Genomic DNA, 47578 nt, shown 5'->3' on the forward strand with positions numbered 1-47578 from the left:
CGGGGACATTTGAGATACCGGCGGTGCAAGGTGATTGCTTCTCCTCCAGTGGTTTGCAAGGTCCGAGCATGGTTTCCCCGAGCCTGCAATCGGTTTCCACACTGTGGACAGCGTTGCTGGTCGTGTCGTGTTTCTTGCAGTGGTTCGCTGGCCTGGGCTGCCTGCTGCAACACAGCAGCACGAACGCGATTGAGATGCTCATCCATGACCGCCTCAATCTCTGCTAAGGTGGCCTCCTCATGATCCGCTCTCCACTGGGCAAACTGATCAAACTCTTTTTGGCTTTCTTGTTGCCAGAGATGACGCATCTCATCAGTATTCATGTGACCCTCCTGCTTGCGTTTCTCCTTCGTCTTTTTCTTTAGCATACCATCAAAAAAAGGGTACGCAAAACAATGAGACACACCCCAATTGCGTCAACGCCTTGTTTTTGGCCTAAGAATTGGGTATCATTGTGTTCTTTCTCTGGAGCTGTTTCATTGAATGGGTAGGCTGGCTACAATCAGCGATTCAAGAGGTTCAATGTTTCCTGTGCACTCGGCGAGGAAAGCCAAGAAGAGAGAACACTTTGTGATGGTTTCTCGGCTCCCTCGAAAGTTACGTGCAATAGAGAACGTCTCACTCTAGTGGGAACAGGAGGCTGCGTGAGTACTTGTCCAGAAAAAGATGTAACACAGATACCACAAAGAAAATTTTGAATAGAGGAGAGTATCTATGAAAATCCGCATGCTCTGTGAACGTGATGCCGAGGCGTTTCTTCACTTAAGGAAACAGATCAATGAAGAAACATCCTTTATGTTGCGTGAACCTGATGAAAACGCGACGCTTGCAAAACAACAGTTAGAACAGTTTCTCTGCCATTCCCCACAAGACCATCTTCTTCTTCTCGTGGCTGAACACGGTGAGCAATTGGTCGGATTTCTGATAGGAGAGCGAGGAGAGCGCCAGCGCAATAGACACCGCCTTGGTCTCGTGATTGGCATTTTGCAAGCCTTTACAGGACAAGGCATCGGAACCCAGTTCTTCATGATTATGGAAGACTGGGCCCGCCAACAAGGCATTCGCCGCTTAGAGTTGACAGTCATGACACACAATCAAGCCGCAGTCGCTCTCTACCAGAAGTGTGGCTTTGAAATCGAGGGCACGATGAGACGCACTATGTTGATCGATGGTGATTATATCGATGAGTATATGATGGCAAAACTCCTTTACTGAGGTTGAAGTTACACATTGGAGGGTGATTGAATCTCGTGGTTTGACACATATCCTCGCCGCTTTCTTCCTCTGACGCATATCACCCCCTTTTGGCGAATTGATGTGTCAAATTACAAAGGGCAAACGCGACGCATTTTCGAGCTCACGTTTTCAAAATTGTACAAAGTCGAGGAAAGGGAATGGGGAAAGGCACATTCTAAATCCAGCCTTTCCCTCCCAACAAGTTGGCACTATCTTTTTGACCGCTATCGTTTTACTGTTCACTTGAATAGCCCATACCTATATGCTATACTGCTACTTCATAGGCTACTTGCTTAAGATGCTCTTCTAAAATAAGAGAGTTGTTGTGTTATGAAACTATGATTAGCATGTTAGTAACTCTGCAGTAGGGATTTCGTACAAACTATTTTACTGTGTTACGTATCAGAGTAGTAACGCAAGAAAACGCTCATAACAACACTTCTCGCTGTTATTTGAAAAGTGCAAGATGCTGCTTTTCCTTCTTTACTACCATCTACTTCATTCACAAGGTACACTCCTCTTGGAATCTGTTTTTACAAGAGATGGTTGTTTGCCTCAGCGTTTCCTCATTATTGTTACCTTAGTGCAACCGCAGTAGAGCACAATTGAAAACAATTGTATCTACGCTGGATGTGCCTGCTAACAACCCATGGGCGGATAACGCTCAAGGAGGAACATCATGGCGACAAAAGTGGAAGATGTCCATATTATCTGGATTGTAGAGGGATTGGGATGTGAAGGGGATACGATCGCAGTTACTGCCGCGACCCAACCCAGCATCGAGGATGTTGTGTTGGGAGCCATTCCAGGGCTCCCCCGAGTTCATATCCACAATAAATGCATCGCTTATGAGTGGGGAAAAGACTTTATGGATTGGTGGTATAAAGCGGAACGAGGCGAGCTCGATCCCTTTGTGCTTGTGTTTGAAGGCTCTGTGCCAAACGAGAAGATTAAATCCGAAGGCTACTGGGCAGCACTTGGCGTGGATGCTACTACCGGTCAGCCCATTCCTGTAAGTGATTGGATTGATCGTCTCGCCCCTAAAGCTTTGGCCGTAGTGGCAATAGGAACCTGCGCCACCTATGGTGGCATCCATGCTATGCAAGGGAATCCGACCGGAGCCATGGGTGTCGCGGATTATCTCGGCTGGGACTGGAAATCCAGGGCTGGCATCCCCATTGTCAATGTTCCAGGCTGCCCCGTGCAACCTGATAACTTTATGGAAACCCTCCTCTATCTACTCTACCAGGTAGCTGGCATGGCCCCGATGATTCCTCTAGATGAGGAAGGGCGACCTACCTGGCTCTTCGGCAAAACAGTCCATGAAGGATGCGACCGCGGTAGCTACTATGAGCAGGGTATGTTCGCCTCCGAGTACGGCTCACCACAATGTCTGGTAAAACTGGGCTGCTGGGGGCCAGTAGTGAACTGCAATGTTCCTAAGCGCGGTTGGATGGCTGGCATTGGTGGCTGCCCTAATGTGGGCGGCATCTGTATCGGCTGTACAATGCCAGGCTTCCCCGACAAATTTATGCCTTTTATGGATGAACCACCTGGCGCGAAACTTTCGACGTCCGTTGTAAGCATCTGGGGTGGTGCCTTACGCGGCCTACGCAAAATAACAAATGATACGGTCAATAAGGAACCATCCTGGCGGCACAAAGGCAGGCAACTGACGACGGGCTACCCGCCTCCATGGCAATGATGGTGAACCAGAAGCAGTGGATAACGATTCGATAGAAGGAGTGTAGCAGTATGTCTACGCAAGCGAAACGGGAAGGGTCTCCTCAGCAGCCACCACAGCTTGTAGAGATGTCGTGGGATCCCATGACACGTATTGTGGGTAGTCTGGGTATCTATACCAAGATCGACTTCAAGAACCGGCGGATAGCAGAAGCGTATAGCACTTCTCACATCTTCCGTGGCTATAGCCTCTTTATGCAGGGCAAGGATCCGCGTGATGCCCACTTCATCACGAGTCGCATCTGCGGCATCTGCGGTGATAACCATGCCACTTGCTCCGTCTATACGCAGAACATGGCCTATGGGGTCAAGCCACCAGCCCTGGGTGAGTGGATCATCAATCTGGGTGAGGCAGCGGAGTACATGTTCGACCACAATATCTTCCAGGAGAATCTGGTCGGCGTCGATTTCTGTGAGCAGATGGTCAAAGAGACAAATCCCCATGTGCTTGAGCTCGCCAATAAAACTGCTGCCCCACATGCAGCAGAACATGGTTATAAAACCATTGGGGACATTATGCGCTCGCTTAATCCCTTCACCGGCGAGTTCTACCGCGAAGCATTACATGTGAGCCGCTATACGCGTGAGGCATTCTGCTTGATGGAAGGACGCCATGTTCATCCCTCGACCCTTTATCCAGGCGGAACAGGCACTACCGCAACCATTCAAATCTTCACGGACTACCTCGTTCGACTGATGAAGTACGTTGAATGGATGAAGAAGGTCGTGCCTATGCATGATGACCTGTTCGACTTCTGGTACGAGGCTCTACCGGGCTATGAAATGGTGGGTCAACGGCGGATACTCCTCGGTTGCTGGGGTTCCTGGCAAAATCCTGACGTATGCGACTACGATTATCGCACGATGGACAAGTGGGGACGGGCCATGTATGTCACGCCTGGTGTGATTGTGGATGGAGAGTTGGTGACGACCAGTCTGGTGGATATTAACCTCGGTATTCGTATTCTATTGGGTAGTTCCTATTATGAAGATTGGCAGAATGAAAGAACGTTTGTTGACCGCGACCCGCTTGGTAATCCTATCGATAAGCGCCATCCCTGGAATCAAACAACCATCCCTAAGCCGCAAAAACGCGACTTCAGCGACAAATATAGCTGGACGATGTCGCCGCGCTGGTATGATAAGCGTGCCGGTGATTATCTGGCCCTGGATACTGGCGGAGGTCCCATTGCCCGCCTGTGGTCAACAGCACTGGCCGGACTGGTGAATATGGGAGGACTGATCGAAGCAACCGGACACAGTGTCAAAATTCGTCTGCCCAAGAGTGTCAGCAAACCCGAAGTAGAATTCGAGTGGAAGATCCCAAAGTGGAGCAACGCAATCGAGCGTAACCGGGCACGCACATACTTCCAGGCTTACTCTGCCGCTGCTGCTCTCCACTTTATCGATAAAGCGCTTGCCGAACTCCATGCCGGTCACACCAAAACATGGAGCGATTTTACGGTACCAAAGGAGGCTATCGGCTGCGGCTTCCATGAGGCTGTCCGTGGCGTACTTTCCCATCACATGGTGATTGAGAATGGTAAGATCGCCAACTACCATCCCTATCCGCCAACACCCTGGAACGGCAGCGTGCGCGATATCTATGGTACTCCCGGCCCCTACGAGGACGCAGTACAGAACACCCCAATCTTTGAAGAAAATGGCCCGGAAGCCTTCAAAGGGATAGATATCATGCGAGCGGTTCGCAGCTTCGACCCTTGTTTACCATGTGGCGTCCATATGTACCTGGGCGAAGGCAAAGAACTTCAAACAGTTCTTTCACCAACCTTTGGCATCAACTCGTAGGAGCAGCAATCCCACAAGGAGACGAGCTCTGGTAAACACAGCTCAGTTATGAAAGCAGGATACATGATGGAAGAACAGAAGGCAACCCCGACACCCAATCCTGAGCATATAGCAGGCACAGGTAAGGGCGAGGAAAAAATCAAAGCCGAGGGCAGAGAACCTGGTCGTCAGGATACCGGGACGACAGGAAAGGCAAAACGCCCAACTGGCAAGACAACAGGTCGGGCATCTACCGGTGTCAATGCAGCAAAAGAAAATCCAGTAGATCCCGAAAGTCCACATATACCAGCACCCTGATGTTCGTACAAAAGGATGAAAACAGGTATAGAATCCGATTTACGTTGATTATTAATGCAAGTACCCCGCCCCTCTAGCTTCGGATCAGGAGGGGTACAAGGAGGAAGAGGAATGCAACAAGGCATACAAGAGCAACAGCGCCAGGCAACGCGGATTGAGACGCTCGTCCAGGAAGTTGCCTCGTTCCAGGATCCCCATGCGCGTGCAATCGCTGAGGAACTCATTCAGGCGTTGCTGGATATGTATGGCGAAGGGCTAGCTCGCTTGCTTGAAATCACTGCCGAGGCTGACACAACGGGGCTTGCATTAATCAACATCTTCGCGCGTGATGAACTGCTCAGTTCATTGTTTGTGCTCCATGGACTCCATCCGCTAGATATCGAGGCACGAGTCCTGCAAGCACTGGAACAGATACGGCCAACGCTCAAGTCGCAAGGGGGCACTGTAGATTTTGTGAGGATTGAAGATGGCATAGTCTATCTGCGCCTCCAGGAAAAGGGCAGTTGCCATAGTTGTTCAGGCTCGTCCAGCGCCCTCAAATTGGCGCTTGAAGAGGCAATCTACCAGGCGGTTCCAGATCTGGATGGATTGGAGATAGAAGACAATAGTGGTCCGCCGCGTGCTGCTATCCCTATGACGTTTGTGCCTCCACGTCGGCACAAAACGCGTATATCTAAATGAGGTGTATCACAATGTCATCATCCAAACCTACCAGCAATGTTGATGATCGTTTCGCAATTCCTCTTGATATGCTACGTCAGTTTGCACACCAACGAGAAATACGTCCGCCTGCAGAGCTATGCGAGCTATGCAGCGTGGAGATTCCTGCGAAACACCGCCATTTGTTGGAACTCTCCAAACGCACATTGATTTGCGTCTGTCATCCTTGCTCTATTCTCTTTGGTGATCCTGTTGCCGGAGCGGGGAAGTATCGGCTTGTCCCCTCCCGCTATCTCCTGTTGTCTGATTTCTCTATGACGGATGAACAGTGGGATGACCTGATGCTTCCGGTGAACATGGTCTCTATCTTTTACAATACTAATACCAGGCGTGTCACAGCCTTCTATCCCAGTCCCGCAGGAGCTATGGAATCCCTGCTCCCTCTGGAAGGGTGGGATACTCTGGTCAACAACAATCCCATCCTGCATGAGTTGGAATCTGATGTCGAGGCACTACTGATTAACCGCGTGCAGAACAGGGGCGGTCATAGCTATCGAGAACATTACATCGTTCCCATAGACACTTGCTACGAGCTTGTCGGCTTAATCCGCCTCAAGTGGAAAGGTCTGAGCGGCGGTGAAGAAGTCTGGAAAGCTATTGCAGAGTACTTTACAGCCCTGCGATTAAGAGCAACTCCTATCGAACAATCCACTGACGTTAGTAGAACAGGGAAGCAAAGTGATGTCAATCCGGCTCATAACCCCTATGCCGGGGAGAGGAGGGCCTGATGCCAGACCTGAGCTTTGAGGTATTGGGTGCCGAAGCTGTGCCCTACAGTACGCTTCCAATGCTCAACTTCAAACTGCGGATTGGCAACGCAAACCCGGAAGAGCTGATCCAAAATATCAATTTGAAGTGCCAGATTATGCTCTCAGTGACACAAAGACGTTATGCACCCGAAGAAAAGGCCAAACTGTTTGAGCTTTTTGGTGAGCCTGAACGCTGGGGTAAAACTTTGCGTACGTTCCTGTGGACGCACGTGCCTACCGTGGTGCCACGCTTCTCAGGCAATACCACCGTCGATCTGCCTGTTCCATGTCTCTACGATTTTGAGGTAGTGAGTACCAGATACTTCAATGCACTGGAGGATGGTGACGTACCGCTCACCTTCCTCTTCAGTGGCACTGTTTTCTACGCAGGCGCGGAAGATAATCTACAGATCAGTCAGATCTCCTGGTCCAAGGAAGCCACCTATCGCCTCCCGGTTGCCGTTTGGAAAGAGGTAATCCACACACACTTTCCCAACACAGCCTGGATTCGCCTGCCAAAGGATGTTTTCGACGAATTGTATCAGTATAAAATCGCGCATGGCCTCATCACCTGGGAGCAAGTTCTTACACGCCTGCTACAGGCAAGTGGAGAGGAAGTAAAGCCATGAAGCTAGAGCAGGTAAAGGAAATCGCCAACGCGATCCTCTACGAGGGCTATCTCCTCTATCCATACCGCCAGTCCGCAATCAAAAATCGTACACGTTGGACGTTTGGCGGCATCTATCCACGCGAGTATAGCGAGGGGAATGGTGGCAGAGATCCCTGGACAATGCGCACAGAATGCCTGCTAGAAGGTCAGGCAGAGCATCTCTCACTCGATATAACCATCAGGTTTCTGCACCTGCTTGTGCGTACAGTTGTGCCACCCGATGCGAGAAAAGATGAGCAAGTGGAAGAGCTTTCCGATACATGGGGACTGGCTAGCCGTTTTGCGGACGAACCATTACAGGAGGGGCGAGAGCGCGATTTGAGCATACTGGATCTTTCCTTGAAAGATGTGCTGTTTTCTCCTCGCTGTGTGGCAATTGAATTTCCCGCCACATGTACCGTAGAATATCCACCCGATGCGCATGGAATAGAGATCATTCGAGAGCAACAAGCACTCTCTGGAGTCTGTACACTCTCAGCTGAACGCGTCGCTACGACCATCTTCAAGCTGAGTATCACCATCGAGAATACGACATCTGTGACCGGTGATGCCACAAACCGCCACGATGCCATACTATTCCAATCTTTCATCTCTACACATACTATTCTACAGGTACATCGGGGTTCTTTCATCTCACTGTTAGAGCCTTTAAAAGAGCTACAACCGTTGGTCAGCGAATGTCATAATCTCCACACATGGCCGGTGCTGGTCGGTGAGCAGGGGGAACGAGATACACTGCTATCGTCACCCATTATCTTGTACGACTATCCACAGATCGCTCCCGAAAGTCCGGGACCGCTCTTCGATGGCGGCGAGATTGATGAAATTCTCTCGTTGCGTATTCTGACACTGAGTGATGAGGAGAAAAAGCAAATGCGACAGGATGAACACACCCGCGAGATACTGGAGCGCACAGAGGCCCTCACGCCTGATCAATTCATGAAGATGCATGGTACCATTCGTGATCTACGTCCTAACAGCAAAGGAGAAAAAGCATGACATGAAGATGCATGGTACCATTCGTGATCTACGTCCTGACAGCAAAGGAGAAAAAGCATGATACGTCGTGGAGGTTGGGATTTCCCAGGATTTCCAGGCGAGGATTATCCACCGCCAGCATCTATCACAATTGCAGGCAAAGAGGTGAGCGTGGGAACGCGTGTACGCCTCTGTCCACAAAAGAGACGTGCCGACGCTTTTGATGGCATCCTTGCTGGAAAAATCGGGACTGTTGAGGTCATTCATCAGGATTTCGAGAATCGTGTCTATCTGGTTGTCACAGTGGACGATGACCCAGCCCTGGAACAAATGCAGATGCAGAGTCGTGTTATGCCTGGTCATCTTTTTTTCTTCTTTCCAGAGGAGGTAGAACTGCTGGAGGGCTCGTGAGCAGTACACCATTATCAGAGCAGCCACTCAGGCGCATACTTATAGCCTGTATTGGCAATATCTTTTTAGGAGATGATGGCTTCGGCGTTGAAGTGGCAAGCAGACTTATGAACAGACAATATCCAGAGGGCGTACAAGTCGTCGATTTCGGTATTCGGGGCATGGATCTGGCCTATAGCTTGCTCGATGAGTACGATGCTCTTGTGCTGGTTGACACGGTTGCTCGCGGTGGTCAACCCGGCACGCTCTATCTGATAGAACCGGATTTGACAGAGATGACTCCTGAGAAAGGAGGAGAAGCTGGCAGAATGGCACTGGATACGCATAGCATGGACCCGGTGAAGGTTCTGGCCTATGCCCGCACGCTGGGGGCGCAACCCATTCATACATTGCTGATTGGCTGCGAACCTGCCTCGCTCGGCAGTGATGATCCCTGCACAGAGATGCAGATGGAATTGAGCGAACCAGTGCAAGCCGCTGTGGATGAAGCGCTAAAGATGATTGACTCCGTAGTGAAAAAGCTAGTTTTCTTGTAAAGGATAGGGAAAGGAACAATACTCATGTTCAGACTCCTTCTCGTCGTTCTGGCCCTGGCTATCGGGTATTTCGTCCTTCAATCGATTCCCGATATCCGACGCTATCTTCGTATACGGGCGATGTAACACACTGGATAGTGAAGAGAACGAGGTCACGTATGCATGAACTCTCGATTGCTCAAAGTATCGTTGAGACCGTAGAGGCACGGGCGAACGAATATCAAGCCACGAAGGTGAAGAGTGTACATCTGCGTATTGGCGAGGCCAATTGCATCGTCACAGACTCTCTGACCTTCTGCTTTGAGATGCTTACCAGCCTTGAACCATTGTTATCCGGTGCACAACTACTGATTGACACGGTGCCACATCGAGCGAAGTGCGACCGCTGTGACAGCGAATTTCCAGTTCAGAACTTTATCGCTCAGTGCCCCACCTGTGACGAGTGGAGCCACCATATCGTTTCCGGCACAGAACTCCAAATCCTTGAAATGGAAATCGACACTGGAATATGTGTCGCAACCTGAGTTAAAGAGAAACATAGATGGATGCCCTATCCTGGAGGCAACTATGCCCAAAGTCACTATTGCGCAAAACATTTTAGCGGCCAACGATACGATTGCCGAGGATATTCAGCAGATGTTGAGGGCACATAATGTACGTACACTCAATATCATGAGTTCTCCGGGAGCCGGTAAAACGACACTTCTGGAGCGAACGCTCCTACGGCTGCGTGGAGGCATTGCCGTTGGTGTAATCGAAGGCGATATCGAAACCACGGCCGATGCGGAACGCATTGAGGCGGCAGGCGCGGAGGCAGTACAGATCAATACGCGAGGGGCATGTCATCTGGAAGCTCATATGATCCGTGATGCACTAACGCAAATGGATACGTCGCGTATGCGTCTGCTCTTCATTGAAAACATTGGTAATCTGGTCTGTCCTTCGTCCTGGAATCTGGGCGAGGATCTACGAATCGTACTTACCAGCACGACCGAAGGCGACGACAAGCCAGCCAAGTATCCACAGATGTTCGCCGCCTCACAGGTCATGATCATTAATAAGCTCGACTTACTACCCTATGTGGATTACGATCTGGCGAAAGTAAAACGGCAGGCATTGGCTATCAATCCACATTTACGCATCTTCGAGCTAAGTTGTCGCAGCGGTGAAGGGCTTGATATATGGTGTGATTGGCTGCTCGCATTCGTCCAGCAGTAAATGTAGCCGTGACCAGCGTTAGTCGCCTGGAAAGAAGCATTTCTATGGATTCCGTTACAGATCCGGTACTTCAACGGCAGAGGATTCTTATTCAAGGCATTGTCCAGGGGGTAGGCTTTCGGCCATTCATCTATGGTCAGGCTCTCCACTATGGCCTGGTTGGTTTTGTGTTCAACGATAGTCAGGGCGTCACCATCGAGGTAGAAGGTTCGCTCCTGGCACTCGCTAGCTTTCAGCGCGCCTTGCGTGAAGAGCTTCCCCCTCTGGCCCGCATTGATTCCATTGCTACCGAGTCGGTACAACCATGTCACGAGACTACCTTCGTTATCGCCCATAGTCAGGCCAGCAATCAGCGATACGCACTCATCTCACCCGATACAGCCACCTGTGACGATTGCCTGCGTGAACTCTTCGATCCCGCCGACCGGCGTTATGGCTATCCCTTTATCAACTGTACCAATTGTGGTCCGCGCTTTACCATTGTACAGGATGTTCCCTATGATCGCGACAAGACCACCATGCGCACCTTCCCAATGTGCCCTACCTGTCTGGTAGAGTATGAAGATTCACTCAACCGACGTTTTCACGCTCAACCCAACGCTTGCCCGCTATGTGGACCACAGGTGTCCTTTTATGACGGCGGCACAACCATAAGTACGACCACGACAAATGATCTGATTATGAGGATAGTGCAACAACTGGCTGCTGGCGCTATACTGGCTATCAAAGGATTGGGTGGTTACCATCTGGCATGCGATGCTCTCAATACAGAGGCAGTGCAACAGCTACGACAGCGTAAACATCGTGAAGCAAAACCGTTCGCACTTATGGTGCCTGACCTCAACACCGCCCGCCAGCTTTGTGTCGTAAGCGCTGCCGAGGCAACACTCTTACAATCCCATCGCCGCCCTATTGTATTACTACGCCAGCTTCCCAACTGCCCGGTAGCATCTGGCGTTTCGCCTGCATATAACACACTGGGCATCATGTTGCCTTATACGCCCCTCCACCATCTCTTGTTACGCGCTTTTACCACCGCACTTGCTCCTGGTAGTCTGGCTGTGCTCGTCATGACCAGTGGCAACCTGAGCGACGAACCCATTGCATACCAGGACGATGATGCTCGTACAAGGCTGGCCCCCATCGTCGATGGTATGCTCACCTCCAACCGCGACATTTATATGCGTTGCGACGATTCTGTCATGCATATCAGCGCGGGAAATGTTCAATTTCTACGCCGTTCACGAGGTTACGCGCCCGAACCCATTCCACTCTCTTTCGATCTTCCGCTCCCACTTTTAGCTTGCGGTGGGCATCTCAAAAATACCTTCTGCCTGGGTAAGGGACGGCGCGCCTTCGTAAGCCATCATATTGGTGATTTAGAGAACCTTGAAACACTCACCTCTTTTAAAGAAGGCATCAAACATTTCCAGAACCTTTTTGATATTGATCCACAGGCCATTGTCTATGATCTTCATCCAGAATATCTCGCCACAAAATATGCCCTGGATAGCGCTATCCCACAGAAAATCGGTATCCAGCATCATCATGCCCACATTGCCAGTGTCCTGGCAGAGCATGGATTGCAAGAGCCAGTCATTGGTGTAGCGGCCGATGGCACTGGCTATGGCACAGATGGAGCTGTCTGGGGCTGCGAAATCATGACTGCCAATCTGCTGGGTTTTGAACGCCTGGCTTACCTGACATACATACCACTGATCGGCGGCGAACAAGCCATACGGCAGCCCTGGCGCATGGCCGCGGCTTACCTGGCTCACGTCTACGGCAGTGCTTTTCTGGAAGTAGCGATTCCTTTTACACAACAACTGGATCGCGCAAAGTGGCACATACTGGCGCAGATGATGAGCAGCCATCTCAATAGTCCCCCAACCTCCAGTCTGGGTCGATTATTCGATGCCGTGGCTGCACTGCTGGGTCTGCCTCAAGGGCTGGCGCAATCAAATGTACTATACGAAGGGCAAGCCGCTGTCGAACTGGAGATGCAGGCAACCTATGCTACCGATGCGATGCAAGAAGAAACAGAGCTCTATCCATTTCTTATGGATCGTATTGAAGGCCAGATGACAACGGTATTGAATGTGGCACCCCTTATTCGTGCCATTGTAAACGATATCCAACAAGGCAGAACAGTTCCAAAGATTGCTTATCGTTTCCATTGCACCATTGCTGAATTGTTGGCACAAGCCTGTCATGAGATCCGCAAACAGACGGGATTAAGCAGCGTTGCCCTTAGTGGCGGCGTTTTTCAGAACCGGCTGCTCCTTGAACAGTTGATCACCCGCCTGGAAGCATTCTCCTTTCAGGTCTATACCAATCGACGTGTACCACCCAATGATGGTGGCCTCAGTCTCGGTCAGCTAGCAATAGCTGCGGCACAGTTACGTGCCATATAAAGGAGTAAGAATATGTGTCTGGGTATTCCAGGTCAGATCTTAGAGATTGTCGATGACCCCAATTCTATTGCAAAAGTGGTCGTCTCGGGCGTCAAACGTCACATCAGTATCGCGCTCGTGCGTCCAGAGGGTATCGCACCAGGAGACTGGGTCTTGATTCACGTCGGTTTCGCCATGAGCAAAATCAACGAGAATGAGGCCCACGAAACGATGAAAGCTTTGTATACCATGGGCAACATCTTTTCTGATGAACTTCAAATGCTTCAAGAAAGCCAGATTGAATGAAGCCCAATAAATCAGGGGACCGCTTTACTGGAACTGATGATTCCCAACCGCCCATTGATCGGGCACCTTCAGATGTGCCAGTTCTATGCGGGCAATGCAAAGGTTGAGCAAAACACATGACAACTGAAATGGAAAAGCGCGAACAATCTGACTTGCTAGCAGTAGTCACCGCGCGCTTTGCGCTGAGCGTGACGATACCAGACACATTTTTCAACGCGGAGGCCAAAAATATCGCCGAGGCATGCTGGGCTATGGCACGGCGCTTTCACCAGGGCGGACGGCTCCTGGCCTTCGGCAATGGAGCATGGGCCACCGATGCCCAGCATGTGGCGGTCGAATTTGTACATCCAGTAATTGTTGGCAAACGCGCGCTACCCGCCCTGGCTCTAACGAACGATAGTGCAACGATGAGCGGTTTGATGACTGGTGATGATGCCACGAACTCCTTCGCCCGTCAACTGCGGATAGTAGCTCGACCGCAAGATATCGCACTGGGCTATTCGCCGGATGGACAGTGCAACAACGTGCGCTCAGCCCTGACTACAGCGCGAGAAATGGGCTTGCTCACATTGGGACTGGTCGGAGGAGATGGAGGAAGCATACAACAGAGCCAGCTTGATTTCTGTTTCGTCGTCCCATCTTGCGATCCGTTGGCGATACAGGAAACGCACGAGACCCTCTATCATGTTCTCTGGGAACTGGTACATATCTACTTTGAGAATGAAGGGCTACTCCAATGAACGATGCTGAACAAAAGGACATACTTGCTCTTTTCCCGGCTCATCCGGGCATTCCATGCTGTGTTCCCACGGCAGATGGACAATGTATAACGTGTTCCGATGAGGCACTATCAGCTACCGTGTTGCGTGTCGATCAGGAAAACGGGGTGGCTCTGGTCTCCGTGCGAGAAATAGCGGAAGAGATTGACATTACCCTGGTGGACGCACTTGTACCAGGCGACCAGATCCTGGTACATGGTGGTGTTGCGATAGCTCTATTAATTGATTCAGAGGCCAGCCATGAATAATAACGAAGGATCGGAGTACGATCGACTTTTTTATCCATTTCTCTTTGAAGGTGGCAAAGCCAGCCTGGAGGATGTATTGGCGCAGGTACAACACTCCACGCTCGAGAAGTGCCGCGAGATCATAGCCTTACGCCAGGCAACACTTGAGCACGCCGACGCCGGTATACAGATTGTAGCCGCCGGTCAGGCTATGGCACGCGCTTTCGCTCATGGAGCAACGCTACTGGCCTTCGGCAATGGTGGCAGTAGTACCGATGCACAGGATCTGGTGACGGAACTCTTGAACCCACCATTCGCACACTGGTCACCCCTTCCAGCCCTGGCGTTGACTAACGATATCGCGGTGATTACAGCGGTAGGAAACGATGTTGGCTTCGACAACGTTTTTTCCCGCCAGGTCATCGCCTTTGGGCACAAAGGTGACATCGCCGTAGGCATCTCAACCAGCGGCAATTCAAAGAATTTGCTGGTTGCCCTTGAACAGGCCCATAAACAGGGGCTCCTCACCATTGGACTGACTGGCTACGATGGTGGCAAGATGCTGCAATCAGGCAACATCGACATATGTATTAACGCACCCAGCGATCACATTCCACGCATCCAGGAAGCCCAGGCGACCGTCTATCATGCCCTCCTGGAGGTTATTCATACAGCATTAGAAAAAGGAATCTCATAGGATTCATCCCTATTGGGCCTATCATATGGGGCGGGTGAGTTAAAATAAAGAAGGAGCAAGCAGATGAGTATGAAATTTGTGGACGAATATCGTGATCCCGAACTGGCGAAGCATGTCTCGGCAGAAATCGCCAGATTAAGTGGCGATCAACCACTTAAATTTATGGAGGTCTGTGGTGGACATACTCACACCATTTACAAACACGGCATTGAGGATGTGCTACCACCCAACATCGATCTGATCCATGGGCCAGGATGTCCCGTCTGCGTTCTCCCAATGGGCCGCATCGACGATGCCATTGCCATCGCTCGTAAAGAGGGCATCATCTTTACCACCTTTGGGGATATGATGCGTGTGCCAGGCTCTCATGGAAGCCTGCTTGATGCCAAAGCGAATGGTGCTGATGTCCGTTTCGTTTATTCTCCACTCGATGCCTACAAGCTGGCTCGCCAGAATCCTGATCGTCAGGTGGTTTTCTTCGCCATCGGATTTGAGACGACCGCCCCCTCAACAGCTGTGACGCTCCTGCGAGCAAAAGCCGAAGGCATCAAAAATTTCTCGATCTTTTGCAATCACGTCACCATCATTCCCGCAATGAAAGCTATCCTCGACTCGCCAGACCTGCGCTTAGATGGCTTCATCGGCGCGGGACATGTTAGCATGGTCATTGGTATGCGCCCTTACAATTTTGTAGCTCGCGACCATCAGAAACCAGTCGTCATTGCAGGTTTTGAACCACTTGACATCATTCAGTCTATCTATATGCTCGTCAAACAACTTAACGAGGGACGAACAGAGATCGAGAATCAGTATGCGCGAGTGGTGCGACCAGAGGGCAATGTGAAGGCGTTACAGGCCATGGCTCAGACGATGGAACTGCGCCCCTTCTTTGAATGGCGTGGCCTCGGCTTTATTACGCACAGCGCCCTGAAACTACGCTCGGATTTCGCGGATTGGGATGCCGAGTTGCGCTTTGAAGTGCCGGGATTGCGCGTAGCCGATCCCAAAGCCTGCCAATGCGGTGAAGTTTTGAAGGGTGTTATTAAACCCTGGGAATGCAAGGTCTTTGGCACTGCCTGCACACCAGAGACACCTATTGGGACCTGTATGGTTTCGCCAGAAGGAGCCTGCGCCGCCTACTATAGTTACGGCCGATTCTCGATGGCCTCCGAGCGCAACCGTCTGCACGTTTTGCCCATCACCCAATAAAGAGCCAGAAAGCAGAGGGAATATTATGGATGCGGATACATCAAATGCCGGACGTGTTGACTCAGTATTACAGAAGATCGAGCGCACGCGTCAGGCGCGTCGCCACAAATTCTACTTACATGATGAGAAAATTACGCTCAGTCATGGCAGTGGTGGCAAATCCACTCACAATCTAATTGAGGGGGTCTTTGCTCCAGCCTTCTCAAATCCCTTGCTGGATGCCATGGATGATGCCGCAACATTTCGTGTGGATGGTACAGATGATATAGACCATCGGCTAGCCTTTACAACCGACACTTATGTCGTTAGCCCATTATTCTTTCCAGGAGGAGATATTGGTAAGCTCGCGGTGCACGGCACTATCAACGACCTTGCTATGGCTGGCGCCACACCCTTATACCTCTCAGTCGGCTTTATCCTGGAGGAAGGTTTCCCCATCGTTGATCTGCGCCGTATTGTTGCATCGATGGCACAGGCAGCAAAGGAGGCAGGTGTCGCCATCGTTACGGGCGATACAAAGGTGGTACAGCATGGGAAGGCCGATGGTGTCTTTATCAACACAGCGGGTATTGGTCTGGTTCGTGCCTCCTGGTTAATGGGACAGGCTCAATTGGAGCCAGGAGATAAAGTCTTGTTGAGCGGCCCTGTTGGCGATCACGGTATCGCAATTATGTTTGCTCGTGAAGCACTTGATATCGAAAGCGACGTACAAAGCGACACGGCCCCGCTACACACCCTGGTGGCCTCCCTTATTGAGGCCGCTGGTGAGGGTATACACTGTCTGAAAGATCCTACACGTGGAGGTGTTGCCACTTCCCTCAATGAGATGGCACTGGGATCGGAGGTTTCGGTTGCCCTTGATGAACAAAGCATCCCTGTCCATCCCGAAGTACGAGGGGCCTGCGAAATCCTCGGGCTCGATCCTCTCACGATTGCCAACGAGGGCAAATTGTTAGCAATCGTCGCGCCCGGCGTAGCCGATACTACACTGCAAGCAATGCACAATCACCCACTGGGCCGTGATGCTGCGATTATTGGCACCATCCAGGCCGAACCGCCGGGCATGGTCTTTTTGCGCACTGATATCGGCGGTCTGCGTGTTCTGGATATGCTGGTAGGTGATCCTTTGCCACGTATTTGCTAAAATCCATTCCACCCGGTGCATAGTGATGGGGAAGCAAATATCTCAACCAGACAGCCAGAACTAAGCTCCTGGTTTGATCTCAGCATGGACACAGCATCCACTTCATCAGGTGCTGTGTCCATCCATCCATTCATCATTTCGAGCCGACAAACTCCATAGCTTCTTGTGCGAGCGGCAACCACTCCACCTGCGAGGCGCGATCAAGCACAATCCACTCCTTCATCAAGCGACCATCATGACGAGGATCATAGCGTACGCCTGCGCCTGAGTCCACAAGGGCATCGACGCGCTTCTTCGGCAGTTTAAGCACAAGACTGCCACGCACAAGCATCGCGAAAATCTTCTGCCGCACCTTCAGGCCCGACGATCCAAACGCCGCTCCCCTGGATGGCGCTTTTAAATGTCTCAAAGAAAGCCTGGCATGACAAGAACCGATGAGATCGCCCTAGTAGAGATAGCGTTGAATTTCCTTCAAATGTTTCTGCTCTGCCTCCTCGACGCAGGCACTGCCTAATCTGATGAATTCCAGAAAAAACGCTCTATATCTGCCTGTCAAAGGGACAGGCCATATGTCAAAACGATGCGTGCGATACCTATCGGTGACGATTCCACGCGCTGTTATGCCATCTCGCGCATACTGAGGCTCCGGCACCAGAATACCCAACTCAAAAGGTTGAATCTCCTGCATTTTTTGCTCGAAATACTGAAGAGTTTCTAATGGGACAGCTGTCATTTGAACGTTTCTTAAATAGACTGACTCTTCATCAGGGAATGATGAAAATACATATTTTTCTCTCAAGGCTTCCATTTGAATGTTCTTTAAATAGACAAATGCATCATCTGATAGCATTGGAAATTCCTGCATTTCCCTGATCGCGGATAAAATTTCAAGGTACCTTTTCCATTCCCAGATGTGTGCGAGGTAGCCAAATGTCAAGATCGCATCGGTATCAGTAGGCGTGATATGCAATGAGAGAAAGCAATGCCGATGGAAAGTGGGCTGAAAAATGGCATGATAGATCCGTTCTTCTCGAAGATTCTCTGACTCTGGACAATAGCCATATGTGGTTAATATGTATTCCCAAAGAGTATTTGCTTCATTCAACCTGTTTTCTCTCAAGCTTATCCCAGTCTTCTTGGAGAGGAACACATGCACAGACATACTCTCTCCATCCCAGTATACTATACACCTCAGCTCTACTGAAAGACAACTTCTTAGCGTGGCATAAGTACCGATAACGATACAAAGAGGAAACTCTTGGCCCCCAAAAAAGTGTCAGGGAGTGAGCCGTTCTACGGGGGTTCTCTCTCCCGCATGTTGTTTAGAACTGTACAGGGAGTGCTTTCAGGCCGCGCAGATAGGGAAAAGGATTCCATTCTAGTTGCTCTGGCTGACAGGCGAGATGGAGATGAGGGAAGCGTCGCAGCAATGTCCCTAGCGCTATCTGACCTTCCAGGCGCGCCAATGGTGCCCCCAGGCAGTAATGAATCCCTCTGCCAAAGGCCAGATGTTGATTAACCTGACGCGTGATGTCGAGCACGGTTGGATCAGAGAACTGTTGGGGATCAGTGTTGGCTGCGCACAATGAAATGCGCACCATCTCTCCTTTGCGAATCACCTGACCATGCAGTGGGATATCTTCGCTGGCCCAACGCACAGCCGCGAAAAGCACGGGAGCAGTATGGCGGAGCAGTTCTTCAACCGTAGAGGAGAGCAAGTCAGGATTGTGCTGTAGCAGGCTCATCTGTTCTGGATGTTGGAGCAAGGCCAGCATACCATCGCCAAGTAGATTGACGGTGGTCTCATGTCCTCCCACGACCAACTGCCAGATCATCGTGATAAGCTCGTTCTCGCTCAGCATGTCCCCCTGTTCCTCTGCGCGCAATAGATCGCTGGTCAGGTCAGCACCGGGATGCCTGCGCTTGCTCGCTAGCAGCGTGTTGATAGAAGAGATAAATGCCTCCGCCGCAGCCACACCGGCCTCCTCATGCTGTGGAGAGGTGAGAGAGGCGAGCAGCGCTTGAGTCCATGCCCGGAATTGCTGACGCTCCGAGATGGGAATTCCTAACATTTCTGCGATAACTGTCAGGGGAAGCGGAAAGGCAAAGTCCGCAATCAGATCCATGGTGCCTGTTTCCTGAACGGCGTCCAACAGTTCATCGGTGATTTGCTGAATACGTGGGCGCAGTTGTTCGATCATATGCGGTGTGAAAGCTTTGGAGACCAGTTTGCGTAAACGCGTATGGTCGGGTGGATCGACTCCCAACAGATTCTGACTAAAAGCTGCCAGTGCCCTTCCCACTACAGGTGGTGGTGTCCCAGGAACTGCTATCCTGCTTCTATCATTGATCAAGCGCGCATCCTTTAGCAATTCAATCGACTCGGCATACGTCGTTGCGATAATCCAGACACCCGTTTCACCTGTGGTAAAATGGGAGAGCACCTCTTGTTCACGCAACCTGCCATAGAAGGCAATAGGATCGCGCAGTGTCTCTTGTAAGAACAAATCATTCAAACTGATCGGTGTCATAGGGCTCAAGCATCTTTCTCGGTCTTCGTTCCAGAAGGACCGCTCATCATCCCGGCAACAACAAAATCAACAAGGTATTCCCGTGTGCGCACAAGCTCGCTTGCGGAAGAAAGATCCTCATCTGGGAGGAGTCGCTGATACAGGGGAAGATAGGAGAGATAGACCTGGCAGATTGGCACCATCAGCGTGAGCTGGATCATCGCCACGAAATCCGAACGGAGTAGCCCGGCCTGACGTGCCTTGCGAAAGAACGGCTCAAGCTGAACCATATCGGTAGGTGGAAATTGTGAGGCAATCTGCGCGAAGGTCTGCCAGCCCTCGGCCATTTCCCAGTTCAATATGCGCATCAGACGGGGATGCTCAAACAGATAATCAAACAAGGCTTGCACCATCGCAGTGAGAAAAGACTTCAATTGATGAGCCTGAAGGACCACGGCATCATCATTCACCGCCAGCAAGGATGCGAACAGACGCGTCAGGAGATCGCTCATCTCCCCATCCGCACGCTTGAGCACCTGGGTATAAAGACCAAGCTTGTCGCCAAAGTACTGAAAGAGAAGGCTTTTGTTATAGCCCGCCTGCGTGGCGATAGCATCAACCGATGTCCCATCAAATCCATGCTCGGCGAACACGGCTTCAGCCGCGCTCAATATCATTCCCCGTGTCCTCTCCGCATCATAGACTCTTTCTCGCCCGCGTTTCCTTTTTGGCTCCGTCATACCTTTTCCATCCTCCCTATTTATAAACTAACCAGTTAGATTATAAATAGGGAGGGCCTGGAATGTCAAGGGGCAATGGCTGAATGCGGTGGTTGAGCTAAGAATGGGCTGGATTTTTGGAATAATCCACATGTATCGCGGGGCAAACGTGTCTCTTAACAGGAGGATAGAAATATTTTTCGTTCCGTAAATGTTCTGCAATGGTGTAGTGATGTAGTGGTGTACGCTGATGTATATATTGGGGTACAGCCTATCCTGACAATGACCGTCTTCTCTTGCCAGGACAGCCAGTAGCTAAAACAGGATTAAAGGAAATAAATAGTATGAACGATCAAAAGAATCAAGCGCAGGGACCGCATCAGGGACAGCCGGTGTTGACCGCCGGTGTCCCGCTGGAGCAGGCGAAAGCGGCAATGATCATGCTGCATGGGCGTGGCAGTTCGGCGGAAGATATTCTTGGCCTCACCACGGTCTTCGATCAAACAGAGTTCGCGTATCTGGCACCGCAGGCCGCCGGGCATAGCTGGTATCCCTATAGCTTTCTGGTTCCGCTCGCCAAAAATGAGCCGGGACTCTCTTCGGGGCTGGCTGTGATCGGTTCGCTGCTGGCCCGGGTCCAGGCCAGTGGAATACCTACGGAGCGTATTATGCTGCTCGGCTTCTCGCAAGGTGCCTGCCTGACACTTGAGTTTACGGCCCGCAATGCACAACGCTATGGCGGGATCGCGGGATTAAGCGGCGGCTTGATCGGTCCCGATAGCCTCCCACGTGACTATGCAGGATCGCTGGCTGGGACCCCTGTTTTTCTGGGCTGTAGCGATCATGATATGCACATCCCGGCGGCCCGCGTCCGACTCTCGGATGAGGTCTTGCGAGGCATGGATGCCACGATGACGACACGGCTTTATCCAAATATGGGTCATACCGTCAACGAAGATGAGATAGCCATGGTCAACACCATGATGCAGAAGCTGGCAAATCCATCCATAGGAACAACAATGTAGAAAGACGCAAGCACGGCACGGCACGGAGTGCGGCAAAGGTCTGCATCCCCGTGCCTGCGCGACCCATCATCCCGTTGTGGGTTTGTGCCATCACCGGGGCTGCAGACAGACCCCATAGCCGCCCCCGTTCTACGGGGGAGTCGTACACACATCTCGCACCGCAGACGCACCAAAGGGCACTAGAGGCCCAATAACTGGCCGCTGATGAGCGCGGCGTCACGGCGCCTCGACCTCCGTTTCACTTCGTGTGATACCTGCTTTTCCCAGCATGCGTTTCAATCCATTAGAAGGCGTGGATGGCGACGGCGTATAGGTTTGCAGAAGACGCTCTGGATGCCTGACTGCTGCCCTATCAATCTCCTTTTGCAGGAAGTAATTCAGCAGCGTTCGGATAGTTGCAATGGCGGCGAGTTGTCCAATTTCGCCCCAGGTCGGAGCAATTGCCGTGCGGAGAATGTCGGCGGCTAGCGCAAACTCCAAAGCCAGAGCCAGCCATCTACCGAGCCGCAGCCTGATATTCTCGGTCTCCAGTTCCGCTAAACCAGCATTCCGGCCCACCTTGCGTACAAACAGGATCAGCGCTCGTAATGTCGCTTGCAGGGCCGCCAGACCGATCAGAAGTCCCGCCACACCTTCGACACCTGACGCCAGATAGCTTGTCCAGAGCTTAAAAAAAGTTTCCACTGCCACGCTTCTCCTCTTCTGGGATATTCATGATGTCCGCGCTCCAACACCTGCAATCAAAACCTATCAGAACGGTAGGCAGCATACAAACAATAGCCACATCGATAGTGGCAGAGAGCACCAATAGCTCACCCTATATCGCGCATACTCAAGCGATCACGTTGCAGTTGTATACGGGTGCGCTCCCAGGTAAACAAGCGTTTAAGAGCAATACGCAAAATAAAGATGACGGAAAACATCAGGATCTGTTGCCAGGTCTGCAATACAACCAGCTTCAAAAGGGTAGCAGCGAGTTTAAAACTCAGGCCAGCAATCACCCCATCCGTGACCAGCAAGCGGGCAAAAGTAACATCCCTCGTACGCAGGAGTGCCAGCAGAGCGGCAAGCGCATACGCCACAATCAGGAGAGCACCTATGAACTCGATGGCCGAGGCCCAGAGCGTAAAATTAAAGAACTGCAGCACTAATTCTGGTAGCTTCATTAATTTGATTATCCCTTTTTGCATTGAGCAAGCATCTCATCCAGGCTTCACATATCCTATTCTACACACGAATTTTTACTGCAGAAAAGTTTCCCTCAGATTAAAATACCCACAAAAAAAGATGCCATCCCATGCTACGAGAAATCATGGGATGGCGCTTCTTTTTTGTGTCAGACTTCTCCTACCATCGGAATCTTGCTGCTCACTTACTATAGAGATCGATGCCACGAAGAGAAGCGTATTTACCTGCTGTAATATTCTTAGTATCCATACTATCTATATTTTCCATTTTTACACTACTGATACAGAAACACCCTATACTTGAAACACAGCTTTCTGTTTAATAGACGCTTCTAAAAAGCTCTTCAAAGCGAGCAATTTGGAATCAGCCACCTTACCCTTGCAGGGGGTATTATTGGCCTCCAGATCCATCACGTAGACGTGACCATCTTGTCGATGGATCATAAATTGAAGATCCTTGCTCGTATATTTCTGCTCGATCATCGTATTCACATCTGCCAGCGTCTGTTGCCATTTTTCAGTCTCAAACTCTCGTGAAGTATTGCCAGGATTCAGTTCATGCAGCTTCATGATATTGCGCACCTGCGAGACAAGGCTATATCCCCTACCACCAATCGTATGCTGATCGCTAATCCACTCCACAACTGCCCCGTGCGCGGTTTGCCCATAGAGCTCAGGAGTCCGAATTCCCCACGACTGTACCAGCCGATAGTTTCGATATTCCAGAGAACTCATGTGTGGATCAACCATAAACTGAGCTTGCGCTTTATCCCCTGTGCACTCCCCGGCTTGATCAAAGAGATAGACATGTTTTCCACGCGAGCCCTGCAATCGAATATTTGCTCCCTCAGCAAAATCATAACTATAAATTTTGTCCAGCGGACCAAATCGGGCCATCTGCTCAAGGTCGCTATTCAATGCAGACATTCTTTTTGAGGATTCCAAATGAGGAAAAACTGAACCCCGTTTCTCCTCAACTTTACCTAACTGTCTGCTACGTTCCGGCTGCGGAGGCACATCAAAATATATATGCAGCTTCTTGCTTCCCTCTAGCCCTTTGCTTCCCTCTAAAGGGGCTGCGGGAAGCTTTTCAGGGGCAGATTCTTGTGTGGCAACACGCTCTTGATAGAGCCAGCTAAGAGAAGGCATACTCTCGCTCAAACTCTGCTGCTCTCCTTCGCCACCTGTTTGATCAACTTGCTCTAATTTAACGTGCTCAAATCTTTCCATTCACCTTATCCTATTCGGTCCAAGCTGGAAACGCATCAAGCGTCATCAATGGCTCGGCCGAGCCTATCCGATGGGGTATGCTGGATCTTATGCGATGCGTTGGAGTGCTTGATCCAGCACTGCAATTACAAAGGGGCCGATATCCGGCTCGCTGGCAGCCCGTGGTCCGGCGATGTTGAGGATGTGGATGTTGTGCTGGCGCAGAAATGTCAGGAGCAGGTCAGCTGGATGCTCGCAAGCTTGATGGATATGCAGTGCTGGTTTCTGATACTGTTGCGCCAATTGCAGGGTAAGCGCCGAGCCGCCTGTCAGCGCGGACGCGTAAGTGAAAATGACGGTGCCATCCGAGTCGCGCACATTCCACTCGGTCCGTTGAGCATACTCGTCTGATGGCGTTTCACGCAAATGATAGCGCATGTCGATAGGAGCAGCCTCATCTGCCCTGCGTCCTCGGGGACACCAGCCTCCGTGGGCTATTCCTTGCTGAATAGCCCAATCTAGCGCGGCCCGATCTGCTCCCGTCTGGCCGCCTGACACAATCTGTATCACCGTCGCTAAATGCTTACCCTGCATAACAGGTTCATCCCTTTATCTCTTCTCTACTCAGGAATGCGCAACTCCATCTGCCAGCCGGTGTTCCTGGCCCAATCCTCGGCGGCATCGATCACAATATCGCAGAGCGGATCTTTGATATCATAATAGAACTCAATATCCTCGGGATGACGGCGGGCAAGATTGGTTTTGATCAGTGCATACGCCGCGCTCGCCACGGGATGGACACGCAGATAATCCCGAAAGAGGATAGGATAGCGCTGATTGGGCCGCTCCAACGCACGGATATGCAGATGGGTGGGACGCTGACTGGTCGGCGGCCGGAAATAACGCTTCTCCCAATCCGTCTCCGGCCCCTGATAGAGCGGCGGCAGATGATCGCGGGTAATCTCTGGCACAAAGGTATAATCCAGCGAACCAAGCGCGGCCACCAGGTGAGGCGTAGAGCTAAAATCCCTCACCGTTACCTGTACATCAATGATATCCTTCGCCGCCAATCCAGGTACAGAAGTTGATCCAATATGATCGATACGCACAGCCAGATCGCCCAACACCGCCCGCAGCGGTCGCGCCACAGCATCAAACTCAGCGGGCCAGTCCGCATGATAGGGAACAATAGTAATCATAAAATACCTCGCGGAAAGCCTTCTTATTCATGACGATCATCGCGCTCAGAGCTCAGGCTCACCGCTGCTAATTGCGCTCCCGCGATTTTATCACGAAATAGCCTCATGCACAACATTATTTTTGAGATACCTGTCAATATCGCCAAATGTGGAAAACATCATAAATGTAGGTATCACACGGCGCGCCTGCGCTATTCTGCATTTTATGACGGTAACCCTTGCCTGTATGGGAAGGGTTACCGTTCGGTTGTTATTGAGTGGTGTAGGGGATGGCGAGGTAGGGCGCGGAACAGGATGTGCCGCAACTGGTGGGATAGGAGAAGCTGTAGATGCGGCCGTTGTTGATCAGTTGATCGGAGGCGTCGCGCACCCGAATCTGATAGCTACTGCTCCCCGCAGTGGTGGGCAGAATGACATAGTCGTCTCCCATGTCGCTATCCATCGGCGCTTTGACCCAGGCTCCGTTCTGATAATACTCAATACCATGGATACCATTGGCGAGATGAGTAACAGAAATCGCCGACCAGTAGGCATTGGCTCCTTGCAGGAAACCAATCTGAATATCCCCCGTGTAATTGGGCGCGGCAATGAAGTGCCAGTTGATGTGCCGATTGTTCCAATAATTGGGATACATGTTGCCAACCGGCTGTCCATTGAGCACGAAGGAATTCAACGAATTCTGGGATAGATCCAGATGATAGGGATCGTCGCGGCACCAGGCATTCCCATCCTGACAGCTATCAGCCACCACCATATTGAGGGTGGCTCCATTATATTTGTCTGCGACCCAGCTTCCATTGCGGCAGAAGGGCTGATTTGGCGCTCCATCATTGATCCCCGTACAGTAATCGCTAATGCTGACCTGTACCCAGCGCCCACAGTTCAGACCATTATCAAATAGACCAATCTCGCTGGCGTACTGCGCCGAGATGGGACGCGCCAGATTGGTGCTGTAATTGCCAGGGGTATTCTGGACATTGAGTGCCACAAAGTTCTGTGAATCCAGATTCGCCTGCGGGACCCCACAACCACCATAGGAACTCCCTCCAATCCCAGAAAACCACGTCGCATTGCCAGTATGCACGTCACCCGTCACCGGCGTCGGCGTGCTCACCGGCGTAGAGGTAGGCGTCAGCGTGGATACAGGCGTAGGTGTGGAGGTCGAGGTGGGCGTGCTCACCGGTGTGGGTGTTGTGCCCGCTGTAGGCGTTGTACCCGGGACGGTCGTTCCGCTACAGACATTCCCATTCACACTGAAGCTGGTTGGGATGGGATTGCTGCCCGTCTGCGCGCCATTGAAGCCGGGATTGATCGATCCATTGACCGCGACATTGCCATTCCAGGCGACATTTGTCACGGTGACATTCTGGCCGGACTGGGTAAATGTCCCATTCCACCCCTGCGTCACCGCCTGACCGCTGGCCGGGAAGGTAAATGTCAGACTCCAGCTTGTCCATGCTGAAGCACTGGTATTCTGGACGGCGATATTGGCGCCGAAGCCACCTGACCACTGATTGGTTACCGTGTAACTTACCTGACAGTAGGAAGCTGCATGCGTAGCCGTGGTCCCAAAGAAGAAACTACTGCCACAGATCAAGAACAGTGATACAGTGACAGCCCATAAACGAAAGCGTCCATTGCTTTTCATTCGCCTCTCCTTACTCGAAGGGATATCAATCATGAAGCACACATTTGTGCAGGATATCATTTATCCCATACCATCTTGTGCTGCGCCTGTCAACACAAGCAAGGCAACTGACAAAAATGTGACACTTTTCCCGGGAAACGGTTCCCTCTGCCTGGACCGACAAAAAAGCATTTTGCCTCATAGCTATCTTTTTCGGGATCAGCCAGGTCAACACAGCATAGCATTATCATCGAAAAGCAGCAGTAAGAACTTCAGAAAAGCGGCAAAGGAAGACATAATTGACATACTGCCCTTTTATCGAGCCAATACGCAAGGGCCGGGAGACTGGATCGAGGTGTTCCTTAAAGTGGGATTTATCAGTGATCAGCGCATAGTAAAAATACGCTTTGCAGCGAATTGAGCTAAACAGCGCGAATAATCTCGTGAGCAGCCATCTCAAATGGAAAACCAGAAGAATCTTCGAGGATATAGATCAATCCACGTCCCTGATCCACATATTTCCAGGCCACAATCCCCTTTGCCCGGCCATCGCCAAACGTCACCCGCTCATTAATCTGATACTCACCCTGCGGCGTCAACGCTCCATACGTGCGGCTATACTGACGATACATCTGTAAACGCAATGCGGGTGCATCTTTATACATCTAAATACTCCCTGACAGAAATTGACTCATCCATATAGTATGCCAGAGCTTTCCCTTTTCCGCAACCGAGTATTACCACTATCGCCCCACGCTCCATCCCTGGTTCCATCTTCTTGCCTGGTCCTGACTGGCCTGCTTTTGTGAATGCAGAGGAATTTTGCTAGAATACGATCAAGCAAGAAATCGCCTGTTTGTTTGAAAATAGTAAGAAGAGCAAACGACGAATAGCAAGCTATTTCGGTATCTCTGATAGTGCACTGAGTGAATAGTCAAACAATTTTATGAATATAAGAAATAAGATAGAAGGAGACACATATGGCCGTCTGGAATAAAGAAAAGATATCCGGATCCATCATCGTAACCGGAGCAAGTCGTGGGATTGGTGCCGCCGTTGCCAGACTCGTTGGTGCACATGGTTTTCCCGTTGCAGTGAACTTTACTAGCGCAGAGGCCGCTGCCCAAGAAGTCGTTTCTCAGATCGTTGCGAGTGGCGGTCGGGCCATTGCCGTTCAAGCAGATGTTGCTCGTGAAAAGGATGTTATTCGCCTCTTTGAAACAACCACGCGAGAGTTGGGACCACTTCAAGGACTCGTCAACAATGCCGGGATCACCGGTGGCTTTGCGCGCGTCGAGGCAGTGGATGCAAAAGCCCTCACACGGATGCTGGCCGTCAATGTCATAGGGACAATTCTGTGCTCACGCGAGGCCGTTCGGAGGATGTCCCTGTGCCACGGTGGCACGGGTGGAGCAATTGTCAATATTTCCTCTCTTGCTGCGCGTACTGGTGGCGCAGGAGAATGGGTCCACTATGCCGCATCCAAAGGCGCAATTGATAGCTTCACGATCGGACTGGCACGCGAGGTGGCCCATGAAGGCATTCGTGTCAATGCTGTCGCACCTGGACTGATTGAAACTGATCTACATGCCGCGAATGGCGCTCCTGATCGTGTTGAGCGATTAAGACCGTCCATTCCTATGCAGCGGGCCGGGACCGCAAACGAAGTAGCAGAAGGAGTACTGTGGCTTCTTTCTTCAGCAGCCTCCTATACAACAGGAACCATCCTGGAGATTGGAGGTGGGCGATGAGAAGGGAGCAAGGCATGCCATGCTCGGTCGCCGCTTCCTCATGAAAGACGGCTCGGCTCAGTGCTTCCCTGAATCTGAATGGATCAACTGCACCTGGACCCGATAGACTCGTCCTAGCACTGGCAAGAGGGTAAGAGGCAGCATTGCTGAGTTGGTGGCATCCTTTAACAACGTTGCCGCTGACTCATTTTTTGTTTGCAGGATCAGCAAGCCAGGTGTTTCCTGCATCTCCACGCGCTGTGGCTTACAACGCTTCAAAGCCGAGCCCAGAGCGCTTCCGTGCGGTTGATAACAAACTGCCTGCACGATCTCTTCCCATTCGGTAAAGATCTCAGCTCGGCTCAAAATATGCTCGAAGCGATGCTTTTTGTGCTCCTGAGGAGGGTCGGATTGATGGCTCATCTCTGATGCGAGCTTTCCAGCATGTGGGCGTAGGGGTGGGCGTGGGCGTGGAGGATCGATGCGCAACTGACATGGCTGGCCCACCACATCTATAATCACCTTCGTCACAATCCCCTGTTCCACATAGGGCTGCAAGTTTTTAAAATGGAAATCCGCCATAGCTTGAAGTACCAGACACGGCGGCTTTGCCTCCTGCTCTATCATCACAGGCACACAGCCTGACAACAAGGCTGAAACCTTCGCCCCATCCCGCACAGTTCTGATGCGCCTTCGGATGCGTTCCCACTGATCCCTGATCACCTCAACCGTTAGATCCTCTTGCATATCTCTATCCTTTTCCACCCTGCACACTCACTCACTGATCTGAGTTTGTTTCCACTGTATTCCATGCCTTCCATCCAGGGTTGCCCTTATACTAATATCATCCATCAATTATAATATAAAATTCGAATTTTGTCAATAATGCCGAAAGTGTGCGTCTCCATCCTTGAGGAAGAATGGAGACCCTGGACAGAAAGACCCTTGACAACGTCTCGCTCAAGATATATCATATCAACATGACGTTAACGTCATGTTTTTGAGGGTAACTCATTCAGGAGGATTGAGAAATATGAGTGAAACGATTGGATTTATTGGACTCGGCAATCTGGGTCTGCCACTGGCGAGCAATCTACTCAATGCCGGGTATGCTCTCCGGGTGTACAACCGCACGGCGAGCAAAGCGGAACCTCTGGTTGCTCAGGGTGCGCAACAGGTGAACCGACCAGTTGATGCTGTGACGAGCGGAGGAATTGTTGTGACCATTTTGTGGGGTGATGCGTCTGTGGAAAGCATCGTCACGAGTGATGATTTTTTAGAGCAATTGGGACCAGGTGGTATCCATCTTGCGATGAGTACGATATCGCCTGAAAGGGCAAAGAAGCTTGCGGCAATGCATGCACAACATGGCAGTGTCTATGTTGAGGCTCCTATCTTTGGAGGATCTGAGGCCGCTGTCGCCCAACAACTCTGGATGCCTTTTGCTGGCCCACAAATAGCCAAAGAACGCGTCCGACCACTCCTGAAGGCGATGGGGGGACAGGGCATTGTTGATTTTGGCGAAGAGGTCGGCGCGGCAACGCTTGTCAAACTTGTGGGCAACTTCCTGATTGTTTCAGCAGGACAATCTCTGAGAGAAGCACTCTCGATGGCCGAGAACAATGGAGTCGATCCAAAAGCAGTACTCGATATGCTGACGACGGCACCTACGTTATTCCCCACTCCCATCTATCAGAGGCATGGCAAGAGGATTGTCGAGGACACCAAAGCTGCGCCATTCAGGCAGAATAAGATCCCGCTGAAGGATGTTGATCTCTTCAAAACGACTGCACAACAGGTGGAGTCATCCACACCCATTGCAAATCTTTTGTCTGATCTCTTGAGAAGCGATGAAGCAAGAGCGTAGGCTCTTGCTTCAGCCAATTCCTCAATTTCTCATCATGCCTCTTCTTTTAGCGCTATTGCATATTTACGGATGGGTACAGATTTATACTGGTGTTTTGCCCCAGGCAGTCAGGCCAAAGCTACAGCAGATAAAATCTTCGCTCCTCATTTCGATCTGCATTTGCAAGAAGAGCGTTTCATACTCTGCTTCAGATATATCATGGGATTTCAGAAGATAAGGCTTTATCAGCCGATAGGTGAGTTCGGTATCTCTCAAAAGACCTTGATAGGTGGCACTGCTATATTCGGTATCCAGGATAAAGGAACAGCGCTCTACATCCACATATCCGGCCTGTTTTAACAGGGAGGGCAATATATAGCCTATTCCGTAGGTTTGACCATCAACGGAGAAGGAACGTTTTTGCCGGGCCATGGCCTGACTGATCATACCATTCAAGCGTTGCAGTGCCGAACTATTGGTAATGGTTACCTCTATCTCTGAAAGACGAAGAATTCCGCCAGGCTTGAGAATCCTGCGGCATTCTTGCAAGAGGGGAGGCCAGGTGGTGGTATTCATAAACGCGAGGATAGTGCGGGCGTTGACCAGATCGAATGAAGCATCCTGAAAGTTAAGTGGGGCAAGGGCATCCATGAGCTCAAAGGTCACGTTCTCGATTCCACGTCCACGCGCACTGGTGAAGGCATGGGTGATCATCATCTGATTAATATCGATGCCGATGACCCCTATATTGGGATGTTGGTGGGCAATCTCGATGGCCCATTCGCCAGGGCCACACCCAATATCCAGGACATTTTCGGCATGGAGAAGGACCTCAGGTTGCTCTGCCAGCAATCCGCCCATACTTTGTGTCATCAGGCGATCCTGTTCCACCAGGCGAACGGTTTCAGCGACCTCTTCCACATCGATGACATAGCCACCATCCTCAAATGAATGCTCTGATGCTGACATAGGATGCATCCTTTCATCTTCATGAAACATCTTCTATTCGGCACACACCATAGTATAGTATTTATCTATATTACCACACCTTCTACCGCTCTCCTACAAAAGGGGCAAAAAGTACAGGCAAAAATGCTCTTAGATTCTTCCTTTTCATATCCGAGCTTCACCCCGCCTCTTGCAACAAGTTAAAATAAAAGCACATGCAAAAACGCCCAGATCCCAGCACGTCTTCGGTGGGACTTGGGCGTCAGCCTCTCCCCTTCACCGGAGGAGCTATGGGTTCGCGGCGCTCCTATTAGTTATAGGAGATGGAATAGCTGTTATCGGTGAAGTTTTCGCCACTACTTGATGAGGTGATTTCAAAACCGAACTGCACCGTAACTTCTATCGTTGCAATACCTATTTACAGGTAGGCATTATCTTTCTTCTTGTACGCCCGGGCTCAGGAACGTATCTATCGACCCCTCATTCAACGTGTTCTCTTATAGAACATCTTTAGGAGAAGAAACCATGATTGAACATCCCGCCTTTACAGTTGATGAATGGAGTATCATCGAAAAAACCTTTCGCCTTGATCTGTTAGCCCAAACAGAATCACTATTTGCCCTTTCAAATGGACATATTGGCTTGCGGGGTAATCTCGATGAAGGTGAGCCCTATGGCCTTCCCGGTACCTATCTTAATTCGGTCTATGAGCTGCATCCTTTACCCTATGCTGAAGCGCAATATGGTTCGCCTGAGTCAGCACAAACCATGATTAATGTCACAAATGGGAAACTGATTCGCCTGCTTGTTGATGATGAACCATTCGATATTCGCTATGGAGAGCTTAAGATCCATAAGCGTGAGCTCGATATGCGCAATGGAGTGTTGCAACGCCAGGTGCGCTGGACCTCACCAGTGGGCCGAACCGTGAAAATTTCATCGACACGTATGGTCTCATTTACCCTGCGCAATACGGCTGCCATCTGCTATGAAGTGGAGGTTGAAGATGCCCCGGCCCATATTGTGATTCAGTCAGAGCTGGTCGCCAATGAAGAACATTCTGGCTCAAGTGATGATCCTCGTTCCTCAACTGTAGCGACTCCTCCTTTGATCTCAGAAGAACATCAAGCGCACAAAATGATGGGACTCCTGGTTCATCGCACCCAGCAAAGCAATTTACGCATTGCAGCAGCGATGGATCATGTGGTTGAGGGCCTGGATACGGCAAACGTGACAAGTGAAAGTACGCTTGATGTGGCACGTTTCTCTGTCACCACAGAGATTAAGCCTGGTGAGCGTATTCGTATCATAAAGTTCTTATCCTACGGATGGTCAGCTGAGCGTTCACGCTCAGCCCTTCATGACCAGGTTATGGCTGGAATTTCATCCGCCAGACAGCTTGGCTGGGATGGTTTGCTGGCTCAGCAGCGGGCCTATTTGGATAAATTTTGGGAATCAGCTGTGGTTGAGGTGGAAGGAGATCCAGAGATACAACAAGCAGTGCGCTTCGCGCTCTTTCATATCCTACAAGCGGGAAGCCGAAGCGAGCGGCGTGCGATACCTGCGAAAGGCTTGACAGGCAGTGGCTATGAAGGCCATGCCTTCTGGGATACAGAAATTTTTGTCTTGCCGGTGTTATCTTTCATCCTGCCGCAGGCTACGGCCGATGCGTTGCACTGGCGTTATTCAACACTGGATCTGGCGAAGAAGCGCGCCCGCCAGTTGGATCTGCAAGGTGCTGCGTTTCCCTGGCGTACTATTGTGGGAGAAGAGTGTTCGGGCTATTGGCCTGCAAGTACAGCGGCATTCCATATCAACGCAGATATTGCCCACGCGGTTCTCAGGTATGTTGAGGCCACTGGTGATACTGACTTTGAAGAGAAGATCGGACTTGAGCTGCTGGTAGAGACGGCGCGCTTATGGCAATCTCTCGGTCACTACGATAGCGCGGGCCGTTTCCGCATTGATGGCGTGACCGGTCCTGATGAATATAGCGCAATTTCAAATAACAATGCCTATACGAATTTGATGGCACAGCAGAATTTACAAGCAGCGGCTGATGCGGCTCAACGTCATCATGCCCGGGCGCGAACACTTGGAGTAAAAAGCAATGAAATCAAGGATTGGGAGAACGCGGCCAAAAAGATGTTGTTGCCCTATGACGAACGCCTGAAAGTGATCCCGCAATCCGAATCCTTTACCGAACTTCAGGTATGGGATTTTGATGCAACGACACCTGAACAGTATCCGCTGTTTTTACACTTCCCCTACTTCGATCTCTATCGTAAGCAAGTCATCAAACAGGCTGACCTGCTATTAGCCATGCAGTTACGCAACAATATCTTCACGCTAGAGGAGAAGGAACGCAACTTCGCCTATTATGAACCCCTCACGGTGCGCGACTCATCACTATCCGCCTGTACCCAGGCCATTATCGCGGCCGAAGTAGGTCATATCTCATTAGCATACGACTATCTCGGTGAGGCGGCATTGATGGATCTGGATAATCTAGAACACAATGCACAGGATGGCGTGCATATCGCCTCTCTTGGCGGATCATGGCTGGCTTTAGTCATGGGACTCGGCGGCCTGCGTTATAACACAAAAGGTCTCTATTTTAAACCTTGTTTGCCAGAACAGATCACCCGTCTGAATTTCCGCATGCTGTATCGCGATCGCCGTTTGCTTGTTGAGGTGCGACCAACCGAAGCAACCTATCATCTCCTGGCCGGGAAGGATCTTCCCCTGTCACATTACGATAAGGAGTTTATACTATCTACACATAAGTCGGTAACACACAAAATAGTCCCTCATACGGATGGCCCGCGCCCCAGCCAGCCGCGAGGACGTGCCCCTATGGAAAGAGGAAAACGTCGCCGCTCATAGCGCATCAATGTGAGGCGCTTCCAGAATCTGGGCAACAGTCCTCCTCTGTCATCTTCTCAAGGCAATCAATAAACACAGATAGACCTTCCAGGTTCCCAATACCTCTGGAGCTGTTACCGAGAACGAGGTCGCGCCCGTCTGGGTGAAGGTCGCGTTACTTAAACCAGTACTTTGATTGATATACTTACTACTGAACATCAAGTGATAGCGCAATGGATCACCATTTGGATCAGTAACGTTCGCGTTGACAGTGAAAACGATCATCATGCCATCAGTGTCTATCATGCTCTGTATGAACTGCAGAAGGAGATTATTGTCCTATGTGTATCCGGTAATTAAACGGGGACACACTTATTCATTTCCTTGAATGTCTATACTGATAGTAGATACTTGTAGTGTCGCTTATAAGCGATAATTTACTAGAAAGATTGAGTGAAATACATTATGATACAGACAAAAGCTTGCCTGAGGAGCATACAACGGTTCTTCCGCATGCGGAATATCCACCGCTATATCAGCCTTTGCTGTTTACTTCTCATCCTCTGTGCATTCCGAAGTGTCGGCCCGCCCGCTGTCCTGACTGGCGTGAATAATGGAAGCAGCATAACAGTCACGCCTGGGACACAGATTATCGTTCGTCTCATCGATAACCCAAGCACGGGTTATGACTGGCGCATTATTCCCTCGTACAATCATGTACTCCAGTTTCAGGGCAAGCAGTATTTTCCCTGGGTAAATCCTCCTGGGAAACCACCCATAGTTGGTGCGCCTGGCATCGTTGCGTTCACGTTTATCGCTCAAAGTAGTGGTACCACACTATTACAATTTGCCTATCAGCGACCCTGGGAAAAAGTGAGTCCGGACGTTACCTATTTCAGGGTCACAATCCATGTCAGATATCACCCAGGCATCTTTACGCTATAGATGCTAAAGGAACTTTTCTGCAAAAAGAAGATCTTTCAGTTCAACAGACAAAAATTTCCATTTGCCAGGCTGGCCTGCACATATTTCAAATGTTGAATTCCTGCTTCTAACATGACACGACGCATCTCCATGCTTTGCGTCTGAATCTCAAGCTGCTTATGTACCTCTTCTAACTGACTCAACGCCTGCGCCTGGCTTTTCAATAAATACTGATTCTCCCTTGCTGTCAGCATTTGACGCAAAATGAGGATACAGAAGATACTGAAGGTCAGGCTACAAAGGACTGGAAGCAATGCTCCACTTTCGCGCCATTGGTATTCAAAAATGTTTATGGCAGATTGCAGAAATTGTCATGACAATTTCTGCAATCTGCCATAAAACAGGGTTCAGGCACATCGTCAGCACCTGCATATAAGCGAGCAACAAGATTCCGATAGGATAGGAATTAACAATTGCCTAATTGCGTCCAGACTCCTGCTGCCCCACCTGGCACATCGGCTTCTGTCCACCACTTTGCCTGCCAGAGTGAACCATGATAGGTAACCTTATTGCCACCCACGTAGGCAATACTGGAATTCCATGCCGCGATACCAGCGCATGCACCACCGCTGCCAGGCGTCGGGGTCGCTGTTTGTCCGGGTGTCGGAGTGGAGATTGGAGGAGTTGCGCCACTGAATTGTGCAATAATTTTTGTGAAATCCCAGTCATTCTGCGGCACGCTACTGCATGTCCCGGAAAGGGTGCCATTGTTGTCCGGTGGAGTGCATTGACGATCCCGGTTCACCGACCAATAGGTGAACCGCGCCAGGTGATTGTTTTCAACAAAGCTCAACACCGTTTGAAAATCGGATTGATAGAAATATTCCGCACTATCGGTACGGCCATTCATGGATGAGATGCCTTCATGCGCATAAGCGGTTGCACTACTCCATCCAAATGTATTCATCAATATAGTGTTGAAACTCTGAAGTGCATTGATCTGACTACTTGCTCCACTGAAACCACCGTCGAATGGCATGATGGCATAATTGTTCGGGATATATCCCAGGGATTTCGCGTTGTTGAGCAATTGCTGTCCAAAGTAGCCGGTACCGCTGGTTGTGCCAGGGATAGTGATCGACTCATAGAGACCAGGATTGTTATTCTGCAAAATTTGTGCTGCCCCAAGCTCATTATTGATCGCCGTAGCATTCTCATACTCCGGTTCTTCGAGATCAAAGTCGAGCGCATGCAGACTATATTTATTGATGATTGCTTGTTCAGCAGCGGCGGTTGCCTGGGGTGTCCCGCAACTTTCTCCCAGTTTTGTGCCTCCATATCCCCCAAAGGAAACTACCACATCCCCACCAGCGGCACGAATGGCGTTGATGATGGGTCCCATCTGTGTATCGCTCGAGACGTTATCCAGGCCACTGTCTGTTTCCCAGGCAGGGGTACAGCCACCATTGGCGACAACAAATGCCAGAGTAAAGGCTTTAACACCACTGGCGGACATTACCGTCGTCAGATTGGGTGGATTGTTGGCCAGCGGCATGACATATGGAGCCGCATTATACCAGTTGGTGCTGCTAAGGGCGGCTGCGTTCGTAGTCGATGGCTTGCTAGCTGTCATAGCGATAAGAGAGACAAGGAGTAGCAAAGCGATAACTGCTATCCGCAAACTGATATGTTTGTTTACTGACATGAAGACCCCCCGTTTGTAATGAAGCGTCGATAGATAATCAGGATAGTTGACATATATGTCTATACCCGAATTCAAGGTGATAGCAGGAAGAGGCGAGGAGTTTCTACTCCTCGCCGAGATCCGCAATTAACTTAAAGAAACGTCGTCTACATAGACATTGCCCTGGGCATACCAGCCATGGATATAGATGGTGAGGCTGGTTTGTGAGGCTCCTGTGGTCAAAGAAACATTCAATTTGCTGTAGCTACTATTGCTTGTCCAGGTGCTCGCGCCGTTCTGGGCACCAATATAGGCATATTGACCAGACACATACGCGGACAGCGTATAGGTGTGATTGGCTTGCACTGAAATGGTTTGATCACATTCCCCTGTGCTTGAAGAGGTTGGGGTAAGTTGCAGGGCATATGATCCACTATGTATCGGTGCGTTGACAACCGTATCGCCAGAGGCTGTGCAGGACCAACTGGAGAGATTTCCCGTCTCAAAACCAGGATTTTTGACCAAATTACCGCCAGTGGGAGGTGTTGGGGTAGGAGTAATGATTGGGGTAGGCGTTGCGGGAGGAGTACTGGTAGGTGTCGTGGTGGAAACTGGTGTTGGGGTAGAGCCACCGCCGCTACTTCCACCCGAGAAAGATTTCCAGGCATTGGTAAAAGCATAGGTGCTTTGAGAAAGACCACTACAGGTGTCTGAAGCGGACGTTGAACCAGCACAGTTACCATTATCACGGGAAGTTTCCCAGAATGCGAGCTCTCCTATCTTATGCTGCTGGGCAAAGGACAGAACTTGTTGGGCGTTGCTCAGGCTGAAGATTTCCCCACCTGAGTCGTTCTGGCCAATCATCGGGGTAATGCCAACCATCGACCATAATTGACTGGAAGACTTTGAGGGGAAGATCGCCTGCAACTCAGAGTAGAGACCATTGGCAGCGTTAAGCGCCTCCTGACCCATCGCGCTGTCCGCCGAACCATAATCCATGGTCATAAGATTGACGACATTAAAATTGACACCGTGAGAGACCGCGTTCCTGAGCAACCCAAGACTATCATTGAGTAAGCCAGTGGTGGCTGACGGTAGCGTAAAAGAAATCGTCAGGCCGGGATTGGCTGCCTGCAATGCTGACAGTGCAATATTGCGACGATCATAAGTTGTCGCATCACCCTGCTCTCCACCTTCGATATCAAAATCAAGGTGACGGGCGGCATATTTGGTAACGACTGCCTGATATTGCGCTTGTAAGCTACTAGCACTGCTACACGTCTGCGCCAGTTCCTGACCAGCCTGACCACCAAAAGAAATAATAACGTCGCCGCCCTGAGAGCGCACATAACTGATATCACTATCCAGATGAGGTAAATAGGTACCGGTTTGATTGAGCAAAATCGTTCCAGCCCATGCTGCATTACAACCATTGCCAGTGATAAATGCCAGGGTGTAATACTTTTGACCGGTACTTTGCGTCACTGATTGCAAACTGGGATCTATAGTGACATCACTATAGGGGGCAAAATAGGAGCCGGGTAACGCTGACGCCGCATGCGCCGAGAAGACCTTCCCTAAAACGAGTGTACCAGCAGTCATACCACTGAAGAGAATTAGTAAACAGGCCGTGAGTATCGTTGGGACACGCCCAATTCTTTTCATAGCAACCTTCTTCCCTGATAGATTTCAATGAAACTTCTCTGCTAGTGTGCTTCTCATCCAAAAAGCATTCTACAGATACATTCTGCTGGGAATAGTCGCTCGGCTCATGTATCCTGCTTTCAGATGAGCTACTTAAAAACTGTACCCTATTAGTCTATATAAAGTCAAGTCATCTAGACCACTATACATAGCAATTTTGCAGATATCAATTTATTCTTCATGTGAAGGCTCCCTAACCATCTACTGCCAGCTGTTCGTTTTTAGACCGAAAGGCCCGGAGAGGGTGAAGCATCGGGATAGGCAAAAAAGAGGATTTTCTCCTTATCAGGATTTTTCGATAAACTTTCTTCATTGAGTATAGGGTAGTTAACAGTTGACCAAAAAGTAGGACTATATTAGACTTACCAGGACATCATAGAGGGGGTAGGTACGCAGGCTTCATGAAGCAAGAGCAACCAAAACTGTTCCGTATCAGTAAAGCAGCCCACGAATTGGGACTCAGTTCAAAAACAGTACGAAGATGGATCAAGCAAGAAAAGCACCATAGAGGATGGAAATCTTTTCATCTCTATGGTGCTCACTTTTTATGAAACCTCATCCTGGTTATGCGATGCCCATTATTTGCTGAAACCAGCTACCAGGCCACCGAGCAATTGGCGTCTACCAAAGATGTACAACAGGATAATAGGGGTAGCTGACAGGAAGACAGCTGCCATGATCGCTGGTACATTGGTAGTAAATTGTCCCTGGAAATTCATCAGGGAGAGAGGAAGTACCTGGACTTCCTGGCTCTGCGTCAGGACAAGTGGGAACAGAAAGCTGTTCCAGACCTGGATCGTTTCGTAGATGATAACAGTGATGATCGCTGGCCGCGCCAATGGCAACACCAGAGTGCACAAAATGCGGAAATGTTTCGCGCCATCCAGCATCATAGACTCATGCAGTTCATTGGGAATGTCTCTAATGTAGGTGACCAATACGAGGATCGACAATGGAATGCCGAAAGCGATAGAGGGCAGAATCAAGGCAAACAGTGTGTCATAGAGATGCAAGTCAGAAACAATGGCATAAATGGGGATAATCGTGGCCTGCAACGGGATAGCCAGGCCAAGCAGGAAGAGATTAAAGACGCTCTGAGTAAATCTATTACGTACCTGCGAGATGGCATAGGCCGCCAGCAGCGATACGGCCAGAATTATCAAAACGCTCAGAACTGTGACAAAGACAGTATTAGCAAAATAGGTCCCGAAATCATTCGATAGGACGGTTGTGTAGTTGTCCAATGTCGGATGACTTGGAAAAGACCATGCGATATCTTTGTAAATGTCTGCTTGCGGGCGTAGACTCGTAAACAACATATAAACAATTGGATAACAGGCAAACACGAGCCAGATTAAACCAAGTATGGCAGGAAAAATTTCTCCCAGACCGATTCTGCGGGATCGTGGTTTCTGTCCTGGCTGTTTATTCACAGTAGTTCCAGACAATGTCCTTCCACGCCTGTTTTGTTCTATTTTATCTTGTTGTATTGTCATAATTATAATCCCTCAAGCTGGCTGGACATTTTGCTAAAACCGGTGAAACGTAGCAAAATAAAGGAGAGTACAATACCGAAGGCTGCCAGCACTACAGCGATCATGCTGCCATAACCCACCTGTTCATTTTTGAAAGCTGTGATATACATTTGAAGAGGGAGGACGTTGGTAGCATAGCCAGGGCCGCCACGTGTTGTCACCCAGAAAAGATCAAAATAGGTGAGTGCGCCAGTGAGGATCAGTGTTGTAGAAGTAATAATCGTATATTTCAGTTGTGGCAGGGTAATGGCGAAGAAATTCTGGATGCGCCCACCACCATCAATTGTAGCTGCCTCGTATAATTCTTTCGGTATCTGACGTGCACCGCCCAGATAGAGGAGGGCATGGAAGGGGATGAATTCCCAGGAAATAATCACGAGGACAACGTAAAATGCCAGGCTCGGATTGCCCAACCAGTCTTGCGCCACTGCTGAAAGTCCAATTGACTTCAACAAGCTGTCGATGAGACCAAAGTTGGGATCCAGCAGCGATTGCCAGGTGATCGCGATGGCAACAGCTGAAAAGAGCAATGGGAGGAAGTATAAGACGCTCAGTACAGAACGGTAGCGTTGTGAACCGGCCATAAAGACACCAATTAAAATACTTAACGGTGTTTGCACAATCCAGCAGATGCACATTTCCTCGATGGTCAGTAACAACGACTGACCGGTAACGGCATCAGAAAAAAGGGCAATCCAGTTCTTTAAGCCAACCCATACTGCGGGTGAGAGACCATTCCATTGTGTAAAGCTCAAGTAGACTGCAACGAAGAGAGGAATGATCGCGAAAGCGATATAAAAGAATAATGCAGGCACGGTCCAGAGCAAGACGATCCTATTTGACCGTTGCAAAGATTTGGGTGTTTTTATCGATGCGCTCATAGCGCTCTCCTATCTCAGGAATTAATTCCTACTGCATGTGAAAGATTGTCCAACGCGAGCGAGTATGGGGATGAGGCCAGGGCACACAACCCTGAAATCCGGTCAAGGGGCAGCGAACCCCTTGTATCCCCGCTTGAACGCCGAGTACCCCGCATTGCATTGCAAAGTCGCCACCGACGGCATCTCTACTTAAGCGCGACGTACCCGGCTTTTCACATACAGAGGGACAGAGTGCTGCTATGCACCCAGGGTTTTATTCATGTTATCCGAGAACTGCTTGGGGGTAATCTGCTTCAAGAATATTTGACTCAGATTGGTCAGGACGGCCTGTGCAGCGCTTGGTGCTAAGATCTGGTCATAAGACAACTGGAAATTGGTGGCATTCTTCGCCATATTGTAGTTGTATTGCAACCACTCACCATTTGCTGAACTCGCCAGTTGGGACTCAATGCCTTGCACGGGCGGCACATCACCCACACTGATGAATCCTTTGACCATCTCGTCAGTTAAGACACCATTTTTTAGATAGCTAACGGCGTCCTGCTTCGATTTAGCAGTGCTGGAAATGGAGTAGAAATTACATGGATTACCGTACACATCGGTAGGATTACCTTTCCCACCCTCAACTTGTGGGAAGGGGAACCAGCCGAGCTTGCCGCTGGTTATAAAATCGGGATTGTTGCTCTGAATGGTAGAGAAATTCCAGTTTCCCTGCAACAGCATACCGGCTTTCTCCGTATACAGCAGCGCGACATCCTGGTTGGTATCAGTGGTCGTCGAAGCGAACGAGGAACCAAATGCACCCATCGTTACCAGATCCTGGATGAGGGTGTTTGCCTTGATAAAGGCGTCCTGCGACCAGGCGTTTGCTTGTTTGGAGAGAACTGCATTAAAGGCATCTGGTCCGCCTATCCGATCGACGAGGTACTCAATGTACATGAGATAAGGCCATTGGCTGGCACCGGCCAGAGCAAGCGGAATAATTCCCTGGTTCTTCAAGGTAGTAATGACATGAAGAAACTCACTCCAGGTCTGGGGGGCATTCAGATGATATTTTTTGAAGATATCCTTATTATAAAAAATGAGCTCTGGTTGCATGCCAGCATTGGGTGTGCCATACAGTTTACCGTTGAAGGTAGCACCTGCCAAAACGGATGGGAGAAATCTATTCTTCCAGGTCGCATCACCATTGAAATCAGCTGTCAAGTCATAAACATCATTGGCATCAATATAGGACTTGAGGACACCACCACCCCAGCCAAAAAAGATATCTGGTGGATTGTGGGCGCCCATAGCAACCTGTAATTTTTGCTTGTAGGGATCATTTGACAGATAGGTGACATTGGCATGGATTTTTGGATATTTCGCATTAAAGGCCGCCGCTGCCTTTTTCACCACAGCCTGCTCATTACCTGTACGAATATCCCAGATCGTGACGGTCCCGGTACTGCTACTGCTACTGGTGGTCGTTGTGCTTCCACCAACACCAAAACATCCCACGAGTGACGTAGCCAGTGCAGTTCCGCCTGCAATCTCTAGAAAAGTGCGCCGTGATACTTTTGCTTGCATTCTTCTGGTCTCCCTGGCATCTCTGCCAACCAGGCTTTTAGCCGAGCCCGGTGTAAAATAAAGCCAAATAAATACGACTTAATAAAAAAAAGTATGGGCATCTGCTGTCAGATTCTTCTTACTGCAAACTTCCTTCATTGAAGTTCGCCAATATTGCGCTTGGGTGCGCTCTGTACTCCTTTCGTGTCTCCTCGTAGAAGAGAAACTATCTCTCTAGCACGGTCGATTGCACCGGGGCGCATGAATCGCGAATGATCAGGGTGGTTGTCAACTCGACACGCACACTATCCAGTGGTTCGCCAGCAATCAGACGTAATAACATCGACGTTGCGACACGACCCATCTCGATCAGAGGTTGACGCACGGTTGTCAATGGAGGGGTGGCAATTGATGCGATAGCAACATCATCAAAACCAACCACGCTCATCGCGTCAGGCACGCTCAAACCCCGAGCATGCAAGGCACTATAGACCCCCATGGCCTGATAATCATTGCCAGCAAAAACAGCAGTTGGTGCTTCTGGTAATGCTAACAATTCACAGGTCTGCTCATAGCCTGTTTGTTGCGTGAATGCTCCAAAACGAATCAAATCTGGATCTATCGGTATATGTGCGTCTTCCAGTGCCGCCCGATAGCCCGCGATGCGATCCCGGCTGCAGCGATGCTCCGCAGGACCAGCGATCATGGCAATGCGCCGATGGCCGAGTGAAAGAAGATACTCAGCAGCTGTGCGCCCACCAAGCCAATTCGTTGCCCCAACAGAAGGTACGTCTGTACCAAGTTCGCCACGGTGATCAACAACCACAAAGGGAATGCGGTGGTTCCGTAATGCCTCAAGCTCCTGTGATTGCCCATGGGCAAGCACAAGAATAGCGCCATCAGTCGAACCGTTGAGCACCTTGGCCAGCCATTCTTGCTCAAGCTGGAGAAACTCTCCCGTCACCGAAAGAGCCAATCGTAGCTTTGTCCGCTGCAACGCTTCCTCAACACCACACACAATCTCAACTGAGTACAGATTTGTAAGCGTAGGCACGGTCATATCGATAATGCCAGCGCTTTCTTTGTGCAAGGCGCGTCTTGCACGGCCCCCAACGAATCCATTATCTTCAATCACCTTTTCCACACGCCGACGCGTTTCAGGGGCCACATCAGGTCGATTGTGTAAGACACGCGAAACAGTGGGGACAGAAACACCAGCCTTCGTTGCTATATCAGCAATGGTGCTGCGTTTCGACAATGATTGCTCCATGTTTGAAAGATAACCAACCTCTCCTTATGGAATACTTTAATTATTCCTGAATTTTTCCGGTTTGTCAAGGGTGTGAAAGGACAATAAAAACCGGAAATTTCCGGAAAGAACTCGTTCTACAGAAAAATAACCCGAATAGAAACCAATAAGGCAGGCATTTCTGTCCGAAGTAAACCTCTTCTATAGAAGTTGATCGATTATCTAGCCATACAAATTCCCGGAAATTATCGAGATGCGTGATAATTGATGCACTCATCAGCATAGTCATTATATAAGTGTTGCTAGCAGTGGTAATACTTTTATCCTTGATAGGGAAATACTGCTCGGGTCGTTGTATACAGAAGCAGAAGCTAATGAACTCCCCTATGATCCACCCAATCAGGCAGCCCAATAGCTATGCGGCCTACAAGGTGACAAACTCAGTTACCAGCTATGAGGTCTGGGAATTGGAAAGAAGTGGAAAAGATGGCTTGACAAAATTGGCCTAAACATTTATATTAATTGATAGATCAACCAATTAATAGAGGAGCAAGGCGACATGCGCAAACCAGCACCGGTCGATGGAGATCGACGACAACATATCTTAGAGGCTGCTCTCGATGTTTTTGCAGAGTATGGCTTTGAGAAGGCAACGACGAAGGAGATCGCAACCCGCGTTGGCGTCGCACAAGGGCTGGTTTACTTCTATTTTGATCATAAGAGGGATCTGCTCTTTGCTGCCTGCAAGCATCAAACCACGCTGGCCCTCGCACAGTTAGGAGCAAACGAAAAAGATAATGTGCCTGGTTCACCTCAGGCAGAGTTGCGTAAGGTGATCACACGTTTTATGCAAGTCCTGGACGAACCACGGAATGCGAAACTCCTGCGTGTGATTGCGCTGGTGGAGCTTCCTGAAGATCATCCTGCTATCGAGCGCGCTACAGGTGAAGCACAAAGGGGACAGGAAAACAACTCATTTGAGCATAAAAAGCAGTTGGGTATGCTTGTAACACGCTTGAATGCTGAGCTGCTGGCACATCTCCAGCAATGTTTGCCAGAGTATCCACGTCCAGATGAAATTCTTTTTGAGGCCGAATTCTTGAGCTCGGCTATCACCAGTATGCTGATCAAGCGCGCAGTCAATAGTCCAGATCAGACCATCAGTACACAGTTCGCTCAGAAGCAGATGATAGAAGGCGTGCTGAGCAATGTATTCGCCTGGCTGGCTGTAAAACAGGCGCTTATCGCTGGTGAGATGCCATGCTAGGTCATACTGCATAGCTATGCAAACTACATACGACGAGGATAGTTTTCTCGTCAGGTGCTCCAACAAAAAGTTTTAAAATGTTTGGTTGATTAACCAAACAATACTCGTTGGCAAGAACAAGAAACGGAATCCTTCCTGCTAGCGATCTGCTCCTGCATCACCTGTTCAATGGCGTCAAACGTTTTGGAGAATTGCGTCGGATGTTGCACCCGATTAGTCCAAAAACTCTCACTGATCGATTACGTCTCTTAGAAGAGCGAGGCATCGTGACACGAACGATTTACTCGGAAGTGCCTCTCCACGTGGAATATCAATTGACCGAACGGGGACGACGTCTTGAGCCTGTTTTTATTGCCATGGGGGTATGGCTTCAGTCGGAAGATTCCGGTCAAAAAAACGAATTGGTGAGCAAGTCTCTTTCATCGTAAAATGCCTTACCCGACTTTGGAGTTGGGACTCCACAGGTTGATACTGTGTCTGTAAGTGTAAATCCTAACATGAAACTGGTGGAGTAGTAGAATTATCCTGGTCAACTCAGAGATGCTTTTTGAGGAAACAAAATAGCTCGTTTAGCCCGCGATCTGCGCGATGAGCAGAAAATAAAGAGCACAGAAGAGCTAAGAGCCACCAGAATAATTGTACTCCCTCGCCAGTTTTATGTTGGGATTTACAATTACCGCCTGAAACAAGTATTCTTAGAAACATCAATTTTCTAGCATGATGAACGTAAATACGCAGGTCAACTTAAGAAACTTGCACCAGGGTCCACTGCTGATTGCTGCCACCATTGCTGGTCCACTGATCCACATTGCCGCCATCCGCTGTGGAGTAGCCCGAGACCTCGAGATCTTTGCCACTGTTGCGATTGACCAGTGTGATATAGCCTCCGGAGTTCACTTCGCTCCATTGCTGATTGGTCCCACCATTGTCGGTCCACTGATCCACATTGCCGCCATCTGCTGTGGAAGCACTTGCAACATCAAGAACTTTGCCACTGCCGCGATTGACCAGTTTATAATAGCTACCCGTTGATACAAGGCTCCATTGCTGGTTGGCACCACCATTATCGGCCCACTGATCCACATTCGCTCCATCCGCTGTGGAAGCACCAACCACATCAAGAACCTTGCCGCTGTTGCGATTGACTAATTTGTAGTATGTAGTACCACCTGGCGAAGAGATCAGACCAAAAGCGTACTTAAGACGAACCACACCTGAAGCATTATTGTCGCTGAGCGAGAGATTGGTTCCGCTGCCATTGAGCGTTTCCATACTATAGGTATCTCCAGTGCGCAGTCCCGGCCAGTAGACCGAACCCAGGCCCAGTGAGCGGAAAGTATCAGTATCGGCCTGCACATAGGCAATAAAGTAGTTACCATTGATCGCGCCATTATAGTCTAATCCCGTTGTCATGGGAGCGCCCCACTCGTCAACAACGGTACGGGAGGCACAGGAGCCAATACGGTTCTCAAGATCGCTGACCCAACCGGAGTAGCTTGTCTGGCTGGTATTCCAGAAACCGTAGTGATGGAGAGAGAGATAGGTTCCATTCAGGCGACTGTCCGCACAGACAGAGGTAACATTATCGTTCCAGCCGGTGCCACTGACGAAAATACGGTTTTTAGGGATGGAAGGATAAGTACTGATCCACTGGGCGGCGAGGTTAGCCCAGGCGCTCTGACTGTAGCCATATGGTTCATTCATCGGCTCGAAGTAGACCTGACTGTTGTTCGCATACTTCGTCGTCACCGTCGACCACATAGCCCAGAAACTCGTCATGTTGTCGACATAGCCATCCTTGGAGGAACCGGTGCCTTCCCAGTAACCCAGAATTACCTTGAAACCCTTGTTCGTGGCGACATCAATTGCCCCGGTATACGAGTTCCAGAAAGAGCCATTCACGGTATAAGGATTGATGGGCAGTCTGACGGTGTTCGCGCCCAGATTGTTGGCGAAGCCGCTGATAATCGTGCTGGCTTTCGCATAAGTTGTGGAGTAGCTATCTGAGGTTGAAAGGCCCGACGGCACCACTGGATCATTCGCATAGTTATCTCGTGGGTCCGCCCAGTTCACACCCCGGAACTGGCTGGTATTGGTAGCAGCGTGCACAGTCGCTGTGCTTACAACCTGCGTCGCAACGACTGTTACGAGCAAAAGAAAGGCGCTTACAGCGCAAAGAAGTTGCATCCTGCGATGATGAAACATCCTGTTCATCCTCCTTATTACCAGACACGATCGCAGTGTCCTTAAAACCGAAGATAGTTATGCTATCTTCATTCTTCCCTGAAATCAGTCTATCTATTGCTCAACAGAGAGCAATCCTAAAGATGAGTTACCGCATCCTCACGGCAACCATTCCACGCCCTTGATAAACAGAAAAAACTGGAAAATCGATTGCATGAGGGTATTGTTCAATAGAGTACACTGGAATAACAATTCTGTCAACTTGTGACAAAGTGTCAGCCTCCCAATACCAGCGGGATCTTGCTACTCCCTGGCAGGCGCTTGCGCGCCTGCGCCCTTTTTAGTATGTGATGGAGAAAGGGTTCTTCGAATCTTTTCTCCATCACATACTAAAAAGAAGTTTGAGCACCATTGGTGCGAAAACTCATGCACAGAGATCGTGGAGACCACGGGAATCAGGGTCTTACTGCTCACCTGCTGGCAGGCGCTTGCGCCTAAGTTTGGTCCAAATTAAGAGCCAGATGCAATGGTGCAAGGAGTGACCGCAATGCGTGAAGCAAGGCCCCAGCTGCAGGCGCGCGGCAATTTAAGGTGAGCGCCTGCACGTGACCATCG

The 47578-nt window shown here is 50.1% G+C and carries 50 protein-coding genes and 1 pseudogene; 28 read left to right on the forward strand and 23 right to left on the reverse strand.

The features are described 5' to 3' along the window. Positions 1-323, reverse strand: a pseudogene (locus tag F1593_RS17550) (hypothetical protein); the annotation flags it as partial. A 391-nt stretch (positions 324-714) separates the two neighbouring features. On the opposite strand from F1593_RS17550, the gene F1593_RS17555 reads away from it, so the two are divergent. The 20 genes from F1593_RS17555 to hypE all read left to right on the forward strand — a co-directional run bounded on the left by F1593_RS17555 (position 715) and on the right by hypE (position 17122). Beyond that, positions 715-1215 (forward strand): GNAT family N-acetyltransferase, encoded by a 501-nt coding sequence (locus tag F1593_RS17555; protein ID WP_216368900.1) that lies wholly within the window; start codon positions 715-717, stop codon positions 1213-1215. A gap of 700 nt (positions 1216-1915) precedes the next feature. Then, positions 1916-2941: an NADH-quinone oxidoreductase subunit B family protein gene (locus F1593_RS17560; protein ID WP_149402866.1), complete on the forward strand. Its 1026-nt coding sequence runs from the start codon at positions 1916-1918 to the stop codon at positions 2939-2941. Positions 2942-2991: 50 nt separating this feature from the next. Beyond that, positions 2992-4788: a nickel-dependent hydrogenase large subunit gene (locus F1593_RS17565; protein WP_149402867.1), complete on the forward strand. Its 1797-nt coding sequence runs from the start codon at positions 2992-2994 to the stop codon at positions 4786-4788. 63 nt (positions 4789-4851) lie between these two features. After that, positions 4852-5085, forward strand: a complete 234-nt coding sequence (locus tag F1593_RS17570) for a hypothetical protein (RefSeq protein ID WP_149402868.1) — start codon at positions 4852-4854, stop codon at positions 5083-5085. A gap of 111 nt (positions 5086-5196) precedes the next feature. After that, positions 5197-5766: a NifU family protein gene (locus tag F1593_RS17575; RefSeq protein ID WP_172632210.1), complete on the forward strand. Its 570-nt coding sequence runs from the start codon at positions 5197-5199 to the stop codon at positions 5764-5766. Between the two features lie 11 nt (positions 5767-5777). After that, positions 5778-6533, forward strand: a complete 756-nt coding sequence (locus F1593_RS17580) for a DUF5947 family protein (RefSeq protein ID WP_216368901.1) — start codon at positions 5778-5780, stop codon at positions 6531-6533. Next, positions 6533-7183 (forward strand): DUF6084 family protein, encoded by a 651-nt coding sequence (locus tag F1593_RS17585; protein ID WP_149402870.1) that lies wholly within the window; start codon positions 6533-6535, stop codon positions 7181-7183. Before F1593_RS17580 ends, F1593_RS17585 begins: the two co-directional genes overlap by 1 nt. Next, positions 7180-8223: a hypothetical protein gene (locus F1593_RS17590; RefSeq protein WP_149402871.1), complete on the forward strand. Its 1044-nt coding sequence runs from the start codon at positions 7180-7182 to the stop codon at positions 8221-8223. The genes F1593_RS17585 and F1593_RS17590 overlap by 4 nt, the downstream gene beginning before the upstream one ends. 57 nt (positions 8224-8280) lie before the next feature. Continuing rightward, a complete protein-coding gene (locus F1593_RS17595) occupies positions 8281-8613 on the forward strand; it encodes a hypothetical protein (protein ID WP_149402872.1) in 333 nt (110 codons plus the stop codon). After that, positions 8610-9149: a hydrogenase maturation protease gene (locus F1593_RS17600; protein ID WP_149402873.1), complete on the forward strand. Its 540-nt coding sequence runs from the start codon at positions 8610-8612 to the stop codon at positions 9147-9149. The genes F1593_RS17595 and F1593_RS17600 overlap by 4 nt, the downstream gene beginning before the upstream one ends. A gap of 24 nt (positions 9150-9173) precedes the next feature. Beyond that, on the forward strand, positions 9174-9275 hold the full coding sequence (locus tag F1593_RS29860) for a DUF6893 family small protein (RefSeq protein WP_371873871.1): 102 nt from the start codon (positions 9174-9176) through the stop codon (positions 9273-9275). Between the two features lie 32 nt (positions 9276-9307). Next, on the forward strand, positions 9308-9673 hold the full coding sequence (hypA, locus tag F1593_RS17605; protein ID WP_149402874.1) for a hydrogenase maturation nickel metallochaperone HypA: 366 nt from the start codon (positions 9308-9310) through the stop codon (positions 9671-9673). Between the two features lie 43 nt (positions 9674-9716). Further along, positions 9717-10367 (forward strand): hydrogenase nickel incorporation protein HypB, encoded by a 651-nt coding sequence (hypB, locus tag F1593_RS17610; protein ID WP_149402875.1) that lies wholly within the window; start codon positions 9717-9719, stop codon positions 10365-10367. A gap of 44 nt (positions 10368-10411) precedes the next feature. After that, entirely contained in the window at positions 10412-12781 is a 2370-nt protein-coding gene (gene hypF / locus F1593_RS17615) for a carbamoyltransferase HypF (RefSeq protein ID WP_149402876.1), read from the forward strand. Between the two features lie 12 nt (positions 12782-12793). Then, complete coding sequence (locus F1593_RS17620) at positions 12794-13066, forward strand: HypC/HybG/HupF family hydrogenase formation chaperone (protein ID WP_149402877.1); 273 nt, start codon at positions 12794-12796, stop codon at positions 13064-13066. A 116-nt stretch (positions 13067-13182) separates the two neighbouring features. Next, entirely contained in the window at positions 13183-13806 is a 624-nt protein-coding gene (locus F1593_RS17625) for a D-sedoheptulose-7-phosphate isomerase (protein ID WP_172632211.1), read from the forward strand. After that, the gene (locus F1593_RS17630) at positions 13803-14093 is read left to right on the forward strand and encodes a HypC/HybG/HupF family hydrogenase formation chaperone (protein ID WP_149402878.1); all 291 of its coding nucleotides are present in this window, start codon (positions 13803-13805) and stop codon (positions 14091-14093) included. Before F1593_RS17625 ends, F1593_RS17630 begins: the two co-directional genes overlap by 4 nt. Then, entirely contained in the window at positions 14086-14769 is a 684-nt protein-coding gene (locus F1593_RS17635; RefSeq protein ID WP_149402879.1) for a D-sedoheptulose-7-phosphate isomerase, read from the forward strand. Before F1593_RS17630 ends, F1593_RS17635 begins: the two co-directional genes overlap by 8 nt. Before the next feature lie 69 nt (positions 14770-14838). Beyond that, a complete protein-coding gene (hypD, locus tag F1593_RS17640; protein ID WP_149402912.1) occupies positions 14839-15978 on the forward strand; it encodes a hydrogenase formation protein HypD in 1140 nt (379 codons plus the stop codon). 25 nt (positions 15979-16003) lie between these two features. Further along, positions 16004-17122, forward strand: a complete 1119-nt coding sequence (gene hypE, locus F1593_RS17645; protein WP_149402880.1) for a hydrogenase expression/formation protein HypE — start codon at positions 16004-16006, stop codon at positions 17120-17122. Positions 17123-17255: 133 nt separating this feature from the next. On the opposite strand, the gene F1593_RS17650 is transcribed toward hypE, so the two are convergent. The 4 genes from F1593_RS17650 to F1593_RS17665 form a co-directional block, all read right to left on the reverse strand. Beyond that, a complete protein-coding gene (locus F1593_RS17650; RefSeq protein WP_216368903.1) occupies positions 17256-17531 on the reverse strand; it encodes a TfoX/Sxy family protein in 276 nt (91 codons plus the stop codon). Between the two features lie 36 nt (positions 17532-17567). Then, entirely contained in the window at positions 17568-18284 is a 717-nt protein-coding gene (locus tag F1593_RS17655; RefSeq protein ID WP_149402881.1) for a hypothetical protein, read from the reverse strand. Positions 18285-18444: 160 nt separating this feature from the next. Next, positions 18445-19653: a cytochrome P450 family protein gene (locus F1593_RS17660; protein WP_149402882.1), complete on the reverse strand. Its 1209-nt coding sequence runs from the start codon at positions 19651-19653 to the stop codon at positions 18445-18447. A gap of 5 nt (positions 19654-19658) precedes the next feature. Beyond that, positions 19659-20372: a TetR/AcrR family transcriptional regulator gene (locus F1593_RS17665; protein WP_149402883.1), complete on the reverse strand. Its 714-nt coding sequence runs from the start codon at positions 20370-20372 to the stop codon at positions 19659-19661. A gap of 323 nt (positions 20373-20695) precedes the next feature. Here F1593_RS17665 and F1593_RS17670 point away from each other — a divergent pair, with 323 nt between their 5' ends. Beyond that, positions 20696-21376 carry an alpha/beta hydrolase gene (locus tag F1593_RS17670; RefSeq protein ID WP_149402884.1) on the forward strand — a complete coding sequence of 227 codons (681 nt, stop codon included), beginning with the start codon at positions 20696-20698 and terminating at the stop codon, positions 21374-21376. 216 nt (positions 21377-21592) lie between these two features. Here the strand turns inward: F1593_RS17670 and F1593_RS17675 are convergent, their stop codons facing one another. The 6 genes from F1593_RS17675 to F1593_RS17700 form a co-directional block, all read right to left on the reverse strand. Beyond that, a complete protein-coding gene (locus tag F1593_RS17675) occupies positions 21593-22060 on the reverse strand; it encodes a DUF1622 domain-containing protein (protein ID WP_149402885.1) in 468 nt (155 codons plus the stop codon). Between the two features lie 128 nt (positions 22061-22188). Further along, the gene (locus F1593_RS17680; RefSeq protein WP_172632212.1) at positions 22189-22542 is read right to left on the reverse strand and encodes a DUF1622 domain-containing protein; all 354 of its coding nucleotides are present in this window, start codon (positions 22540-22542) and stop codon (positions 22189-22191) included. Positions 22543-22857: 315 nt separating this feature from the next. Next, on the reverse strand, positions 22858-23793 hold the full coding sequence (locus tag F1593_RS17685; RefSeq protein WP_149402887.1) for a hypothetical protein: 936 nt from the start codon (positions 23791-23793) through the stop codon (positions 22858-22860). Positions 23794-23880: 87 nt separating this feature from the next. Continuing rightward, positions 23881-24366, reverse strand: coding sequence for a putative molybdenum carrier protein (locus F1593_RS17690; RefSeq protein ID WP_149402888.1), 486 nt, complete (start codon positions 24364-24366; stop codon positions 23881-23883). Between the two features lie 26 nt (positions 24367-24392). Beyond that, entirely contained in the window at positions 24393-24971 is a 579-nt protein-coding gene (locus F1593_RS17695; RefSeq protein ID WP_149402889.1) for a GrpB family protein, read from the reverse strand. A 250-nt stretch (positions 24972-25221) separates the two neighbouring features. Beyond that, positions 25222-26619 carry a cellulose binding domain-containing protein gene (locus tag F1593_RS17700; protein WP_149402890.1) on the reverse strand — a complete coding sequence of 466 codons (1398 nt, stop codon included), beginning with the start codon at positions 26617-26619 and terminating at the stop codon, positions 25222-25224. A 31-nt stretch (positions 26620-26650) separates the two neighbouring features. Between F1593_RS17700 and F1593_RS17705 the strand changes: the two genes are divergently transcribed. After that, positions 26651-27019: a hypothetical protein gene (locus F1593_RS17705; protein WP_149402891.1), complete on the forward strand. Its 369-nt coding sequence runs from the start codon at positions 26651-26653 to the stop codon at positions 27017-27019. A 1-nt stretch (position 27020) separates the two neighbouring features. Here the strand turns inward: F1593_RS17705 and F1593_RS17710 are convergent, their stop codons facing one another. Further along, positions 27021-27263 carry a hypothetical protein gene (locus F1593_RS17710; protein WP_149402892.1) on the reverse strand — a complete coding sequence of 81 codons (243 nt, stop codon included), beginning with the start codon at positions 27261-27263 and terminating at the stop codon, positions 27021-27023. Between the two features lie 315 nt (positions 27264-27578). Here F1593_RS17710 and F1593_RS17715 point away from each other — a divergent pair, with 315 nt between their 5' ends. Further along, positions 27579-28349, forward strand: a complete 771-nt coding sequence (locus F1593_RS17715; RefSeq protein WP_149402893.1) for an SDR family oxidoreductase — start codon at positions 27579-27581, stop codon at positions 28347-28349. 57 nt (positions 28350-28406) lie between these two features. On the opposite strand, the gene F1593_RS17720 is transcribed toward F1593_RS17715, so the two are convergent. Beyond that, the gene (locus tag F1593_RS17720) at positions 28407-29075 is read right to left on the reverse strand and encodes a hypothetical protein (protein ID WP_149402894.1); all 669 of its coding nucleotides are present in this window, start codon (positions 29073-29075) and stop codon (positions 28407-28409) included. Between the two features lie 286 nt (positions 29076-29361). On the opposite strand from F1593_RS17720, the gene F1593_RS17725 reads away from it, so the two are divergent. Continuing rightward, the gene (locus F1593_RS17725) at positions 29362-30195 is read left to right on the forward strand and encodes an NAD(P)-dependent oxidoreductase (RefSeq protein ID WP_149402895.1); all 834 of its coding nucleotides are present in this window, start codon (positions 29362-29364) and stop codon (positions 30193-30195) included. Between the two features lie 81 nt (positions 30196-30276). Here F1593_RS17725 and F1593_RS17730 read toward each other — a convergent pair whose 3' ends face one another. After that, positions 30277-31143: a class I SAM-dependent methyltransferase gene (locus tag F1593_RS17730; RefSeq protein WP_172632214.1), complete on the reverse strand. Its 867-nt coding sequence runs from the start codon at positions 31141-31143 to the stop codon at positions 30277-30279. Between the two features lie 504 nt (positions 31144-31647). Between F1593_RS17730 and F1593_RS17735 the strand changes: the two genes are divergently transcribed. Continuing rightward, positions 31648-34008 (forward strand): glycoside hydrolase family 65 protein, encoded by a 2361-nt coding sequence (locus F1593_RS17735; RefSeq protein ID WP_149402897.1) that lies wholly within the window; start codon positions 31648-31650, stop codon positions 34006-34008. A gap of 48 nt (positions 34009-34056) precedes the next feature. Here the strand turns inward: F1593_RS17735 and F1593_RS17740 are convergent, their stop codons facing one another. Continuing rightward, positions 34057-34293: a hypothetical protein gene (locus F1593_RS17740; protein ID WP_149402898.1), complete on the reverse strand. Its 237-nt coding sequence runs from the start codon at positions 34291-34293 to the stop codon at positions 34057-34059. 207 nt (positions 34294-34500) lie between these two features. On the opposite strand from F1593_RS17740, the gene F1593_RS17745 reads away from it, so the two are divergent. Continuing rightward, complete coding sequence (locus tag F1593_RS17745) at positions 34501-34932, forward strand: protease inhibitor I42 family protein (RefSeq protein WP_172632215.1); 432 nt, start codon at positions 34501-34503, stop codon at positions 34930-34932. A gap of 35 nt (positions 34933-34967) precedes the next feature. Here F1593_RS17745 and F1593_RS17750 read toward each other — a convergent pair whose 3' ends face one another. From F1593_RS17750 to F1593_RS17780, 7 genes are all read right to left on the reverse strand, one after another. Then, positions 34968-35225 carry a hypothetical protein gene (locus F1593_RS17750; protein ID WP_149402900.1) on the reverse strand — a complete coding sequence of 86 codons (258 nt, stop codon included), beginning with the start codon at positions 35223-35225 and terminating at the stop codon, positions 34968-34970. A gap of 152 nt (positions 35226-35377) precedes the next feature. Next, positions 35378-36616, reverse strand: coding sequence for a chitinase (locus F1593_RS17755; RefSeq protein WP_149402901.1), 1239 nt, complete (start codon positions 36614-36616; stop codon positions 35378-35380). 126 nt (positions 36617-36742) lie between these two features. Beyond that, positions 36743-38260 (reverse strand): carbohydrate binding domain-containing protein, encoded by a 1518-nt coding sequence (locus tag F1593_RS29330; protein ID WP_149402902.1) that lies wholly within the window; start codon positions 38258-38260, stop codon positions 36743-36745. A gap of 617 nt (positions 38261-38877) precedes the next feature. Then, the gene (locus F1593_RS17765; protein WP_149402903.1) at positions 38878-39795 is read right to left on the reverse strand and encodes a carbohydrate ABC transporter permease; all 918 of its coding nucleotides are present in this window, start codon (positions 39793-39795) and stop codon (positions 38878-38880) included. A 2-nt stretch (positions 39796-39797) separates the two neighbouring features. Next, on the reverse strand, positions 39798-40715 hold the full coding sequence (locus F1593_RS17770) for a carbohydrate ABC transporter permease (RefSeq protein WP_149402904.1): 918 nt from the start codon (positions 40713-40715) through the stop codon (positions 39798-39800). Positions 40716-40952: 237 nt separating this feature from the next. Continuing rightward, on the reverse strand, positions 40953-42284 hold the full coding sequence (locus F1593_RS17775; RefSeq protein WP_149402905.1) for a substrate-binding domain-containing protein: 1332 nt from the start codon (positions 42282-42284) through the stop codon (positions 40953-40955). 205 nt (positions 42285-42489) lie between these two features. Then, on the reverse strand, positions 42490-43521 hold the full coding sequence (locus F1593_RS17780; protein ID WP_172632216.1) for a LacI family DNA-binding transcriptional regulator: 1032 nt from the start codon (positions 43519-43521) through the stop codon (positions 42490-42492). A gap of 550 nt (positions 43522-44071) precedes the next feature. On the opposite strand from F1593_RS17780, the gene F1593_RS17785 reads away from it, so the two are divergent. Next, complete coding sequence (locus F1593_RS17785; RefSeq protein ID WP_149402907.1) at positions 44072-44779, forward strand: TetR/AcrR family transcriptional regulator; 708 nt, start codon at positions 44072-44074, stop codon at positions 44777-44779. 107 nt (positions 44780-44886) lie between these two features. Further along, positions 44887-45207 carry a winged helix-turn-helix transcriptional regulator gene (locus F1593_RS17790; RefSeq protein WP_149402908.1) on the forward strand — a complete coding sequence of 107 codons (321 nt, stop codon included), beginning with the start codon at positions 44887-44889 and terminating at the stop codon, positions 45205-45207. 316 nt (positions 45208-45523) lie between these two features. On the opposite strand, the gene F1593_RS17795 is transcribed toward F1593_RS17790, so the two are convergent. Next, complete coding sequence (locus F1593_RS17795) at positions 45524-46984, reverse strand: RICIN domain-containing protein (RefSeq protein WP_149402909.1); 1461 nt, start codon at positions 46982-46984, stop codon at positions 45524-45526. Between the last annotated feature and the right edge of the window lie 594 nt (positions 46985-47578).

The sequence above is a fragment of the Dictyobacter arantiisoli genome, assembly GCF_008326305.1.
In the GTDB taxonomy this organism is placed as follows: domain Bacteria; phylum Chloroflexota; class Ktedonobacteria; order Ktedonobacterales; family Ktedonobacteraceae; genus Dictyobacter; species Dictyobacter arantiisoli.

What these genes read in the sequence shown, in the direction of transcription:
- F1593_RS17555 (WP_216368900.1), top strand. Translation starts at nt 715, where the DNA reads ATGAAAATCCGCATGCTCTGTGAACGTGATGCCGAGGCGTTTCTTCAC.
- F1593_RS17560 (WP_149402866.1), top strand. Translation starts at nt 1,916, where the DNA reads ATGGCGACAAAAGTGGAAGATGTCCATATTATCTGGATTGTAGAGGGA.
- F1593_RS17565 (WP_149402867.1), top strand. Translation starts at nt 2,992, where the DNA reads ATGTCTACGCAAGCGAAACGGGAAGGGTCTCCTCAGCAGCCACCACAG.
- F1593_RS17570 (WP_149402868.1), top strand. Translation starts at nt 4,852, where the DNA reads ATGATGGAAGAACAGAAGGCAACCCCGACACCCAATCCTGAGCATATA.
- F1593_RS17575 (WP_172632210.1), top strand. Translation starts at nt 5,197, where the DNA reads ATGCAACAAGGCATACAAGAGCAACAGCGCCAGGCAACGCGGATTGAG.
- F1593_RS17580 (WP_216368901.1), top strand. Translation starts at nt 5,778, where the DNA reads ATGTCATCATCCAAACCTACCAGCAATGTTGATGATCGTTTCGCAATT.
- F1593_RS17585 (WP_149402870.1), top strand. Translation starts at nt 6,533, where the DNA reads ATGCCAGACCTGAGCTTTGAGGTATTGGGTGCCGAAGCTGTGCCCTAC.
- F1593_RS17590 (WP_149402871.1), top strand. Translation starts at nt 7,180, where the DNA reads ATGAAGCTAGAGCAGGTAAAGGAAATCGCCAACGCGATCCTCTACGAG.
- F1593_RS17595 (WP_149402872.1), top strand. Translation starts at nt 8,281, where the DNA reads ATGATACGTCGTGGAGGTTGGGATTTCCCAGGATTTCCAGGCGAGGAT.
- F1593_RS29860 (WP_371873871.1), top strand. Translation starts at nt 9,174, where the DNA reads ATGTTCAGACTCCTTCTCGTCGTTCTGGCCCTGGCTATCGGGTATTTC.
- hypA (WP_149402874.1), top strand. Translation starts at nt 9,308, where the DNA reads ATGCATGAACTCTCGATTGCTCAAAGTATCGTTGAGACCGTAGAGGCA.
- hypB (WP_149402875.1), top strand. Translation starts at nt 9,717, where the DNA reads ATGCCCAAAGTCACTATTGCGCAAAACATTTTAGCGGCCAACGATACG.
- hypF (WP_149402876.1), top strand. Translation starts at nt 10,412, where the DNA reads ATGGATTCCGTTACAGATCCGGTACTTCAACGGCAGAGGATTCTTATT.
- F1593_RS17620 (WP_149402877.1), top strand. Translation starts at nt 12,794, where the DNA reads ATGTGTCTGGGTATTCCAGGTCAGATCTTAGAGATTGTCGATGACCCC.
- F1593_RS17625 (WP_172632211.1), top strand. Translation starts at nt 13,183, where the DNA reads ATGACAACTGAAATGGAAAAGCGCGAACAATCTGACTTGCTAGCAGTA.
- F1593_RS17630 (WP_149402878.1), top strand. Translation starts at nt 13,803, where the DNA reads ATGAACGATGCTGAACAAAAGGACATACTTGCTCTTTTCCCGGCTCAT.
- F1593_RS17635 (WP_149402879.1), top strand. Translation starts at nt 14,086, where the DNA reads ATGAATAATAACGAAGGATCGGAGTACGATCGACTTTTTTATCCATTT.
- hypD (WP_149402912.1), top strand. Translation starts at nt 14,839, where the DNA reads ATGAAATTTGTGGACGAATATCGTGATCCCGAACTGGCGAAGCATGTC.
- hypE (WP_149402880.1), top strand. Translation starts at nt 16,004, where the DNA reads ATGGATGCGGATACATCAAATGCCGGACGTGTTGACTCAGTATTACAG.
- F1593_RS17655 (WP_149402881.1), bottom strand. Translation starts at nt 18,284, where the DNA reads ATGTCTGTGCATGTGTTCCTCTCCAAGAAGACTGGGATAAGCTTGAGA.
- F1593_RS17660 (WP_149402882.1), bottom strand. Translation starts at nt 19,653, where the DNA reads ATGACACCGATCAGTTTGAATGATTTGTTCTTACAAGAGACACTGCGC.
- F1593_RS17665 (WP_149402883.1), bottom strand. Translation starts at nt 20,372, where the DNA reads ATGACGGAGCCAAAAAGGAAACGCGGGCGAGAAAGAGTCTATGATGCG.
- F1593_RS17670 (WP_149402884.1), top strand. Translation starts at nt 20,696, where the DNA reads ATGAACGATCAAAAGAATCAAGCGCAGGGACCGCATCAGGGACAGCCG.
- F1593_RS17680 (WP_172632212.1), bottom strand. Translation starts at nt 22,542, where the DNA reads ATGAAGCTACCAGAATTAGTGCTGCAGTTCTTTAATTTTACGCTCTGG.
- F1593_RS17685 (WP_149402887.1), bottom strand. Translation starts at nt 23,793, where the DNA reads ATGGAAAGATTTGAGCACGTTAAATTAGAGCAAGTTGATCAAACAGGT.
- F1593_RS17690 (WP_149402888.1), bottom strand. Translation starts at nt 24,366, where the DNA reads ATGCAGGGTAAGCATTTAGCGACGGTGATACAGATTGTGTCAGGCGGC.
- F1593_RS17695 (WP_149402889.1), bottom strand. Translation starts at nt 24,971, where the DNA reads ATGATTACTATTGTTCCCTATCATGCGGACTGGCCCGCTGAGTTTGAT.
- F1593_RS17700 (WP_149402890.1), bottom strand. Translation starts at nt 26,619, where the DNA reads ATGAAAAGCAATGGACGCTTTCGTTTATGGGCTGTCACTGTATCACTG.
- F1593_RS17705 (WP_149402891.1), top strand. Translation starts at nt 26,651, where the DNA reads ATGAAGCACACATTTGTGCAGGATATCATTTATCCCATACCATCTTGT.
- F1593_RS17710 (WP_149402892.1), bottom strand. Translation starts at nt 27,263, where the DNA reads ATGTATAAAGATGCACCCGCATTGCGTTTACAGATGTATCGTCAGTAT.
- F1593_RS17715 (WP_149402893.1), top strand. Translation starts at nt 27,579, where the DNA reads ATGGCCGTCTGGAATAAAGAAAAGATATCCGGATCCATCATCGTAACC.
- F1593_RS17720 (WP_149402894.1), bottom strand. Translation starts at nt 29,075, where the DNA reads ATGCAAGAGGATCTAACGGTTGAGGTGATCAGGGATCAGTGGGAACGC.
- F1593_RS17725 (WP_149402895.1), top strand. Translation starts at nt 29,362, where the DNA reads ATGAGTGAAACGATTGGATTTATTGGACTCGGCAATCTGGGTCTGCCA.
- F1593_RS17730 (WP_172632214.1), bottom strand. Translation starts at nt 31,143, where the DNA reads ATGTCAGCATCAGAGCATTCATTTGAGGATGGTGGCTATGTCATCGAT.
- F1593_RS17735 (WP_149402897.1), top strand. Translation starts at nt 31,648, where the DNA reads ATGATTGAACATCCCGCCTTTACAGTTGATGAATGGAGTATCATCGAA.
- F1593_RS17740 (WP_149402898.1), bottom strand. Translation starts at nt 34,293, where the DNA reads ATGATAGACACTGATGGCATGATGATCGTTTTCACTGTCAACGCGAAC.
- F1593_RS17745 (WP_172632215.1), top strand. Translation starts at nt 34,501, where the DNA reads ATGCGGAATATCCACCGCTATATCAGCCTTTGCTGTTTACTTCTCATC.
- F1593_RS17755 (WP_149402901.1), bottom strand. Translation starts at nt 36,616, where the DNA reads ATGTCAGTAAACAAACATATCAGTTTGCGGATAGCAGTTATCGCTTTG.
- F1593_RS29330 (WP_149402902.1), bottom strand. Translation starts at nt 38,260, where the DNA reads ATGAAAAGAATTGGGCGTGTCCCAACGATACTCACGGCCTGTTTACTA.
- F1593_RS17765 (WP_149402903.1), bottom strand. Translation starts at nt 39,795, where the DNA reads ATGACAATACAACAAGATAAAATAGAACAAAACAGGCGTGGAAGGACA.
- F1593_RS17770 (WP_149402904.1), bottom strand. Translation starts at nt 40,715, where the DNA reads ATGAGCGCATCGATAAAAACACCCAAATCTTTGCAACGGTCAAATAGG.
- F1593_RS17775 (WP_149402905.1), bottom strand. Translation starts at nt 42,284, where the DNA reads ATGCAAGCAAAAGTATCACGGCGCACTTTTCTAGAGATTGCAGGCGGA.
- F1593_RS17785 (WP_149402907.1), top strand. Translation starts at nt 44,072, where the DNA reads ATGCGCAAACCAGCACCGGTCGATGGAGATCGACGACAACATATCTTA.
- F1593_RS17795 (WP_149402909.1), bottom strand. Translation starts at nt 46,984, where the DNA reads ATGTTTCATCATCGCAGGATGCAACTTCTTTGCGCTGTAAGCGCCTTT.